The 57,671-nt window shown below is 45.7% G+C and carries 48 protein-coding genes and 3 pseudogenes (1 of these 51 running past the window's edge); 39 read left to right on the plus strand and 12 right to left on the minus strand.

All coding sequences use genetic code 11. The features are described 5' to 3' along the window. The 12 genes from argJ to L693_RS0123375 all read left to right on the plus strand — a co-directional run. The coding region (gene argJ, locus L693_RS0123320) for a bifunctional glutamate N-acetyltransferase/amino-acid acetyltransferase ArgJ (protein WP_025720406.1) at positions 1-859 on the plus strand (859 nt) is incomplete at its 5' end. A gap of 105 nt (positions 860-964) precedes the next feature. Further along, complete coding sequence (gene argB / locus L693_RS0123325) at positions 965-1,804, plus strand: acetylglutamate kinase (RefSeq protein WP_025720408.1); 840 nt, start codon at positions 965-967, stop codon at positions 1,802-1,804. A gap of 54 nt (positions 1,805-1,858) precedes the next feature. Next, complete coding sequence (locus L693_RS0123330; protein WP_025720410.1) at positions 1,859-3,121, plus strand: acetylornithine transaminase; 1,263 nt, start codon at positions 1,859-1,861, stop codon at positions 3,119-3,121. A 48-nt stretch (positions 3,122-3,169) separates the two neighbouring features. Then, positions 3,170-4,126 carry an ornithine carbamoyltransferase gene (argF, locus tag L693_RS0123335; RefSeq protein WP_025720412.1) on the plus strand — a complete coding sequence of 319 codons (957 nt, stop codon included), beginning with the start codon at positions 3,170-3,172 and terminating at the stop codon, positions 4,124-4,126. 54 nt (positions 4,127-4,180) lie between these two features. Next, positions 4,181-5,416, plus strand: coding sequence for an argininosuccinate synthase (locus L693_RS0123340; RefSeq protein WP_025720414.1), 1,236 nt, complete (start codon positions 4,181-4,183; stop codon positions 5,414-5,416). An 86-nt stretch (positions 5,417-5,502) separates the two neighbouring features. Continuing rightward, complete coding sequence (gene argH, locus L693_RS0123345) at positions 5,503-6,915, plus strand: argininosuccinate lyase (RefSeq protein ID WP_025720416.1); 1,413 nt, start codon at positions 5,503-5,505, stop codon at positions 6,913-6,915. 434 nt (positions 6,916-7,349) lie between these two features. Continuing rightward, positions 7,350-7,601, plus strand: a complete 252-nt coding sequence (locus L693_RS0123350; protein WP_025720418.1) for a hypothetical protein — start codon at positions 7,350-7,352, stop codon at positions 7,599-7,601. Further along, a complete protein-coding gene (locus L693_RS0123355; protein ID WP_025720420.1) occupies positions 7,594-10,053 on the plus strand; it encodes a glycosyltransferase family 2 protein in 2,460 nt (819 codons plus the stop codon). The genes L693_RS0123350 and L693_RS0123355 overlap by 8 nt, the downstream gene beginning before the upstream one ends. A 24-nt stretch (positions 10,054-10,077) precedes the next feature. Continuing rightward, entirely contained in the window at positions 10,078-11,085 is a 1,008-nt protein-coding gene (locus tag L693_RS0123360; RefSeq protein WP_025720422.1) for a glycosyltransferase family 2 protein, read from the plus strand. Beyond that, entirely contained in the window at positions 11,048-11,467 is a 420-nt protein-coding gene (locus L693_RS0123365) for a GtrA family protein (RefSeq protein WP_025720424.1), read from the plus strand. The genes L693_RS0123360 and L693_RS0123365 overlap by 38 nt, the downstream gene beginning before the upstream one ends. Beyond that, positions 11,464-13,065 (plus strand): ArnT family glycosyltransferase, encoded by a 1,602-nt coding sequence (locus L693_RS0123370; protein WP_025720426.1) that lies wholly within the window; start codon positions 11,464-11,466, stop codon positions 13,063-13,065. Before L693_RS0123365 ends, L693_RS0123370 begins: the two co-directional genes overlap by 4 nt. Positions 13,066-13,140: 75 nt before the next feature. Then, the gene (locus tag L693_RS0123375) at positions 13,141-14,775 is read left to right on the plus strand and encodes a glycosyltransferase family 39 protein (protein WP_025720428.1); all 1,635 of its coding nucleotides are present in this window, start codon (positions 13,141-13,143) and stop codon (positions 14,773-14,775) included. A 28-nt stretch (positions 14,776-14,803) separates the two neighbouring features. On the opposite strand, the gene L693_RS0123380 is transcribed toward L693_RS0123375, so the two are convergent. Continuing rightward, positions 14,804-14,983 carry a hypothetical protein gene (locus tag L693_RS0123380; RefSeq protein ID WP_025720429.1) on the minus strand — a complete coding sequence of 60 codons (180 nt, stop codon included), beginning with the start codon at positions 14,981-14,983 and terminating at the stop codon, positions 14,804-14,806. Between the two features lie 491 nt (positions 14,984-15,474). Here L693_RS0123380 and L693_RS0123385 point away from each other — a divergent pair, with 491 nt between their 5' ends. Both L693_RS0123385 and L693_RS32495 read left to right on the plus strand, forming a co-directional pair. Further along, positions 15,475-16,974, plus strand: coding sequence for a hypothetical protein (locus L693_RS0123385; protein WP_155983917.1), 1,500 nt, complete (start codon positions 15,475-15,477; stop codon positions 16,972-16,974). Between the two features lie 92 nt (positions 16,975-17,066). Next, positions 17,067-17,357 (plus strand): annotated as a pseudogene (locus L693_RS32495) (hypothetical protein); the annotation flags it as partial. On the opposite strand, the pseudogene L693_RS31700 reads toward L693_RS32495, so the two are convergent. The 4 genes and pseudogenes from L693_RS31700 to L693_RS0123400 form a co-directional block, all read right to left on the minus strand. Next, positions 17,267-17,480 (minus strand): annotated as a pseudogene (locus tag L693_RS31700) (hypothetical protein); the annotation flags it as partial. The pseudogenes L693_RS32495 and L693_RS31700 sit on opposite strands and share 91 nt — an antisense overlap. A gap of 189 nt (positions 17,481-17,669) precedes the next feature. Next, positions 17,670-18,044: a hypothetical protein gene (locus tag L693_RS0123390; protein WP_025720431.1), complete on the minus strand. Its 375-nt coding sequence runs from the start codon at positions 18,042-18,044 to the stop codon at positions 17,670-17,672. 154 nt (positions 18,045-18,198) lie between these two features. Beyond that, complete coding sequence (locus L693_RS0123395) at positions 18,199-18,666, minus strand: FtsK/SpoIIIE domain-containing protein (protein ID WP_331281104.1); 468 nt, start codon at positions 18,664-18,666, stop codon at positions 18,199-18,201. Further along, positions 18,566-19,387 carry an alpha/beta hydrolase gene (locus tag L693_RS0123400; protein WP_025720434.1) on the minus strand — a complete coding sequence of 274 codons (822 nt, stop codon included), beginning with the start codon at positions 19,385-19,387 and terminating at the stop codon, positions 18,566-18,568. The genes L693_RS0123395 and L693_RS0123400 overlap by 101 nt, the downstream gene beginning before the upstream one ends. Before the next feature lie 264 nt (positions 19,388-19,651). Here L693_RS0123400 and L693_RS0123405 point away from each other — a divergent pair, with 264 nt between their 5' ends. Next, positions 19,652-20,725 (plus strand): S-layer homology domain-containing protein, encoded by a 1,074-nt coding sequence (locus tag L693_RS0123405; RefSeq protein WP_025720435.1) that lies wholly within the window; start codon positions 19,652-19,654, stop codon positions 20,723-20,725. 75 nt (positions 20,726-20,800) lie between these two features. Here the strand turns inward: L693_RS0123405 and L693_RS0123410 are convergent, their stop codons facing one another. Further along, on the minus strand, positions 20,801-22,219 hold the full coding sequence (locus tag L693_RS0123410; RefSeq protein WP_025720437.1) for a VanW family protein: 1,419 nt from the start codon (positions 22,217-22,219) through the stop codon (positions 20,801-20,803). A 225-nt stretch (positions 22,220-22,444) separates the two neighbouring features. On the opposite strand from L693_RS0123410, the gene ftsE reads away from it, so the two are divergent. From ftsE to L693_RS0123475, 15 genes and pseudogenes are all read left to right on the plus strand, one after another. Then, positions 22,445-23,131, plus strand: a complete 687-nt coding sequence (gene ftsE / locus L693_RS0123415) for a cell division ATP-binding protein FtsE (RefSeq protein WP_007432660.1) — start codon at positions 22,445-22,447, stop codon at positions 23,129-23,131. Continuing rightward, positions 23,121-24,038, plus strand: coding sequence for a permease-like cell division protein FtsX (gene ftsX, locus L693_RS0123420; RefSeq protein ID WP_025720439.1), 918 nt, complete (start codon positions 23,121-23,123; stop codon positions 24,036-24,038). The genes ftsE and ftsX overlap by 11 nt, the downstream gene beginning before the upstream one ends. A gap of 100 nt (positions 24,039-24,138) precedes the next feature. Next, the gene (locus L693_RS0123425; protein WP_025720440.1) at positions 24,139-25,422 is read left to right on the plus strand and encodes a murein hydrolase activator EnvC family protein; all 1,284 of its coding nucleotides are present in this window, start codon (positions 24,139-24,141) and stop codon (positions 25,420-25,422) included. Between the two features lie 207 nt (positions 25,423-25,629). Next, entirely contained in the window at positions 25,630-27,096 is a 1,467-nt protein-coding gene (locus tag L693_RS0123430; RefSeq protein WP_025720442.1) for a S41 family peptidase, read from the plus strand. 164 nt (positions 27,097-27,260) lie between these two features. Continuing rightward, a complete protein-coding gene (locus L693_RS0123435) occupies positions 27,261-28,577 on the plus strand; it encodes a PDZ domain-containing protein (protein ID WP_025720444.1) in 1,317 nt (438 codons plus the stop codon). Positions 28,578-28,756: 179 nt separating this feature from the next. Next, complete coding sequence (locus L693_RS0123440; protein WP_025720445.1) at positions 28,757-29,314, plus strand: class I SAM-dependent methyltransferase; 558 nt, start codon at positions 28,757-28,759, stop codon at positions 29,312-29,314. Between the two features lie 174 nt (positions 29,315-29,488). Next, on the plus strand, positions 29,489-30,025 hold the full coding sequence (locus tag L693_RS0123445) for an RNA polymerase sigma factor (RefSeq protein ID WP_025720447.1): 537 nt from the start codon (positions 29,489-29,491) through the stop codon (positions 30,023-30,025). Next, the gene (locus L693_RS0123450) at positions 30,012-31,217 is read left to right on the plus strand and encodes a DUF4179 domain-containing protein (RefSeq protein WP_025720448.1); all 1,206 of its coding nucleotides are present in this window, start codon (positions 30,012-30,014) and stop codon (positions 31,215-31,217) included. Before L693_RS0123445 ends, L693_RS0123450 begins: the two co-directional genes overlap by 14 nt. A 203-nt stretch (positions 31,218-31,420) precedes the next feature. Next, positions 31,421-31,804 (plus strand): hypothetical protein, encoded by a 384-nt coding sequence (locus tag L693_RS0123455; RefSeq protein WP_025720450.1) that lies wholly within the window; start codon positions 31,421-31,423, stop codon positions 31,802-31,804. A 414-nt stretch (positions 31,805-32,218) separates the two neighbouring features. Continuing rightward, positions 32,219-32,332, plus strand: coding sequence for a glycoside hydrolase family 48 protein (locus L693_RS32500; RefSeq protein WP_442950190.1), 114 nt, complete (start codon positions 32,219-32,221; stop codon positions 32,330-32,332). A 19-nt stretch (positions 32,333-32,351) separates the two neighbouring features. Then, complete coding sequence (locus L693_RS30790; protein WP_197030040.1) at positions 32,352-32,525, plus strand: hypothetical protein; 174 nt, start codon at positions 32,352-32,354, stop codon at positions 32,523-32,525. Positions 32,526-32,671: 146 nt separating this feature from the next. Then, positions 32,672-35,095, plus strand: coding sequence for a glycoside hydrolase family 44 protein (locus L693_RS0123465; protein ID WP_025720452.1), 2,424 nt, complete (start codon positions 32,672-32,674; stop codon positions 35,093-35,095). A 338-nt stretch (positions 35,096-35,433) separates the two neighbouring features. Further along, a pseudogene (locus L693_RS32505) lies at positions 35,434-35,584 on the plus strand (transposase); the annotation flags it as partial. 47 nt (positions 35,585-35,631) lie between these two features. Next, the gene (locus L693_RS0123470) at positions 35,632-36,930 is read left to right on the plus strand and encodes a helix-turn-helix domain-containing protein (protein ID WP_025720454.1); all 1,299 of its coding nucleotides are present in this window, start codon (positions 35,632-35,634) and stop codon (positions 36,928-36,930) included. A 297-nt stretch (positions 36,931-37,227) separates the two neighbouring features. Beyond that, positions 37,228-37,590, plus strand: a complete 363-nt coding sequence (locus L693_RS0123475) for a hypothetical protein (RefSeq protein ID WP_025720456.1) — start codon at positions 37,228-37,230, stop codon at positions 37,588-37,590. A 56-nt stretch (positions 37,591-37,646) separates the two neighbouring features. On the opposite strand, the gene L693_RS0123480 is transcribed toward L693_RS0123475, so the two are convergent. Next, positions 37,647-38,792 carry a DUF4179 domain-containing protein gene (locus tag L693_RS0123480; RefSeq protein WP_025720458.1) on the minus strand — a complete coding sequence of 382 codons (1,146 nt, stop codon included), beginning with the start codon at positions 38,790-38,792 and terminating at the stop codon, positions 37,647-37,649. Next, the gene (locus tag L693_RS0123485; protein WP_025720460.1) at positions 38,764-39,339 is read right to left on the minus strand and encodes an RNA polymerase sigma factor; all 576 of its coding nucleotides are present in this window, start codon (positions 39,337-39,339) and stop codon (positions 38,764-38,766) included. The genes L693_RS0123480 and L693_RS0123485 overlap by 29 nt, the downstream gene beginning before the upstream one ends. A 296-nt stretch (positions 39,340-39,635) precedes the next feature. Between L693_RS0123485 and L693_RS0123490 the strand changes: the two genes are divergently transcribed. Then, a complete protein-coding gene (locus L693_RS0123490) occupies positions 39,636-40,958 on the plus strand; it encodes a helix-turn-helix domain-containing protein (protein ID WP_025720462.1) in 1,323 nt (440 codons plus the stop codon). A 102-nt stretch (positions 40,959-41,060) separates the two neighbouring features. Continuing rightward, positions 41,061-42,458 (plus strand): helix-turn-helix domain-containing protein, encoded by a 1,398-nt coding sequence (locus tag L693_RS0123495; RefSeq protein ID WP_025720464.1) that lies wholly within the window; start codon positions 41,061-41,063, stop codon positions 42,456-42,458. Between the two features lie 86 nt (positions 42,459-42,544). Here L693_RS0123495 and L693_RS0123500 read toward each other — a convergent pair whose 3' ends face one another. After that, on the minus strand, positions 42,545-42,928 hold the full coding sequence (locus L693_RS0123500) for a helix-turn-helix domain-containing protein (protein WP_025720466.1): 384 nt from the start codon (positions 42,926-42,928) through the stop codon (positions 42,545-42,547). A gap of 256 nt (positions 42,929-43,184) precedes the next feature. Between L693_RS0123500 and L693_RS0123505 the strand changes: the two genes are divergently transcribed. Further along, the gene (locus L693_RS0123505) at positions 43,185-44,567 is read left to right on the plus strand and encodes a DNA-binding protein (RefSeq protein WP_025720468.1); all 1,383 of its coding nucleotides are present in this window, start codon (positions 43,185-43,187) and stop codon (positions 44,565-44,567) included. A 233-nt stretch (positions 44,568-44,800) separates the two neighbouring features. After that, positions 44,801-45,025, plus strand: coding sequence for an aspartyl-phosphate phosphatase Spo0E family protein (locus tag L693_RS0123515; protein ID WP_025720470.1), 225 nt, complete (start codon positions 44,801-44,803; stop codon positions 45,023-45,025). Positions 45,026-45,260: 235 nt separating this feature from the next. Here L693_RS0123515 and L693_RS0123520 read toward each other — a convergent pair whose 3' ends face one another. Then, entirely contained in the window at positions 45,261-46,073 is an 813-nt protein-coding gene (locus L693_RS0123520; protein ID WP_025720472.1) for a flagellar motor protein MotB, read from the minus strand. Beyond that, on the minus strand, positions 46,057-46,887 hold the full coding sequence (locus L693_RS0123525; RefSeq protein ID WP_025720473.1) for a flagellar motor protein: 831 nt from the start codon (positions 46,885-46,887) through the stop codon (positions 46,057-46,059). Before L693_RS0123525 ends, L693_RS0123520 begins: the two co-directional genes overlap by 17 nt. 208 nt (positions 46,888-47,095) lie before the next feature. Between L693_RS0123525 and uvrB the strand changes: the two genes are divergently transcribed. From uvrB to L693_RS0123545, 3 genes are all read left to right on the plus strand, one after another. After that, positions 47,096-49,087 (plus strand): excinuclease ABC subunit UvrB, encoded by a 1,992-nt coding sequence (uvrB, locus tag L693_RS0123530; RefSeq protein WP_025720474.1) that lies wholly within the window; start codon positions 47,096-47,098, stop codon positions 49,085-49,087. A 173-nt stretch (positions 49,088-49,260) separates the two neighbouring features. Then, positions 49,261-52,122 carry an excinuclease ABC subunit UvrA gene (gene uvrA, locus L693_RS0123535; RefSeq protein ID WP_025720476.1) on the plus strand — a complete coding sequence of 954 codons (2,862 nt, stop codon included), beginning with the start codon at positions 49,261-49,263 and terminating at the stop codon, positions 52,120-52,122. Between the two features lie 431 nt (positions 52,123-52,553). After that, positions 52,554-53,759, plus strand: coding sequence for a hypothetical protein (locus L693_RS0123545; protein WP_231503742.1), 1,206 nt, complete (start codon positions 52,554-52,556; stop codon positions 53,757-53,759). Positions 53,760-53,869: 110 nt separating this feature from the next. Here L693_RS0123545 and L693_RS0123550 read toward each other — a convergent pair whose 3' ends face one another. Further along, positions 53,870-55,495, minus strand: coding sequence for a nitrite/sulfite reductase (locus tag L693_RS0123550; protein WP_025720482.1), 1,626 nt, complete (start codon positions 55,493-55,495; stop codon positions 53,870-53,872). A 310-nt stretch (positions 55,496-55,805) separates the two neighbouring features. Here L693_RS0123550 and L693_RS0123555 point away from each other — a divergent pair, with 310 nt between their 5' ends. Further along, the gene (locus tag L693_RS0123555) at positions 55,806-57,053 is read left to right on the plus strand and encodes a S1C family serine protease (protein WP_025720484.1); all 1,248 of its coding nucleotides are present in this window, start codon (positions 55,806-55,808) and stop codon (positions 57,051-57,053) included. Positions 57,054-57,101: 48 nt separating this feature from the next. Next, on the plus strand, positions 57,102-57,671 hold the beginning of the coding sequence (locus L693_RS0123560) for a stalk domain-containing protein (RefSeq protein WP_025720486.1). 1,344 nt of this gene lie beyond the right edge of the window; the window shows 570 of its 1,914 coding nt (coding positions 1-570); its start codon is at positions 57,102-57,104; its stop codon lies beyond the right edge, outside the window.

Genomic DNA, 57,671 nt, shown 5'->3' on the forward strand with positions numbered 1-57,671 from the left:
CGAGCACTTGAAAATGGATCGTGTGTTCGCCGGTATATCCTCATTACCTGATCATGTGAACGGGGCAGGCGATGGAGCGGAGCAATTTACCCAAGCCATTCTGACGACAGATTTGGTGAAAAAGGAAGCGTGCGTGGCGGTTGAAGTGGATGGTGTGACGGTGCACATCGCCGGGGCGGCAAAGGGTTCTGGCATGATTCATCCGAATATGGCAACGATGCTGGCTTTTATGACCTGTGACGCAGCCATCGGGCAGGCTGCGCTTCATCAGCTATTAAAGCAGGCGACGGATACCAGCTTTAATATGATTACCGTAGATGGCGATACAAGCACGAACGATATGCTGATCGCTATGGCAAGCGGGCTGGCGGGCAACCGCGAGTTGCATGTAGGCCATCCCGATTGGGAAGCTTTTGCCGAGGCGTTCACCTATATCTGCCGAGAGCTGGCGAAGGCGATTGCGCGCGATGGAGAAGGTGCTACGAAGCTGGTAGAGGTGTCTGTGAGCGGGGCGGTAAGCGATGCGTCTGCCCAGGCTATAGCCAAGACGGTGATCGGGTCCAGTCTGGTGAAGTCTGCCGTTTTTGGCGCAGACGCAAACTGGGGACGGATTATTGCAGCCGTCGGGCGTGCCGGAGAGCCGGTGAATCCAGATACGGTAGATATCCGCTTGGGTGACATTATCGTGCTAGGCCAATCAAGTCCGGTTGCTTTTGATGAAGCAGAGGCGCTTTCCTATTTGCGGGGAGATACGGTGCAAATTATCGTTGACTTGCATCACGGGAACGGGACTGCTACAGCATGGGGCTGTGACTTAACTTATGATTATGTGCGGATTAACGCTGCATATCGGACATAGATGAAGGGATAAACGCGGATTGAATGAACGTGTTAAATGAACGTGTTAAATCTGCCATTATTTCAAAATTGCACAGCCTGTGCACATGAGAAAAGGAGAGATGATATGGAATCAGCAATGGAACACGCGGATCAAGCCAATCACGCCGGAGTGGCACGTCGTAATTTTGTGATGAAATGCGGAGGAAGTACGCTGGCTGCGTTGCCTGATTCCTTTTTTGACGACTTGGCTCGTTTGCAGTCGGAAGGTCTTCAACCAGTCATTGTCCATGGCGGGGGCCCTGCGATCTCCGACAATTTGGCGAAGCTGGGAATTGAAACGGAGTTCATTCATGGGTTGCGTAAAACGACTGAGCCCGTGCTGGATGTCGTGGAAATGGTGCTGGCGGGCAGCATTAACAAGCAGATTGTACGTAGAATAGGGATGCATGGTGGGCGAGCGCTCGGATTATCAGGCAGTGATGGTTATTTGATCGAAGCAAAGCCTGTGTCGAATGCCGCAGAGGTTGGTTGGGTCGGAGAGGTAACGTCTGTTCAAGCTTCGATTATTACAGGTGTGCTGGATATGAGCTATATGCCTGTTATTGCACCCATCGGGATTGATCGTTCCGGTCAGCGCTACAACATTAATGCGGATACAGCGGCGGGTGCCGTGGCCTCTCATCTCGGCGTCAGCCGGATGATTGTGGTCACCGATGTACCGGGCATATTGAAAAAGAATGGCGGAGAAAAGAAGGTATTGAACTCTATCACCGTACAGGAGATTGAGGATATGATCAGCACGGGTGAAATATACGGTGGTATGATCCCGAAAGTAAGAGCAGCTATTGCCTGCATCCACGGAAAAGTGAAGGAAGTCGTTATTGTGGACGGCAGCGAACCGCAGGTGTTAAGCCGTGTGCTGAGCGGGGAATTGATTGGAACACGTATCGTGCGTATGCAGTAATTGCGACATATAACGAAAGCTGTTAACCAAACAAATAAAAGGAGCGTGAACAACATGAGTAAGGAGTCTAATGCACTGGTGAGCGAGAAATCGCCGAGTACAAATGCAGTCGGAGTGCACGCGGAAAAGGTGTCTGTAGGAGCGCAGCCGCAAAGCTCTCTTTTCCCAAACTATGCAAGATACCCGCTTGCACTTGTTAAAGGTCAAGGAAGCTGGCTGTGGGATGATCAGGGCAAGCGTTATCTGGATTTTATGTCAGGTATTGCTGTTACCAATCTCGGGCATGCGCCTCAGGCTGTAGCTGAGCGATTGAAGAAACAGATTGATGAACTGTGGCATGTATCCAATCTGTTTCATATTCCGGGGCAAGAACGGGCAGCGGCTTTGCTGACTGCCAATAGCAGCGCAGATGCTGTATTTTTCTGCAATAGCGGGGCAGAAGCGAATGAAGCTGCGATTAAGCTGGCGCGTCGTTATCATCAAAAGGTGAAGCAGACCGGCCGCTACGAGATCATTACGTTCACGCAATCCTTTCACGGACGGACGCTCGCAACCCTGACCGCTACTGGTCAGGATAAGGTTAAAGAGGGATTTTTGCCGCTTCCTGCCGGATTTAAAAGCGTTCCACTTCACGATCAGGCTGCGCTTGAAGCAGCCATCAGTGAAAATACGGCAGCTATTATGCTGGAAATGGTGCAGGCAGAGGGCGGCATGTATCCGGTAGACCCTGCCTTTGTAGACGTGATTACCAAGCTGTGCCGTGAGCATGGCTTGCTGCTGATCATTGATGAGGTGCAAACGGGCATGGGACGGACAGGTAAGCTGTTTTCCTTTGAGCATTACGGCATAGAGCCGGATATCTTTACATTGGCGAAGGGACTGGGGAGCGGCTTTTCCGTAGGTGCGATGCTGGGCAAAGGATATTTGCGCGAAGCGTTCACAGCGGGCAGCCACGGCTCCACCTTTGGCGGTACACCGCTCGCGATGGCAGCGGTTCAGGCGACCATTGAAACGATTATTGATGACAAACTGCCAGAACGTGCAGCTGAGATGGGCGAATATTTGTTCCAGAGCCTGCAAAAGCAGCTTGGAGAGTTTCCTTTTGTAAAGGATATCCGTGGAAAAGGGCTGATGGTCGGCATTGAGTGTGCGGAGCCGGTAGCAGAGCTTGTTTTGGCAGGACAGAAGAAGGGGATTCTGTTCATTACAGCAGGACCGAACGTGATTCGCCTGTTGCCTAACCTGTATGTAACGAAGGATGAAATAGATCAGGCTGTAAGGTTGATTGCTGAATTGATTCGGGAGCATGTGGCCTAGTGCTAAAAATCATATCATTTAGATTAGAGTGTAAAAGGAGACGATGGCATGAACCAGGGTGACGCACTGCAGCAGATAAATTTGAAGGGACGGGACTTCCTGGAGCTGGACGACTACTCGACAGAGGAAATCCAGTATTTAATTGATCTCGCCATCGAAATTAAGCGTAAGCACAAAAACGGGGAAGCCTATCAGCCGCTAAAGGGGAAGACACTTGGACTGATTTTCGAAAAATCCTCCACACGTACACGGGTATCCTTTGAAGTCGGTATGTATCAATTGGGTGGGCATGCCCTTTTCCTCAGTAAAAATGACATTCAACTGGGACGCGGCGAGCCTATTAGCGACATGGCACAAGTGATGTCACGCTATCTGGACGGCATTATGATTCGTACCTTTGGGCACGATAATGTGGTAGAATTGGCACATTATGCATCCGTCCCTGTGATCAATGGCTTGAGTGATTTGGCGCATCCATGTCAGGTATTGGCTGATTATCAAACCTTGTATGAACAAAAGGGTAAGCTAAAAGGACTCAAATTGGCTTATATCGGGGATGGCAACAATATGGCGCATTCCCTCTTGATTGGTGGAGCGAAGCTCGGAGTGCATGTGTCGATTGCAAGTCCTGCTGGATACGAGCCTGACCCGAGTGTGGTTGCAGCTTGCCGTGAGATTGCCAAACAGACAGGTAGTGAAATCGTTATAACGCAAAGTCCGCAAGAAGCGGTAAAGGGTGCGGATGCGATCTATACGGATGTATGGGCGAGCATGGGCTTTGAGGAAGAGCAGAAGGAGCGTGAGCTTGCTTTTGCCGACTTCCAGGTAAATGAGGAACTGGTCCAGCTGGCCAAGCCGGATTATTTGTTCCTGCACTGCCTGCCTGCACATCGTGGGGAAGAAGTGAGTGCAGGTGTCATCGACGGTCCGAATTCGGTCATTTTTGATGAAGCGGAAAATCGCCTGCATGCGCAAAAAGCGCTGTTGGTTGCTTTGCTGGGGTAAGGAAAAATAGGTAAGAAAGATAAAGGCTAGAAGCATTTGGGGAGGACTTTAAACATGGCAAAAGATAAAATCGTACTCGCATATTCCGGCGGTCTGGATACGTCGGTTATTCTAAAATGGCTCAAGGAAACGTATGATGCGGAAATCATCGCATTTACCGCAGATATCGGTCAGAAGGAAGAACTGGACGGTTTGGAGGAAAAGGCACTCGCTACGGGAGCTTCCAAAGTGTACATTGATGATCTGCGTGATGAATTCGCCAAGGATTTTATTTATCCGATGTTTCAGGCGGGGGCTTTGTATGAAGGACAATATTTGCTCGGAACGAGTATTGCACGTCCGTTGATCGCTAAGCGGATGGTCGATATTGCAATTGCCGAGGGAGCAATAGCAATCGCTCACGGCGCAACAGGTAAAGGCAACGATCAGGTGCGCTTCGAGCTGAACGCGGCGGCATTAACGCCAGATATCAAGGTAATTGCACCTTGGCGGCTGGAAGAGTTCCGCAATCAGTTCCCGGGCCGGGCAGAAATGATTGCCTATGCGGAAAAACATGGTATTCCGGTAACTGCTTCTGCAGCCAAGCCGTACTCCATGGATCGCAACCTGTTGCATATCAGCTATGAAAGCGGTGTGCTGGAGGACCCTTGGTTTGATCCGAGTGCTCCTGAAAATAAAGAAATGTTCTTGCTCAGCAATGCACCAGAGGACGCTCCTGATGAAGCGGAATATTTGGAGCTGGAATTTGAAGCAGGAAACTGCGTTGCTTTGAACGGAGAGCGGTTGACTCCACTGCAAGTGATGGAAAAACTGAATGAGCTGGGTGGCAAGCACGGCATCGGACGTGTGGATATGGTAGAGAACCGTTTTGTGGGCATGAAGAGCCGCGGAGTCTACGAGACGCCGGGCGGTACGATCCTGTTCACAGCTCACCGCAAAATGGAGTCCATTACGATGGATCGTGAAGTTATGAATTTGCGTGATAGTCTGATTACCCGTTATGCTACCTTGGTGTACAATGGTTTCTGGTTCGCACCGGAACGTGTGGCTCTGCAGGCTCTGGTTCATGAGAGCCAGAAAAACGTCAGTGGTACGGTGCGCGTGAAGCTGTATAAAGGCAATATTATCGGTGCAGGCGTCAAGAGTCCGGTTAGCTTGTACAACCCGGACATTGCGACGATGGAGGCCGATCCGACACAAGCCTACGACCAAGGCGATGCAACAGGCTTCATCCGGTTGAATGCTTTGCGCTTGAAGGTTAATGCGGGCGTAACACAAAATCATAAATAATGATGTAATCAAAAAATGTACGGAATGCGGGCCGTTCTTGTCCAAACGACGAGGGCGGCTTGTTATTGCAGAGAGGGGATCATGCAATGAGTAAGTTATGGGGCGGACGTTTTACGAAGCAAACGAATAAGCTGGTAGAGGAATACACGGCTTCCATCGGGTTTGATCAGGCGTTGGCAGAAGAGGATATCCAAGGCAGCTTGGCCCATGTGGCCATGCTGGGCAAATGCGGCATTATTCCGCAAGCGGACGCCGATACGATCAAGGAAGGACTGCACACGGTACTGGAACGTATCCGCCGTGGAGAGATTGAATTTTCCGTTTCGGACGAGGATATTCACATGAATATCGAAAAAAATCTGATCGAAGCCATTGGTCCGGTCGGCGGTAAGCTGCACACCGGACGCAGCCGCAACGATCAGGTGGCCACGGATATGCACTTGTATTTGCGCGGCCGTGTGGTATCGCTGGTGGGGATGCTGCATAATGTGCAAGCCGCATTAATCGGACAGGCCAAGGACAATCTGGACACGATTGTGCCTGGATACACACACTTGCAGCGTGCACAGCCGATTTTGTTTGCGCATCATTTGCTCGCGTATGTATCTATGCTGGAGCGCGATATTGACCGTCTTAAGGACAGCTACAAGCGCATCAATGTGCTGCCGCTGGGTGCTGGCGCTTTGGCAGGAACCACCTTCCCGATAGACCGTCATTTTGTGGCTGAGCAGCTCGGGTTCGATGGAGTATATGAAAATAGCCTGGATGCTGTCAGTGACCGGGACTTTATTGTAGAGTTCCTGGCCGGCGCCTCGCTGATTATGACGCATTTGTCTCGTTTGAGCGAAGAACTGGTGCTGTGGAGCAGCACGGAGTTTGGCTTCGTGGAGCTGGATGATGCTTTTTGTACAGGCAGCAGCATTATGCCGCAGAAGAAGAACCCGGACGTACCGGAGCTGGTACGTGGCAAAACCGGACGTGTTTACGGCAATCTCATGGGCTTGCTGACCGTTCTGAAATCCTTGCCACTCGCATACAACAAGGATATGCAGGAGGACAAGGAAGGTATGTTTGATACCGTTGCTACGCTGGAAGGAGCGCTACAGCTGTTCGCACCGATGATCGCTACGATGAAGGTGAACAAGGATCGCATGCGTCAAGCCGTCAATCAGGATTTCTCGAACGCAACGGATATTGCGGATTTCCTGGTCGGCAAGGGACTTCCTTTCCGTCAGGCGCACGAGGTCATCGGCAAAACCGTGCTGTATTGTATCCAACACGGCAAATATTTGCTGGATTTGACCCTGGAGGAATTCCAGCAGTTTTCCGATTTGTTCGACGACCGTATATATGAGGTACTTCAACCGGAGGCTGTAGTGAATGCACGGAATGTATATGGCGGAACAGCTACAGGACAGGTACAGGCAGCCATAGGACGGAGTGAACAGCTCTTGGTGGCCACATCAAGCTGGTTTGAAAAGCACCAACGGAGCAACTAAATCAGCAAAAAATGCATTATGCTTCTGCTTGGTTACAAGATCATATATGGAATCTCAAGTTTTGTTCAATAGAGGGCACCGTTCGCGGTGCCTTTTTTGCTGTATAAGACACATACTTGGTAGTTCTAAATACCTAGTTATACATCAGTATGAAAGATTCTATAATTTACATTATTGTATACCTACTTCTGCCATGATTATGGTAGAATAGCACTAAGTTTTTAATGGTAGACCTAATTAGCCAGAACGGACCCATTTCTACATAGTGAGCTCAGGTGGAAGAAAGTGCTTTTCTGGACCGGAAAATTTGCATTAATGTATAAATGATTGGTTTATATAAGAAATAGGAGAGGTTCTGATTTGCGTAAGGACGGATTAACCATCGAAGTAGTGACATGCTCAAGGGACAGAGACAGGATGGTACAGGAGGGTCTATGAGAAGTAAAAGAACGAAGCGGCAGTTAAAGAGCGTATGGATCGGTTATCGCGCTTCCGACGCCGAACAACTGGTGTCTTCATTGAATGAGGAGCGGATGCAAGCGGAGAAGTTGCTGCGTGAGGAGCGGGAGCTTTTTCACGCGGCACTCGAACGGAAAAAGCAACGGGATGCGGAGCTGAAGCAGCTGCTTGCGGACGCGCTCGCCGAAGAGCGGCGCTGGATTGAAAGGGCGGAAATCCATGGGTGACAAGCTGAGGTGGCAGGTTGGCGGAGTTTCGATTCGCCAAACCAACAGAAGAATAAAAGAAGAGCGTCAGCAGATCGCTCAGCTGAAGCAGGAGCTGGAAGCCCAGCGCTCGGAGCAGGCTCCGGTGCTGTACAAGCTTGATTTTCATATCGAAGAGCTGGAACGGCGGCTTCAGGATACAGAGCTTCGCATCCAGGCTATAAAGGACGCTAATGATTCCGCAGCAGCAGTGGAGCAATTGCTGGATGAAGGCATGCAGGCTGGACAGGTCCAGGAGGCGCAGGTCCAGTATGCTTCCGGGCAGCAGGAGCAAGCAGCGGGCGCCGCTATGGGGCTGGCTTCCAGTGGGGCTGGTGCGGAAGGCGGGGAGATTGCGGCAGAGGCACAGAGCGGACGAAACGGCAAAGCCCGTCTGGGCGATCAACTGGTGGAGAACGGGTTGATCACCCGGGATCAACTGGCAGACGCCATCCGAAACCAAAAGCGTTATGGTGGCAGGCTGGGTGATATTCTCGTGGAGATGGGCTTCATTACAGCCGAGCAGCTCCAGCAGCAGGTTGATGGGGACGAGTCCAAGGAACGATTAGGCGATATGCTGGTTCGTTCCGGCTATATTTTACCTGAGCAGCTAGAGCGCGCACTGGAGTTCCAGGCGAAGAGCGGCGGGCTGCTCGGCGATATTTTGCTGTCATTGCAAATGCTGGAACCCGCGGATTTGTACCGCGCGATTGCAACACAGAACCGGATCGGACGTATCGGTGAGGAGCTGGCACTGGATGCAGCCTATAAATTACCAGAGCAGGTAGCCATGGCTTATGGTGTGGTCGTCATTCATCAATATATGAACCGCTATATTGTGGCGGTCAGTGACCCGCTGCCAGAAGAGCGACGCCTGAAGCTGGAAGAAATCCTCGGTATGCCGGTAGAGCAGGTTTTGGCGACCAAGGAAGAAATGGAACAGCTCTGGGGTAAAATTTACGGTGAGGAAATGATGCAGGAGAGCACGACTGGGCTGCTCGAAAAAGAGCCGCACAATTCGGCGCGCACGACCTTTACGAAGGGGCAGCTGTTGGTGTTTTCGGCGATGGGCGTAATCACACTGCTCGGCCTCTTCTGGAACAGCTGGAAAACGGTGCTGATTATCAATATGATGATTCAGTTGTTTTATTTTGCTATGACCCTTTTCAAATTCGGCATTATCTATCTCGGTTCCCGGCGTGGAGCGCAGCTTCGCTTCACGAAGGAAGAGGTTGACGCCATGGATGAAAAAAAGCTGCCGATCTATTCGATCCTTGTACCGATGTACAAGGAGGCAGGCGTGCTTCCGATGCTGCTGCGGAATCTGGAGCAGCTGGATTATCCTAAATCCAAGCTGGATGTGCGGTTGCTCATTGAAGAGGACGACATTGAGACGATTGGGCTGCTTCGCGAAATGAAGCTGCCAGCCTATTATACGACACTGGTCGTCCCTGACGGCCTCCCGAAAACCAAGCCAAAGGCATGTAATTACGGGCTTATTCGAGCTCGTGGCGAATTTGTCGTCATTTACGATGCCGAGGATCGTCCTGACGCTGACCAGCTTAAAAAGGTCATTGCGGCGTTCAATTCACTACCTGAGAATTATGCGTGCATTCAGGCAAAGCTCAATTATTTTAACAGCACACAAAATTTGCTCACTCGCTGGTTTACTCAAGAATACAGCATGTGGTTTGAATTGCTGCTGCCGGGTATTATGCAGCTGGATACTCCCATTCCGCTCGGCGGCACGTCCAATCATTTTCGGGTATCTGTCTTAAAAGATATCAATGCATGGGACCCCTACAATGTAACCGAGGATGCCGATCTGGGCATACGTCTGTATAAAGGCGGCTATAAAACCGCCATTGTCGACTCTCGCACATGGGAGGAGGCCAACAGCCGTGTCGGCAACTGGATTCGTCAGCGGTCACGCTGGATCAAGGGGTATATGCAGACATGGCTGGTTCATATGCGCAATCCGGTTAAATTGGTGCGTGAAGTGGGCTGGAAAGGCTTTTTCGGCTTTCAGGTAATGATTCTGGCAACTCCCATGCTGCCTTTGCTGAACCCGATTTTCTGGGGTTTGCTTATTTTATGGTTTGGCTGGGAATTGTCCTTTATTCCCAAGCTGTTTCCGGGTTATGTGTATTACCTGGCCAGCGCGGAATTTTATATCGGTAACTTTCTGTTCGTATTCAGTAATGTGGCCGGCATGTATTGGGTCATTGGGGAGCTGGAAGAGCGTGGTGAACGAACATTTTCATACGCGATGGTCAAATATGGGCTACTTTCTCCGTTATATTGGGTACTTATGAGTATAGCTGCGGTCAAAGCAGCCTGGCAGCTCATTACCAAGCCGTTCTATTGGGAGAAGACGACGCATGGTCTGACCGATATGCACGATTTGGATGATCCCCCGGCACAGTCCTCCTGAATATGAAGAAAGAAGGAGCAAGAAATGGACACAAAAACACCTTTTCTATCTGTCGTCATTCCCATGTATAATGAAAGCTCGCATTTGGAGCGTTCACTCACGGTAATTGACGGAGTATTGTCTGTTGTTACCTCACGCTATGAACTGATTATCGTGGATGATGGTTCCAAAGACGACACGTGGCTCAAACTGTCCGAATTGTCCCGGCGTATGCCTTCTTTGCTCGCGCTGCGGCTGAGCCGGAACTTTGGCAAGGAGCTGGCATTGTGCGCAGGCTTGGAAAATGCCTCTGGTAATGCGATCATCGTTATGGATGGCGATTTACAGCATCCTCCTGAGATGATCGGGGAAATGGTGCGTTTATGGCAGAATGAAGGTTATGATCTGGTCGAATGTGTGAAAGAATTTAGGGGAGAAGAACCAATGGGCAAAAAGCTCGGGGCTTCATTGTTCTACGCGACCTTGAACCGTTTGACGGGCTTTAATCTGAAGGATGCTTCTGATTATAAGCTTCTGGATCGACGGGTAGTGGATGCCTGGATGGCGATGCCGGAGCGGATGCCGTTTTTTCGCGGGATGACAGCTTGGCTTGGTTTTCGCAAAACCCAGATTTCGTTCCGGGTGGCTCCCCGTGAGGAAGGTCCAAGCCGCTGGAGTCCACTCGGGCTGTTTCGGCTGGCAGCAGAAGCGATTGTTTCGTTTTCAACCGTGCCGCTGCGGGTAGTAAGTTTGATGGGAATCATTTTTATGCTGATTTCAGTCGTCTTGGGGATCCAAACCTTGATGCGTAAACTAATGGGTGACGCTGTCACCGGGTTTACCACGGTCATATTGCTGCTCTTGATCATTGGAAGTGTCCTCATGCTGTCCATTGGAGTGGTAGGAGAATATATTGCCGCCATATATCACGAAGTCAAAGCCCGCCCCCGTTATTTAATCGCAGACAAACGGGCAAATGCTGACCGATTGTGGGTGGATAGGGAGTTTAATCAACATGATCAGACGTTCATATCTAAAGTATCCAATCATTAAATACGGTATTGTAGGACTGCTGGGTACAAGTATCCACGTCGGTGTGCTTGTGCTGCTGGTGGAGCTGTTCAAGGTGCCTGCCGTAATAGCTACTACGATAGGATTTGTGGTGACGCTAGTCGTTTCGTACGTGCTGAATCGGAACTGGACGTTCGAATCCACCGGCGAGGGGAGCCGTACACAGTTTCTTAAATATTTGTTGGTCTGCTCTTGTGGTCTGCTCTTGAATGCAGCTCTTATGTACGTAACCATTCACTGGGTCGGTTGGTCGTATCTGATTGGTGAAGTGCTGACTACCATCATCGTGCCCATTCATAATTACATCTGGAACCGCTACTGGATTTTCTCCGTTCCGCAAAAGCGTCAGAAAGAGGCTTCATGATTTTAAAAAAACACGGAAAAACGTTGTTATTATTTGCTTGTATTACTGCTCTTGAACTGGCCGTAGGCATTTATTTTGCCTCGTATCTGGGTTATATGCACACAGATGCCCTCAGTCGAGTGGCTAATGCATTTTATGTGCTATACAGCCGTGACCCGCATTTGGGAGCTATCGGTTTTGTATGGAATCCGCTACCCAGTTTGATGGAACTGGTGGTGCTGCTGTTTTATCCGTTATTTCCTGTACTTGCTTCCCACGGATTGGCGGCTGTCATTGTGAGCAGCCTGTTCGCAGGCGCAAGCGCAGCATTATTGTACGGAACGGGGAAGCAACTGGGGCTTCATGGTGGAATCAGTCTGCTGATTGCGCTGTTATTTTCACTGAATCCGTTTATGTTTCTATTTGGATTTAACGGCTTAAGCGATTCACCATATATCTTTTTTATTCTGTTGACAGTGAGTCGATTTTGTATGTGGCTAAAGGATCGCAAGGCGGCGAACTTGATCGTTTCAGGTTTTGCGCTTGCCTTGGCCTTTTGGGTACGCTATGAAGCGGTTCCGCTCGGCGTTGCCATGGCTTTGGGTGTGCTGCTGACCGTTCTTTTTCTACATCGCTGGCGTACAAGCAGAGATATGAATAGAACGGATTTATCCTTAAAAGAGCGCCTGTACAAGGTGGAAGCGACTTGGCTGCTGTTGCTGCTGCCGCTTGTCTTTTCCGGCCTGCTTTGGCTCTTTTTTAACTGGATTATCATGGGTGATCCGCTCTACTTCTTGCGCTCGCAATATTCCAATGCCACACAATCAACCGCTTTGCTGGAAGATCAGCGCTTTGTGACGATGTTTGCACATCCTCTGCTACTGCTGAAATTTATCGGGCAACGAACCTTGTGGTATGCTGCTCCGCTGATTGCCATTTTGCTCATTCGACTATTGGACAAGCGGCTGTTTAATTGGAGCACGCTAACGCTGCTCGCGATCTTCTTATCGGTACCCGGTCTGCAGCTTTTGCTGATGCTCAAGCAGTCTTCCTTCGGGTGGTTCCGGTACTTTATGTATGTATTCCCGATTACGGTGGCCTGGCTGCCGTATGAGCTAAGCTTGCTAAAAGGAAAAATGCGGGGACTCGGAATCTCATTGGTAACAGCCGGGCTGCTGGTTACAGCAGGCTTGTTATCCTACGCACTGACGAATCCTTCGATTGCTGCTGATGAACACAGCTATCTGACGAATAGTGGTAATGAAAGCTATGAACGACAAATTATTGAGCGGAAAATCGCACCTTGGCTGGATGAACATTATGGCTCATCTCTCATTCTGACAGATTCTTATGCTGCTTACCCGATCATTCTGAGCAGCCAAATTCCGAAGAAATTTATGATTACGAGCGATTATGATTTTGGGAAATCCTTAGCGGATTTGCCTGCTTCCAAGGTGGATTATGTGCTCGTAACGCGTGTAGTGGAAGGAGTTCCACTGGATCAGGTAAATCGAAATTATCCAGATTTATTTGAAAATGGTGCACCGTGGGCCTCGCTGGTACGTGATTTTGACGGACAGTGGCGATTATACAAAATAGAACATAAAAAACCACAATAATTGATATGTGGTGTATGTAGCGGATGGATTCATGCAGCTGCAATACCGCAACAAGTTTGAGGGGGAACGAGAGGAATGTCCTTTCGCACATGGTCTGCAAGCAGATGGATGGCTATAGGTCTGTTTGTATTTATACTTGCGTTAGAGCTGTCCGCAGGTATCTATTTCAGCTATGTTTTGGGATATATGCATACGGACGCGCTCAGTCGCGTTGCCAACGCATTTTATGTACTGTATAGCCGTGACCCGCATCTGGGTGCAATCGGGTTTATTTGGAATCCGCTGCCCAGTCTTCTGGAAATGGTGATTCTAGTGCTGTATCCGGTTTTTCCGGCATTAGCTTCCTATGGATTGGCCGCTGTTATCCTTAGTGCTACCTTTGCCGCTTTGACTGCAATGCTGCTGTATTGGGCTGGTGTCAGAACCGGGATTAGCTCAGGGATGAGCTTGCTGCTGGCTCTGTTGTATGCGCTAAATCCATTTATTTTACTGTTCGGTGCCAATGGGCTGAGTGATTCGCTATACATATATTTTATTATGATGACGGTGATTGAATTTGCGCTGTGGCTCAAGGATCGTATGACGGCCAGTCTGATTGTTTCTGGATTAGCGCTAGCTATGGCGTTTTGGACTCGCTATGAGGCGGTGCCTCTGGGCGTGGCAATGGCGTGTGGCGTGGTCGTAGCAGTGCTGTTTTTACATCGGCATATGGACAGACGTGAACTGCCTTTGCGGGAAAAGCTGCACAAGGTCGAGGCGACCTGGCTCCTTCTCCTGCTCCCCGTGATCTTTTCAGGACTGCTGTGGATTTTCTTTAATTATCTCATTATGGGAAATGCTTTTTATTTCCTCAATTCGGAGTATTCGAACACGGCACAATCAGCAGAATTGCTAAATGATGATAAATTTGTGGAGATATTCTCCAATCCGCTGGTAGCCTTGAAGTTTATTGCTTCCAAAACGATTTGGTATTCTGCGCCGCTATTTGCTATCCTGTTCATTCGCTTAATAAGCGGACGCTTGTTCCGGTGGGGAACCCTGATTATTTTACTGCTGTTCCTGTCCGTGCCGGGTTTGCAATTTTTACTCATGATGAAGCAATCCTCGTATGGGTGGTTCCGTTATTTTATGTATGTGTTCCCGATTACGGTCGCCTGGCTACCGTATGAGCTGAGCCAGCTTCAGGGACGTTGGCGGAGAGCGGCCTTTAGTCTGGTATCCGTCAGTCTGCTGCTTACCGCAGGATTACTCTCTTATGCGTTGACTCGTCCGGATATTGCGCCGGATGAGAACAGCTTCCTCACCCGAACGGGGAATGTGAACTATGTAAGACAGGTATCAGATCGAAAAATTGCCGTCTGGCTGGATGAGCATCTGCCGAAGTCGACGATTATGACCGATTCGGCCTCAGCCTACACTATGATCGTGTATAGTCAGTATCCCAAACGCTTCCTGATCACAAGTGATTACTCATTCAATAAAGCATTAAGCTATCCGCAGGATAGCCACGTAGATTACATCCTTGTACCTAAAATCATGTCGGGCATGCCACTGAGTAAAATCAACATGGTGTATCCAAATTTATATGAAAAAGGTGCACCGTGGGTCCAGCTTGAGCGTGAGTTTAACGGTGAGTGGCGATTATACAAGGTGCTACCCAAGTCACAAGCTAAAGTATCTCCATCGTCGGAGACAACGGCAGCCCCTTGACGTGATTCGTGACCAAGGGAGAAGCAGCTTATTTGCATATGAAATCATGAAAAATCCCTGCAGCCTTCTCTTCACTGTATTGTGCGGTGAGGAAGGCTGTGGGGATTTTTTTGGCCTGGTTAGTGCTCTTGGATCGGTAGCCATGATCCAAGATGGCTGCCCCTGGTGCTGTCGCTACTTTCGTGTCTGCCAGCCAACCATGGTCCACCCACTCCCACTGCTCTCCATTCCACTATCGTTCAAACAGATCAGGAGATTGAGTGACAAAAATCTTCTGGTTCAACATCGTAACACCTGGGAAAACGGTCATAGCGGTAACTCCTTTACATTTTAGTCAACATTGTTTTTTGTAGAACGCAGTAATATATTCTTGCTGAATATAAATTGAAATCTTGGGGAAGGAATAAACACTGTTGTCTGTTTAAAAGGGAATATGGATAAGAATCTTTAATGTCATGGAGTTGCCAAAGATAACCAAAACAGATGGTTGCTTGGGTGGATCTGAGGGGATTGAGGGCCTCGGAAGAAGGTTTATTCGCGGAGTAATGTGTTACAACTGGCTGAGGTGGCATAACGGTTGGCGGTGTTAAAGCTGGCTTCCTCTCTGCAGGAGCGGCTACTGGCGCTATCGATCAACACCTATGTAAGATCATTGGTTTGTGAATAGCATACTATCGAAAACAGAAAGGATTAGTAAAAATGGATAAAGTTAAACCTAACATTCCAAGGAAATCAATTAGTGAAATCGATATTAAATGCCAACAAAATAGTCGACCTACACGTAATAATTGTCGTGAGTGTTTTATAGGTATTGGACCATTACAAGTTGATGTAGGTAGAGCTTTCCCTCAATGGTCACCTGTAGCGGACTGCAATTCTGTGACGTTAGAAGGAATTGTCGTTGCTGATGATGGGCCACATGTTAGCCATGAAGATCTACCTATCAATCATTATACGCATGATTTCACTTTTAAAGTTCGTCCAGATCATACACCAGACAATCGATACATTAATCTCTTAAGCCAAAACCAGACCCTTATAGAAATTGAATGGGAAACAGGTCTTGGAGCTAGCAATGATGACAACCCATTATCCTCGTTAAACGAAAGAGGAGAAAGTGGAGGTTTTTACTCAGCTGGTCATCGTCGACGTGATGTGATTGGGCATTGGCCTACCGTAGGTGATCGAGTATATATTGAAGGATTATGGGTTTGGGATTGTGAGAATAAAGAGCATTCTGTCACAGAAATTCACCCCCCCCGTTTGGTAGTTGTTCAAAGGCATCTGCCTGTACAGATAAGACGTCGAAGTAGTGACCCTGTTGAACCCGGTATACCTACATTCGTCACAAAGATCGACATTTTTGCTAGTGGCGATGGAGGAGCCCTAACAAACAATCGTATAAATACACCTCAATTTGTAAAATCGGTTCCGATGAGTGAGCGAGATTATTCTTTTTCAGTTTCGCATATAATTCCTCGGCCAAGCTCTAATGCACAGCTACGTTGGATTGTAGAGAAAAATAATGGGGATACGTTCTCTGGGAATATAGAAATTGCTGATTCAACTGCACCTGAAGGACTTCCGTCTGTACATGTTGTATTGCCTTGGAGAAGTCAAAGTGTACCAGATACAGCGATATGTAATCAAACCCTTTATCTCTATTGGGATCAAGGCTTTGGTGTACCGGATAATTACCATCTCCGTACTTTTCGAGTGACTTTGAATCGAATACATGTTAACGATTCAAATGATTTTGGGAATGATGGTGAGTATAGAGTCTTTGTAGAAGTAGGTGGAAATTGGCTATTTATTAATGATCTTCCTGGAGACGATGATATTTTAAATGATGGTTTAGGGGATACAGGAGGTGATGAAAATTGGGGAATCAATCGTAGTTTTATTATTTATGTTCCTCCTGGAAGTGACTTTCGTGTACATGCTGGCGGCTGGGAAGCAGATGGGATAAACGATTATTTCGGCAAGCTCCTTGACCCTTATCATCCATGTGATGTTAATTTACTGCGAATACTTTTAGAATCTGCAATTCATATCTATATTTCTGGAGGAGAGGATGACTCAATCGGAGAAATAAATAACTATTACAATGAAAGTAATGGATTTGGAGTAGGAGAACATTACTGTGAATCTAGTAATGGTTCTTTTCGCCTTATTTATCGGATAGAAGAGCTGCCTTGATATAGCTTATAATCGCTGCGGGTTCATTTCCCCGCAGCTTGCTGCAAAGAAATTTTGGAGATTATCCAAAAAATTGAAAAGCTTACGGTACTCGAAAGATCAAAGTCAAGCTCCATGAACGCGGATTCGTCCTGTCCAGATGCCGAATTGGGCGGATCATGAAAGAGCAAGGGCAGGTTTCAACGTACACTGGAGCGCAATATAAGCCCCATAAAACCGTTTGTAACGAAGCAGCTACGGCCAATACCTTGAGTCGTGAGTTTGACAAACGGAAGTCAAATGTTTCGTTGTCAGCGACCCTTCTCATTTCCAGGGTAGTCAATTCTACATCTGAGCGGCTATTTGTGAAGATCAGTACTTTTTTGAGGTGGGTGCTCTCGTAAATGTGATTATAGTAAGCTTTTCTGGCATTTTTACAGTTGCTCTGCCTGTTCCTCAACACGGGCATCCGGGGATGAAAAATAATCCACCCGTAGCCGAAGCTTGCGGCCAGCTGAAGAGGACACGCCCTATTTTTTCAACGAATGGTCTGTACTGATTTACTTGCTACTCTTCCATAATCCTTTCCTCGGTCGAAATTTACCAACAATCTAGTTCGGCCCATTCTGCGCGACCCCGACTATTTCTTCCTATATACTTCAGATTCATTTTTCTTCAAACCATTTTATCGAAATACTGTATAAACGTTTCTTGCTTTAAAACGAAAAATTAATTTCAATACAGATTTCGTTATTTTCAGTACTGAGCTGTGCTAACTGTAGATTTACTAGCTCATTCATTCGCTGCTTTGTCAGGCCCAAATCTTCTAAAGCTTGAGTTGCAACAAAGGGGTGAATTTCCTTACCTACTGTCATTTTATAATGATGCAGGGCATACTTTGCTCTTTTCCGCCCTGAAATACTGCTGTTTACGCTTGCTCTGCAGAATAAACTTAATTCTGCAAGAGCTGAAGCTGTCTCTGTTCTAGAAAGTTTTGTCCATATGATGTGCTCTTGACTATCTTGGATACCTGCTTGGTGCACCAGTTCATCTATTTTAGGAAACTCTAAAAGATTAATGGTATGTTTCATGTGAATCCTCTCCCTTTGATCTCCAGAAAAATATCAAGAATTAGCTTCTGCGAAAACAATATAGTGATAAATTCAAACGCCAATTGTAGATACGGTTTATATTTTTTATTATGTTCCGTTCATGACCAACTCACAATTCTCTACAAAAAAACATTTATCTAACCTCTCTATAAGGATTTTTTTGAGAAATGTAATTCACCACATTTTCTATCTCTTCATCGGACACATAAGCTGAAACAAGGCGCTGTCTCGGCCCATCTTTAGGCTTAAAGATCATATCCCCTTTTCCCAGTAAATCTTCTGCTCCAGACTCATCCAAAATAACCATGGAGTCATTGCTAGCTGCCACAGCAAAGGCTAAACGTACAGGTAAATTAGCCTTTATGTTCGGAGATAAAAATTGTTTTGTAGGTCTTTGAGTAGCTATTACCATATGAATCCCTGCAGCTCGTGCTAATTGCGATAAACGCTGTATTTGCGACTCCACGTCTCCAGGTGCAGTCATCATTAGATCCACCAACTCATCTATAATAAGCACAATATACGGCATTATAGTTCTTGTAGCCCACGTACTCGTAGTGCAATACATCCTGGATTTTGGCGTCCCAGTATCCCCATTCATGAGCCCCTGGACCCTCTTCGTAGGTTAGTGGGATTCCGGTACGATTGCAGGCTTCACGAAAGGTCTGATTCCCCTCATACAGAAAATCCTCTGTCCCGCAGCATTGGTAAAGTTGGGGGAGGGGGGGGCCCAAGTTGGTATGGCGTTGCAGCAGCTCTAGCAAGTCGTGATCCGTTCTGCGTATTTCATCTGGACCAAAAATATGTCTCCACTCCGCTGGACTCATCGGTTGTACCACAGGATCAATGCGTGCTGCGTGTAAATCCATGACCCCTGAGAGGCTGGCAGCGGCTGCAAAGCGCTCTGGATGCCGTAGTGCCAGTTTGAAGGCTCCATACCCGCCCATAGAAAGCCCTGCTACAAAATTGTCTTCACGTTTGGCGGACAGGGGGAAAAATGAACGTGCCAAAGTCGGCAATTCTTCACTGATAAAAGTCCAATAAGCCGCCCCTTGCTCCATATCCGTATAAAAACTCCGATGTACCTGAGGCATCACAACAGCTATACCCAGTGAAGTTACATAACGCTCAATGGAGGTTCGACGCAACCAGGTCGAATCGTCGTCCGACAGACCATGCAGTAAATACAGTGTCGGGTGTGGTCCGGTTCCTTGCTTGCCCTCCAGCCCTATCTGGGAACGGGTTGCCTGAGGGAGAATAACATGCATGGATGTGCTCAGGCCAAGTACTTCCGAATAAAACTGACATTGAATAAGTGCCATAAGTGAACCTCTTTTCCTAGGAGTGGTGACCTCATCATTGCGTTTAGCCTACGATCTATTGTGTATTCAGTATAGCGTAGCCTGTCCCAATATACATATCCAACCAATTAGCTGGGTATTAAGTCCTGAGTCTTATTTATCCTACATAAGGTAGGGGTGTGGTTATATGGGACGATTTTTTTAATTTGGAGGTTATTTGGGTTTGTTTTCTGGTAAAGTGTTTAAAAAAGAATGATGAAGCCAATCAAAGGAGGAATTAATAATATGGGGAAAAAGTTTAAAAACACAGTTGCGGGTGTATTGAGTACTGGTCTTATTCTAAGCGCATTCAGTGTTGCGGCAGCAGCTCCTCAAACTACAAGTGGCCATTGGGCGGGAGATCAGGTACAACGCTGGGCAGCTACAGGACAATTGGATGGTGTAACGAAACCGGATGCAGCGATCACTCGCGCAGAATTTATTGTCCTTTTGAACCGCAGCCTGGGTACGTTCACACAGGATATTCCAGCTGTGACGGACGTAACATATGGGGGCAGTGTGAAGGTAAACGGTAATGGAAGCAGAACATTCACAGATGTGCCAGCATCGCACTGGGCATACAATGAGCTGACAAGTGCCGTGAATGCAGGTTACATAAGCGGCTATGCAGGTAACAAGCTCAAACCGAATGGAAAAGTAACACGCCAGGAAGCTGCGGCTATCGTGGCCAAAGCTATTGGACTGACTGCGGGTAACGCAGCAGATGTCACCAAGTTCATCGACTCCGGCAAAATAGGATCTTGGGCGAAGAAAAGTGTAGCAGCTGCTGCAGAGCAAAAAATCATTAACGGCTATCCTGATGGCAAATTCCAGCCATTGAAGCCGCTGACTCGTGCAGAAGCGATTGCCATTCTGGATGCGGCATCCGGTTACAACCTGAGCCCCGTTGATAATCTGACAACGACTCCTGGTGGAACTGTAACAGATTCAACATACAGCAACGTTACGGATTCCACATATGGTAACACGTCTGCTACTTCTGGCAGCGAAGCTGAAGAAAGCAGCACCAGCACAGACAGCACAACCACTGACACGGTTACAAGCACAGATACACTGAAAGTCAATGATGTGTATGACGGGGAAAGTACAATTACAGGGACAGCCAAAGCTGGTTCCACAGTAACTGCCTATTCCAACGATCTGTCCATCGGTAGTGCGGTAGCCAAGGATGATGGTACATTTAGCATCAACGTGCTTACTCAAAAAGCAACGGTTAGACTGGTCATCAAAGCTAAAGATGCAGACGGCAACGAAAGTGCGCCTGTAGAAATTTCTGTTTTGGGTAAACGCAGCGAATAATGAATAATCCATAATTAAAATCCCCCTTTCACTCTTCTGGACCCTTTCAGGCAGAGTTAAAGGGGGATATTTCGTTTATTCGCCTATGCCGTCCTCAATGATACGCTTTTGCGGTTCGCGTGCTTGCGGCTCAGACGATGTACTTCCGTCAGGAACAGCAACAACGCGCTGCTGTGCACGGTAGGTATCGCGGCTAATCCGCGTACGTTCCACAGTTTTGCCATCCACCTTTTTGATTCGGTATGTTTCTACTACATATCCCTCCCTGCCCTGCCGAAGTACTTGATAGAAGCCGGGGGAAAATGAGTCATTCCGGATTCTCTTTTCCGGTATAGGTAAAACACGAACCGTGCGGGATTCCAGCTCATAAGACACACTGGACGGGAAGGTACCAAAAAATTTTACGGTAAGCATTCGGTTTTGGACAGTAGCACGAAGGAGCAAATGCTTGCCTGTATTATTTTTAAAGCGAAAATTAATAGACCCGTTAGCAAAGGTAGCATCCTGTCCCTTGGGCAGGTAGCTGACCGGCAAGGAGTGGCTGCGGCGCTCAATAATGTCCAAGCCGACACGCAACGCCGCATTATAGACGGTGCTGGATACTTGGCAAATTCCGCCACCAATACCGGACTCCAACTGTCCGTTCACGATCACCGGGGCTTCACGAAAGCCGTGAGTGCGCTCAGCCTTGGCTATGATTTGCCCGTAGTCAAAAATATCGCCTGGCTTGAGGATCAATCCGTCAATAGTGCTGGCGGCCGAGTTGACGTTATACACACGTCCTTCCGAGCTGCTGCCTAGACTGGTGGAAAACTGGACGATTTTACGCTCAATACCTTCGTTCCGCAGGCTATCTACCGTAATAGCCGGTTCCAGTTGGCGGAACGGCAGTTCCACTCGCACTGGCTCCCCGGATGCGCCTAGATCCTTGGGTAGGGCCTTATCCAGTGCTACGTTTAATTTGGACCAATCCAGGCGGCGGGCTGAACGCTCCGGGATATAGCGAACCTGATCGTCCGCGCTGATTTGGCGCACGGCATTTACCGGCATACCGTAGCGCTTTTGCTCCCAATCGTTCCCCAATTGGGCTTTTAAGGCCGTCTCCTGCCGGGAAGGCGTGACAAGCCATTCCTTTTCAAAGGTAAAGCGTGTCTGCACACGAGTCCACAGATGATCGGAGCCGAGCGCCTTCACAGCATTGCGGAATGCCGTTGCTTTATAAGTAATCCCCGCTTCTCCAAGGGTAAGTTTTATATCCTGCGCACTGCTGTCATTGTCCGTCAGGATCAGAGAGCGTTGCTTCAAGTCATCCAGTTTCTCGTCCAGCAGGCGAAGAGCAGCTGTTGTATCCATAGTTCCCATGTTGACTCCTCCGACCCTTACCCCCTCAGGCAACGTTTGTCTGTCAGCGTACAGATGAAGCCCTCCCCACAGCATGCCCAGCGCCAAAATTCCACACCATAACCAAATGACAGATAAATGAATTTTTTTCATAATGCAGCTGTCTCCTGTCTCGTAAGCTTGGTAACGTATTCGTGTGCCATCATATTCATGTATATGTGCCAAATGCAGAAAACTTTCGGTACTATTTAGGTAACAAATTTGTTACAATGATAAACGGTATGATGAAATACAGAAGTGTATAAAGGAAATGCATGGAATATGTCGAATGGTTATTAGGTTATTAGGTAACATGATTAAGCAGCGGGAAGTGATCGAGTGATTGAAATGCAGGATGTGTGGAAGACCTATACTAACGGGACCCACGCACTTCAGGGAGTGTCGGTCAGAATTGACCGTAATGAATTCGTATACGTAGTCGGCCCGTCCGGGGCGGGTAAATCGACTTTTATGAAGCTTATTTATAGAGAAGAAGTACCGACCAAGGGGCAAATTTCAGTTAATGGATTTAATATCGGGAAGCTCAAACAGCGTAAAATCCCTTATGTTCGTCGTAACATCGGAGTCATTTTTCAGGATTTCCGTCTTTTGCCGCGTTTGACGGCGTATGAGAACGTAGCGTTTGCCATGGAAGTTATCGAGGCTCCTAAAAAGCTGATCCGCAAACGGGTGCCAGAGGTACTCGAATTGGTGGGCTTGAAAGAGAAAATGAATCGTGAGCCTGCCCAGCTTTCCGGTGGGGAGCAACAGCGTGTAGCGATTGCACGGGCTATCGTGAACAATCCCTCGGTAATCATTGCCGATGAGCCGACAGGTAATCTGGACCCTGAAACATCGTGGGAGATTATGCAGCTGCTGGACGAAATTAATTTCCGGGGAACAACCATTGTAATGGCGACACACAATAAGGACATCGTGAACTCCATGCGCAAACGCGTTATTGCCATCGAAAATGGCAACATCGTAAGAGATCAGGTAAGAGGGGAGTACGGATATGACTTTTAATACCTTCTTGCGCCATATGCGGGAAGGTTTTAAAAACATATTCCGCAATGGATGGATGTCTGTGGCATCCATCACCTCAATTATTGTGTCACTGCTTATACTGGGCGTGTTTATCATGCTGGTGCTCAACGTCAACTCCTTGGCTGATCAAGCCGATAGTAAGGTGGAGGTTAACGTATTTCTGGAGCTGAATGTGGATCAAAGCATGCGTGAAACGCTGCAAAAGGAAATCGCGGCCATGCCGGAAATCAGCAAAACCAGCTTTGTGACTAAAGCTCAAGGATTGGAAGAGCTGCGCAAGGATCTGGGAGACAGCGGCAAAGATCTGCTAGAAGGTTTTGACAAGGATAGCAATCCGCTGCCGGACAAAATTGTGGTAGAGGTTATTGAACCAACGACGGTTCCATTTGTGGCCGAAAAGATAGAGAAGCTGAATACGTTGCATCCAGAGAAGCCGATCTTAAAGGTTCGTTATGGAAAAGGAACCGTAGAGACGCTCTTTACGATCACCAAGCTGATCCGTAATGTTGGCTTTATATTCGTAGCTGGATTGGCAATTATGTCCATGTTCCTGATCTCGAATACGATTCGTGTGACCATATTGGCACGACGCAGAGAAATTGGCATTATGAAGCTGGTCGGTGCGACCAACTTTTTTATACGATGGCCGTTTTTTATCGAAGGAGCACTTATTGGACTCATTGGTTCCCTTATTACCGTAGGTATTTTATTTACAGGCTATCAGCGTCTGCTCACAGCCGTTCAGGGAGACATCGCACTGAATATGCTGAAGCTGATGCCGCTTGGAGGCATTTGGATTCAGCTGAGTGCTTTGCTGGTTATTTTGGGGATGCTGGTCGGCATTGTTGGCAGTACCCTGTCCATGCGCAAGTTCTTAAAGGTATAAAGAATCATTTGGTGGACGTCGTAATCAATATCAATTAGAACGGGGAAGCCCGCTGTTATGTTGCGATAAAGATTTTGCGGTAAAGGATGGGGATTGCAAGTTGAAGAAAACAGGATCTGTGTTGGCCGCTACCCTGGTAGCCGCATTGCTGATTCAGCCTTCTGACGGATACGCCAAAAGCGTGAGTGAAATCAATTCGCAGCTGAGACAATTGGAAAAGCAGGCCAAATCTGCCAAGCAACAGCAGGAAAAGGCTGCTCAAGATAAACAGTATGCCCAGCATTATAAAAATAAAACCGTGCAAAACCTGAAAATGGTACTTGAACAGATTAACAGTGTCAGTGATCAGCTGACTCGTGTAGCGGTTCAGATTGATCAAACGGAAGATAATCTGCGTGCGACTAAAAAAGATTTAGCCGAAGCAATTGACCGTATCAATTCACGGGAAAAAATGCTGGAAACCCGCGTGCGTTTGATGTATACAGATGGAACCGTCTCCTATATGGACGTGCTTATGTCTTCGACCAGCTTTAGCGACTTTCTCAGCCGGGTAGATTCCTTGAAAACGATCGTGGAGCAGGATCAAATCCTGTTGGACGAGCATAAAAAGGACAAGGCTCTGGTAGTAAGCAAGAAGAAGCAGCTTGACACCGAATATAAAAATGCCAAGAAGCTGTATGCCCTCAAGCAGAACGCCAAAGCAGAACTGAATTCGAAGGAGAAAGAGAAGCAAAGACTGATCGCCAATTATGATCATGATATTGCTGAGTCAGATGAAATCAGTGGAGAGCAAAATGATATGCTGGTAGCCCTCGCTAACAAGCGTGTGGGTCTGTTGCAGGAGAAAAACAAGCTCAGAGCGGAGCAGGCTGCTAAAGCAGCACGCGCTAGGGCGGCTGCACGTGCTGCTGAAGCCAAGCGGTATGCTTCTTCATCCTCAGGCGGCGGCTCGAATTCCAGCCATGCGGCAGCCAGTACGTATACGGGCGGATCGGGCACGTTGGCTTTGCCTGTATCTCATTATCGACTCTCGTCTACTTTTGGCATGCGGGTACATCCGATTACCGGCAAGCTTAAAGGTCACACAGGCATTGATATGGCGGCTCCGCAAGGAACCGATATTCATGCAGCAGAAGACGGTGTTGTCATTGTTGCGGAATGGTGGAGTGGCTATGGAAACACAGTTGTGATTGACCACGGAGACGGGCTATGGACCCTGTACGGACATATTCGCAATGGCGGTACGGTAGTTCATACAGGGCAGACGGTGAAACGCGGTCAAAAAATTGCGGAAATTGGTTCGACCGGCAACTCAACAGGTCCTCACTGTCATTTCGAGGTGCGCGAAAATAATAAACCTGTAAACCCGATGAACTATCTATAGTTGAAGAGGCAAGCCCTATTTGTAGCCCATACGGTTGTAGATAGGGCTTTGCTTTCATAGCTTGATGCCTGATGAAGAACATGTGCATTGAGACACGGAGTAGGATACAATTAACATATTCCGTACAAGCTAGACGTATACTGCGTGAATGGATATGCGTTGTGAAGGAATAGGATACAAGATAAAGAGAAGGCGGTGGACGATTAGATGTTGAAAAAAAGTACAGCAGTACTCCTGATGGTGATTGGGCTGCTTGGCGGTAGTCTGCTCACTTTTGCTTATACCGGAACGACCACAGTGGGGAATAGCGCTCTGGGCGAAGGGCTGCTGGCAAGTGTGACAGGAAGTAGTTCCGCCTCCAGAAGTGATATCCGCAAAATCGAGACAGCGATGGACCTGATTCAGGGACAATATTATCAGGATGTGGATCGTACCAAGCTGGTGGATGGTGCCATCAATGGTATGATGGAGTCGCTAGGCGACCCGTATTCCTCTTATATGGGCAAGGAAACTGCGCAGCAGTTCGAGCAGTCTATTGAAGGCTCTTTTACCGGGATCGGAGCCGAGGTAGCGGCTGAAAACGGGAAAGTAGTCGTAGTAACGCCAATTAAGGGCTCTCCGGCTGAAAAGGCGGGGCTTCGCTCTAAGGATATTATTCTGTCTGTTAACGGTGAATCACTGGATGGATTAGATCTGAACAAGGCCGTTTCCAAAATTCGTGGACCCAAAGGCAGTCAGGCTAAGGTCAAAATTCAGCGCAGCGGCTCTCCTGATCCGCTCGAATATACGATTACCCGTGACAACATTGATATGGAAACCGTCACAGCTCATATGGAAAGCGGCGGTGTAGGTGTTATTACGATCACCCAATTCTCCTTGAATACAGCAGAACGTTTCAAGGCAGAGTTGGCGAAGCTGGAAAAACAAGGGCTTAAAGGGCTCGTCATCGACGTGCGTAATAATCCCGGTGGTGTGCTTTCTGTCGTTATTGATATTGCACAGCAATTTGTTCCTTCTGGCAAAACGATAGTCCAAGTGGAAGACAAGAACCAGAAGCGTGAAGAAGAGAAATCCAAAGGTTCAAGCAAAAATTATCCGGTGACTTTGCTGATGAATAAAGGCAGCGCCAGCGCGTCCGAAATCCTGGCAGGTGCTCTCCAGCAATCCGCTGGTGCAGTGTTGATCGGGGAAAATTCCTTTGGTAAAGGAACTGTACAAACCAGCTATGACAAGCAAATGGGTGACGGCAGCCTGCTTAAAATCACGATTGCCAAATGGCTGACGCCAAATGGAACGTGGATTCATAAAAAAGGGATTAAGCCGGATATCGCAGTGGAGCAGCCTGAATACTTCACAGCGGCACCACTGAACAAAGAAAAGTCCTTGAAATACAATATGAATAGCAGCGATGTAAAAAATGCGCAAATCATATTGCAAGGCTTGGGTTACAATCCGGGGCGCGAAGACGGCTATTTTGACAAAGCGACAGAAAGCTCTGTGATTGCTTTCCAAAAACAGGCGAAGCTGACGGCTAGCGGTATCATTGACGCGAAGACAGCTGCGGCAATGGAAGCGAAGCTGATCGAAAAAATTCGTGATCCGAAAAACGATAATCAACTCAAGCAGGGGATTGAAGAGATTCGGAAGGAAATGAAGACGAGCGCAGCGAAATAATAGTAAGGCTACAACAAGGGGGCTGGAAACAGCCTCCTTTTATATTGGGATTTATTTGCAGTCTGCCGGTTTGTCTTCCCTACGTTGGCAATTTCATATAGAATAAATGGATATGAAATGTACGTGATCCGCTATACAGCGGGCCAGGGGCATAAGGAGTGTGAATGAACTTGGAATGGGCATTACAATGGGGATGGAGCGTTCTGAATGCTTGCTTGTACCTGCTTTTGCAGCCGTTTTACTATATCTCAATACTCATTGTCGCGCTTGGCTATCGTCGGCAAATGCTACTGGAGCGCAAGCTCTTTCATACCAAAGTGCACAGCTGGGCAGGAGAAACCTGGCGCGTCGTATGGAGTGGTTTGATTGCTGGAATAGTGCTTTCCGCTCTGGGAATGTTCGTCAGCGTGCATCTGAACACAGCTTCCATCGTGTGTCTGTGGGTGACCACATTGCTGCTCATGCTGGTACGTGTCCGTTACCTGTGCCTGGCCTATTCTGTAGGTCTGCTGGGTGTGGCTCAATTTGCCTTGAACGTCGCGGATGGCTGGCAGCCTCAGGGGGCGCTCGGAACATCGGTAGCAGCCATCCGCGGATTGGATATACCGGCATTGCTGGTGCTGGTCGCTGCGCTGCACGTGGCTGAGGCGCTGCTAGTTCGCTGGCAAGGAGGAAAGGCAGCCACTCCGCTATTTGTGGAGGGCAAACGTGGAAGACTGGTTGGAGGCTACCGTATGGAAGACCTCTGGCCGATTCCATTGCTGTTGCTGGTTCCCGTTCAGGGAGGCTTCACGCTTCCATGGACACCTTTATTCGGCGATGATGCCGGAGCGGGATATATGCTGGCAGCCTTGCCAGTCCTGATGGGCTTCAGCAGCGTGACGCTGGGCCACCTACCACGTCAAAAGGCGGTGCTCACGTCGAACCGCCTGCTCCTGTACAGCGTGGCTTTGCTTCTGCTGAGCCTGCTGGCGGCCTGGTGGAGCCCGCTGATGCTGCCTGCAGCGTTATTCTCCTTCCTCGCCCACGAAGCGCTGATCTGGTATGGCAATATTGAGGAAAGCCGTCTCAGTCCGATGTTTGTTCATCCGGAGCAGGGAATGCGCGTTCTTGCTGTGCTGCCGGACAGCCCGGCGACGGCCATGGGCATTTTGCCAGGCGAAGCCATTTACCGTGTGAACGGCGTGATTGTGAATAGCCGCGCCGAGCTGCACCAGGCCTTGCGGATCAATTCTGCATTTTGCAAGCTGGAGGTACGCAACCTTCAGGGTGAAATCAAGTTTGTGCAGCGTGGCATGTACGATGGCGATCATCACCAGCTAGGGGTCGTGCTTGCACCAGATGAGGACGCGAGTTGGGCTGTGTCCATACAGCCAGCCTCAATCTACCGGATTATTGCCATGCACATAGGTGCGCGGCGACGTAAAGCTGGACAGGCATCGAAGGCAGATGGGGCAAGTTTGGACACCGTGAAAAAATAGATGTATCATAAGAGGGCAGTCTTTATTTGATTAGAATCGAATAAGACTCTGCGCTCTTTTTTATATTCAGGTAGTCGCCTGCTTGAAATCACTATTCTGATCAATATACAATGAATATGTAATACGATATGTTGATGAGTCGTATGCCTATCAAGTGTGTGAAGCAGGGAGAGGAAAAGATGAATGCAATTCACTTTATTCGAGAGTATATTAGGCATCCACGCAGCGTAGGCGCTGTCATACCCAGTTCAAGACAGTTGGCCAAGCAAATAACCACACCGATTTCCTTTGACGAAGCATCGTGTATTATTGAATATGGCGCAGGTACCGGTGTGTTTACGCAAGAGTTGATCTCAAACAAGCGTCCGGAAACACTACTTCTAGTGATCGAAACCAATGAATCGTTTTACAAAACACTAAAAAGCAAATATGGACACTTGGAACGGGTGCACGTTATTCACGGATCGGCTGAGCATGTAGCGCAGTATATGCGCCAGTATGAAGTCCCTAAGGTGGATTATGTCGTGTCAGGACTTCCTTTTACCAGCCTGCCAGCCGCCTTATCCAGCCTTATTTTGGGACAAACAGCCAAGGTTCTGGGTCAGGAGGGCAAATTCATTACGTTCCAGTACAGCAAGGTCAAATACAATTTCTTTCGCACCTTTTTTGCTGACATCCAGATTAAAAAGGTACACTACAACGTCCCGCCCGCTTATGTATTCACTTGCAGCCTGTGATCTGTCAACTATGTAGAGGATAGAATAAAAACGAATATAGGATTTTTGGGAAGACCCGGTTAGCGTCATTAAGATGTTGAACAGGTCTTTTTTGTTGTGTAATTTGGAAGTAAATTGTAACGGATCGCCCTGCCAGTTGATCTAATTGATAGGCAACTTGAAAGGAGGTCTCCTTTGGATATCGAGAATGAAGTCAAGAAGGCACAACATGGAGATAGACGGGCTTTTGTGAACATCATTAGAGAAGTTGAAAATGATTTATACGGAATGGCGTACTCTATCCTGAGAAATGAACAAGATAGTGCAGATGCGCTACAAGAAGCCATACTCAAGGCATATAAGTCTTTGGGTACACTGCGGGACGAGAGTCTCTTTAAAACCTGGATGTATCGGATCATCATTAATGAATCCAAAAAAATTGCTAAAAAGCGTTCCCGCTCCGTTGCTGTATCTGAGTTTTCATACCAAGTAGGTATTTCTGGCGAGTATGAAAATATTGAACTGCATGAAGCAGTGGATCAATTGGAAGAGCCGATGCGGCTTGTTATCATTTTAAGATATTTTTATGATCTGAATATTAAGGAGATTTCGAAAACGCTGGGCATTTCAGAGAGTCTGGTCAAAACACGGTTGTATCGCGCACGGAAATCTCTGCTTCGCATGCTATCAAACTCAGGAGAAAGGGGAACACCGATCCATGGGAGATATTGAACTTGATAATGAGTGGGTAACAGCTAAAGCAAAAGTTCGCAATGAGCATGTCATTACACCATATGTGCGGCAACGGCTGGAGGCTGTATATAGCCAGATTGAGACAGGTTTTATCTATCAAAATATGGGCCAAGCAGACTCAACCTCACGCCATCGTAGATTTATAGGAACTTTGCTCACAACAACTATGGTGTTGAGCAGTGGAATCGTAGCCTCGGCATTCGTTTCTCCTAGCATGGCGAAAATGTTGTGGCAAGTACCCATGGTCAACAATGTTTTGCAGTTAGCAGCTAATCAAGGGTTCTCAACAGCAGGTGGTAATGCATTTATGCGAGCAGGTGACCCAGGGCTTCAGGAGGTCGAGAAAGCAGGTCTGGTGACAAAGACAACGGCCAGCAGCACTCATAACGGAACCCGACTCCGTATATCCCAGGTTGCTTATGACGGTGTTCGTCTGGCTCTAACACTGGAAAGTAACGGGGAGGCCTTGGGCACAGCGCTGCAAGACCGAATTGAGGATATCACATTATGGTACAATGGCAAACCTTTTCAATTTGATAGTCCTTCGCTGATTACTAATTCTGGAGGCACACCTGGTTCTGTCATCATTCATTATAGTGATTTAGAGAAAATGTATTCTTCAGGAAAGGAGCTTCCTGACCAATTTAAACTAAAGGCAGACATACAAATCCAAGGAATAAAAGAACCTTTTAAGTTTGAATTACTTGTGCAAAAAATTCCCTCAAAGAACAGGGTGCTCACTCCCCGGGTTGAAAAATCAAATGATTTTACCCGTTTGATTGTGGAAAAAATAGAGATGACACCCATGTCGACCATGATTGTGACCAAGACGCATTACATAAGCCCGGGGCCGACAACGCTTGGGCGTGAGACATACGGGTATGGGCTCGCTATGAATAAAGTGGACTACGCTATCTTGGATGATGAGGGACATGAACAGCAATGGATTACTGGAGGATCAGGACATCCTGGTACTAAAATAAGGCCTGGAGTTTACAAGATATTCGTAGCTCCCTTTAAAAAGACACCGAAATTTATTACCATTAAACCCTATTTCAATGTAACTGGACCAGAAGGCAAACCTGTATATGATGAAAGTGGGAATTGGAAAAGAACATACCTGCCTGAACTGGAAATGAAAATCCCTATCGGAGAAAATAAGCCCAAATAAGGTCAGATATTGAGAAAATAAGTGAACTCTTCGGATGAAAAAGATCTGGAGAGTTTTCTTGTGAAAATGAGGGGATATGTTAAACAGCAAAATTCATTTAAGGAATCATATTTTAAAATGGGGCTTAACCTATATATTACATATGCTGGAACCTGTTAGTTTTTGTGTGATTCATAATAGTTTTTGTTAAAGGGGATTTAGGTATGGTAAAACCGCTGATGTTCATGCGTTGGTGTGAGTATTACGGGTTAAGTGACCGTGAGACAGATTTTATATCTTTTTTTATGATGAATTTCTCGGCTGCCCGATCAGGCAATCATCCGAAACTTAGAGAACAATTTGTTGAGATTCAGAGGAAAACCTTCCCTGAGTACCCGTTTGACATTACCCCGGAGGAACTGGATTACTCCAAATTTGAAGGACTGATGAAGCAGGTGCTGAACATTCATTTTGACACAGCCGAGCTGCTATATTCCTTTTACCTCCAAAAGCTATGTGCCCCTTTGGCAGAATACATTTTATCCACTGGAGAATCAGAACCTGCACGTATCTATTATGAGCTAATTCAAAAGGATAAGGTACGGTAGGGGAGATGGGTGTGAATCAACAAGAGTTTCTGAATAGATTGAAGAAGAATGATGAAAATATTGAAAAACTGTTGCGTCTGAAGATTCCCGTTTCATAAACGGGGTCGTGATCGCCGCCGGTGGCGACTGGACGGTATTAATTTCCCATGAGGAATGGTTTAGCAGGCTCCGTGTTTACTCACCATTCTTTTCTTATTTTGAGATGATAAAAGCTACATAAAGCAATATGACTTTTAAGTATTCGTAAAAGCATTGGAAGGCAATGAAGGTTCCATTTCTACCCAGTATATTCCTTTCTATGAATAGATAACCTATCGAAGTTTGTCCAGTTTCAATGAAAGGCGGTGACATAGCTAGAACAACTTTGCGGCAAAATTCATGTTCTACTATATGGTTATATGGTAATCTATGTATATGGACCTTCCGTCCAACAAATGGTTCGATATGCAGGTTTGGTCGGTAGAACGTATAGCAGAGCTGTACTATTACACATTTGTCAACAAGAAGCCGGTAACGGTACTACCTTGATGCAAACGGCAAACCCATCATGTGCAATGTGAATACGACTGTTGCAATACTTGAAGATCCAGGCCAATTCTGGATTTCGGACGGAGAGGAGAGTGTAGTCAACCGGATACTTGGAGCTTCGACTGGCGAAATTCAAGCGTGTATCAACAAAAACGAGTGGACGAACTACAATGTGGCAGATGAATACTCCTAAGATCCTACAAAAAATTAATTTGCAGATTAGAGTAAGGTGACGCTGTACCAGAACGATCAACCCGTTTGGGGTCAGGAGCTTTAAAGCCTGACGGAGCGGCACTCGTATGGGTGCCGCTCTTTTCAAATTTAAAGGAGGAAGGCGGCATGAAGGCGAAAAATAGTAGTGGTATTTTGTCCAAACGTTCCAAATGGCTGCCTGTCGTCATGGCATGCACGATTATAGTAGGGGGGACTCTACCGGCTACAACTGTAGTTCACGGTCAAACGGCAAAGACCGTTACCATTAAAGTCGATACATCCAAGGATCGTAAGCCTATTAGCCCTTATATATACGGTACGAATGAGGATTTGGCAGGCGATGAAAATCTGGCTGCCAGACGACTTGGTGGCAATCGAATGACCGGATACAACTGGGAAAACAATATGTCCAATGCAGGAAGCGATTGGCTGCAATCCAGCGGTGACTATTTATGCAACAAAGGCGGTCTGACAAAAGCCGAATGTGAAAAGCCGGGGGCGGTGACGACTTCGTTTCATGATCAATCGCTGAAGCTTGGCACTTATTCTTTAGTTACGCTGCCGATGGCCGGTTATGTGGCCAAGGATGGAAACGGAAGTGTGCAGGAAAGCGAAAAGGCTCCTTCCGCTCGTTGGAATCAGGTCGTAAACGCCAAAAATGCGCCGTTTCAACTGCAGCCTGATCTGAATGACAATCAGGTTTATGCAGATGAATTCGTCAACTTTTTAGTGAAAAAGTACGGCGCTGCTTCAACAAAGACGGGTGTGAAAGGATATGCGCTCGACAATGAACCAGCTCTCTGGTCGAATACGCATCCGCGTATTCATGGTGAAAAAGTCGGAGCGAAAGAGTTGGTAGATCGGTCGGTAAGTTTATCCAAGGCAGTCAAAGCGGTTGACGCGAGCGCGGAAATTTTTGGGCCAGTTCTTTACGGTTTTGGCGCCTATAAAGATCTTCAAACTGCACCTGATTGGAAGTCTGTAAAAGGCAACTACAGTTGGTTCGTGGACTATTACCTGGATCAAATGCGCCTCAGTTCGCAAGCCGAAGGCAAGAGATTGCTGGATGTTTTCGATGTGCACTGGTATCCTGAAGCGATGGGCGGAGGAATACGAATTACGAATGAGGTAGGCAATGACGAAACGAAGAAAGCCAGAATGCAGGCGCCTCGTACTTTGTGGGATCCGACCTACAAGGAAGATAGCTGGATCGCTCAATGGAACAGCGAATTCTTGCCTTTACTGCCTCGATTGAAACAGTCGGTGGACAAGTATTACCCGGGAACCAAGCTGGCTTTGACCGAGTATAGCTACGGGGGCGAAAATGATATTTCCGGCGGTATAGCTATGACCGATGTGCTGGGCATCTTGGGCAAAAACGATGTTTATATGGCAAACTACTGGAAGTTAAAGGATGATGCCAACAACTACGTTAGTGCCGCTTACAAGCTTTACCGCAATTATGACGGAAAAAGCTCTACCTTCGGCGATATCAGCGTTAATGCACAAACATCAGATATTGTTAATAGCTCGGTGCATGCTTCCGTAACGGATGCATCCTACAAAGAACTGCACCTCGTTGTCATGAATAAAAGCATGGACAGCGCATTCGACGCCCAATTTAATCTTTCCGGCGAGACGACTTACGGTTCCGGTAAAGTATGGGGCTTTGACAAAAATAGCTCGGAAATTAAGGAAGCAGCGCCAATTACGCAAATTTCAGGCAACCGCTTTACCTATACAGTACCGCCTTTGACGGCTTATCACATCGTGTTGACTGCCGGCAATGATACACCTGTGGAAAATCCTAAAAGCTTCACGCTAAACGCAGCGGGCGAAACGGCGAAAGTAAAACTGAGCTGGACAACATCGGCGAATGCGGTAAGCTATGAAGTGAAGCGTTCGACGGCTGAAAACGGCGCGTTCGCCACAGTAGCGAGCGATGTATACGGAAGCAGCTACACCGACACAGCCGTAACGGCAGACACGACGTACTACTACCAAGTCGTAGCGAAGAGCGATGCAGGACAAACGGTGTCGAACACGGCTAGCGCAGCGCCGAAAGCGGATGCTCAGCAGCCGCCAAAGGGACTGGTGCTCCAGTATCGCGCAGGGGATACCAGTGTGAACGACAATCAATTTAAGCCGTATTTCCAAATTTTAAACAAAGGTACAACCTCCGTACCGATCAACGAGTTGAAAATTCGCTACTACTACACGATCGACGGCGACCGCGCGCAGACATTCAACTGCGACTATGCGACGCTGAGCAGCTCGAAGGTGAACGGCAAGCTGGTTAAAATGGATAAAGCTGTAACAGGGGCTGATTATTATTTGGAAGTCAGCTTCAACTCGAATGCAGGCGTGTTAGCACCTGGAGGAAGCACGGGCCAAATTCAAACCCGTATGAATAAAACAGACTGGTCGGACTATAACGAAAGTGACGATTACTCGTATAAAGGCACGCAAACTTCATTTGCTGATCATACGAAAGCTACGTTGTATCATAATGGCGTACTTGTTTGGGGAGCCGAACCGACAGCTAATTAAGACAAGCGTCCGTTATACGGCAACATGTGAATCAATCGATGATTTGCGCCGATGGGGAGAGCCAGCACTGCGGGGTTCACTAGCTGATCAAACGGCTATGAATGGCACACTCAAGTTTGGATTACGGGAGATACTGCCATTTTTAAATTAAATAAGTACCATCGCTGAAATGAGCAGGGGGATTTAGTATCCCACCTGTTCATTTTTTTTGTACACCCCCTCCAGTTCGACTGGGGGGTTCAGGAAAGCTTATAGCTATGAGTAGTCATCCTTTGAACTCAGGTGATAAGATGAGAGTCGGTCTGCCAACCGCTCAAACTTACCAGAGAGGACAAAGGATGGACAAGAGCAGTTTGGCACATACGAAGTGGAACCATTAATTATCATAGCTATTTGCTCGGAAGTATAGAAGACAAGTAATCTACGGGAAATTGAAACTAGAGATAGGAAAAAAACAGGGAACGATGCGAGCGAAAAGGAGTAAATGTTAGAAGATACGGAAAATATAATTCTTCAAGTTAAAGAGGGGGATTGGAATGAAACATACACCAACGATCCGCTCGAAGATAGAGACAGAATTGAAGCAAAGGGGCTATACATTTAGCAGCTTCAGTAAAATATCTGGAATTAACCGTGGTACATTCAGTACCATGCTGAATAGTAACCCACCTAAGCCGATCTCGGTTCGGCAGATGGACTTGATTACCCAAGCACTGGGATATCCTGATGACTGGCTGTATGAGTTATACATAGATGAATGCTTTTACGAAGGAAAAGGGCACTGGAAACGGATTAAGCCCTTTTTATTGCGTTGTGTGGAGTTGGAGAGGCAAGACTGTATTCAAAAAGTATTGTGGAGACTGTCAGAGGACTTGTCCTATGTACCGACGATATTTGAGCTTGGAGAAGAGTTATATTCCGAAGGCAGAGAAAAGGAAGCTATCCCTTTTTATGAATGTGTAATCGAAAATGAAAAATATCGTCATTCGGAGCGGTTGGCCATAAGCCAATACAAAAGGTTTAAAGCTTATACAATGTCTGACTTGGAAAAGAGTCTTGAGTTAGTATTGGAATTTACTCCTTATCGTAATTTGCTTCCTGAGCATTATCAGTTGGAGGCGATTTATAAGGTGACAAATATATATTTTCACTTACACAAATGGGATGAGGTAGAGAAGTACGGTTACGAATTAAAGAAATTGGCTAATGTAATCTATATGGATCAGCAAATAAGGAAGGAAAAAAGAAGAGCATATAATTGGTCACGTGCAGAAAGGCACTTGGTATTTTACTACGGTTACGGATTCCTTTCTGTCTCAACAGCTTTGCAAAAGAAAGAATTTATTAAGGAGGCAAGGGCAGAGCTTGAGGGCTATGCAGATTTAAGCTGGTTTAAAGGGCTTGATTTAGAAGGTGAAGCAGATGTAGAGCAATTCCGTTTGTGGGCTAAAGCCAACTCTTATACTTTAGATTTACTATTAGGTAATAGGGATATCCTTCCTGAGTATTTAACTTTCCTCGAAAATCACCCTGAAGAGATAAGCTCTGGGCTTATAACCATACTAGAAGCTGCCAATAAGCATAATTTTGATGTAGACTCTATTATTGATAAATATTCTGAACAAATAAAGAGATTACAGGAATCTGATGATGTTAAACAATTGACCTATTATTATTGTTACATGTACCAGCTTGCCATTTACCATTACAGACGTGGGAGAATATTAAAAGGACAAAAGGATACTCTCAATTATCTTTCATTATCCAAGCGAAGAAATTGGTTTAAGCCACCAGTTTCTATGGAGATTCTTCAAGATAATATGCAATTAGACTAGGCCAATCTTAAGGGATTGGTCTTTTTATTGATTATTTTGTAAAAAAAGAAATGATATGTTTAAAAATATCCTTCTCAAAAGACATCAGAAATATAATGGAATTAATTAGAAGAAAGGAGGTGGGGAAATGAAAAGGTTAATATCTTGTTGATGTCTATAATTGCTTGGAAGTTCAATGTTTGATTAGTAAAGTAGCAATAGCTTGAGAATAACAGGAAACGTAGTCACAGACATAAAGCAAGGCATTTAGTAGCTTGGAAACTTTTAAAGAAAACTATTAAAGAGGAGAAATGACAAATGAAAAAAGCCATCTTAGCACTATCAATTTCAGCGTTAGCGTTATCTTTGGGGGGAGTAGCTTCAGCTTCACCAGTAAGTTCAACGGCATCAGCTGTAACCCCAGCGACAGTTACAGTAACTTTTGAACCTGCCAACGGAGAAAAAGCACCCATTACAAAGCAGGATAGTCCCACACTTCGTTTAGGCATAGGTAGCACATATGAAATGGAAGGTTCTAACTGGATGATTTTGTACGGAAGTGATGTTGTCGAACTTCATGATTATAAAGCTAAGATGATTGGCTACGGTACAGCTCAGGTTGAAGCTTTTAAATCTAATGGAGCCAAACTTGGAGTTTATACTTTTAAGGTTAGAAGATAGTATTTGTATGCAGTGGAGGAGGTGAAGTACGCTTCACTTCCTTCACTTATTTATTTTTATGGATTAATTGGGTAAGTAATTTCTAAATCAGGGAAATACTCTTTTTTTGGATTTCCATCTTTCCCTAGTTCGAATTTGCTCTTATCATCCTTTTTTAAGATATCTTTATAAACCTTTATAGTAATTTCTTTGGGGAGAGAGATGAAAGGTTCAAATCGTGAATCATTTATCAGAACGTTGCCATCAGTAGCACTCCAACCATTGTTGCTAATTAAATTTAGTTGCTTTCCTTTATCATCGTAAATTTCATAACTCAACCACAAAGCAAGTGACGAAGAAATTTTTGAATTAGCAGGTAGCTTTATGCGAGTTGTGATGCTAGTTGTAATCGGTGTGAGCTCAACTTTTTCTAGGGTATAGTCAATGTTTTTATACTCTCGCTTAAGGGATGGTGTAAAAACTAAGTTATTCTTAGTATTCTTTTCCACAGGAATTTCTATTTTAAATGGCTGCTTAATGCCGGAGACAGACATGGAAATTGTTAAATCAAACTTATCTGGAAAAGATTTTCCTCCTTGATTACGTAAATCTGAAAATTGTATAATGGTTGAATTCGAATTTTTTCCAGGTATCGTATATGAGTCAATGGAGTTGCTGGTGTTTTTAGGTGCATAAGAAGAATTAATTTCTTCGCCATTAATGGAAAATATTAAATCATCAAGTAACAAGGGTAATTCGGTGTTTAAAAATCTTTTGTCAGTGGTTTGTCGTTCTAAGGCAATTGATACACGTGTTCCATCAAACATGACTTCCGGTACGCTGAGAGTCAGGCCATCGTGAGTGTCACTAAGATTTGGTTTTGATAACAGCCCTTTTTCGTCCGCTGTTTGTAACCCAAGGTCACCAGCTAGCTGGAATATAGAATTCATACCTGGAACTTGTTTTAAGGATGAAGCCATTGTCGGGGAAATGAATCCAGTACTAACGACAAGTGTAAACGCCATTACAAGTGCAGCGGAAGTTCCGAAAAAGGTATTGCGAACTCTTTTTGAACGAAAGCTAGAGCGATTATAGCGCCTTGTTTTTAGTTTACTATAGCGTTCCATAGTTCTATCAATTAAATCCACTTGTAATGGAGTATTCCGAATAAGCTTTTGTAAGTGCTCGATTTCTTTATCTTCCGGGTTTAAATGAGTGCTCAATTTGTTTTCCTCCCTTTTCATTGTAGTTAATTAGCCTTTTACGGAGTCGCTCATATCTTTTTCGGATCGTGGATGATTTCAGTCCCATTATTGTAGCAATCTCTTCGTAGTTGTAGTCCTCAAGTGAACGTAATAATAAAATTTGACGATCTTTTAATGTTAGCTGGTCCAGTAACTCGTGAATTAAATTTGTATATTCGTGTATTGGTTGTTGCTTTAGGTTCAATTTGTACTGAATGAAGGATTTGAATTTTCTAGCGTTTCTTTTTAATAAGTCATTACAGTGATTTTGAGCAATTTTGTAAAGCCAAGCTGAAAAAGAAACTGTAGGTACGAACTGATGGATGTACTCAAGCCCTTTGATGAATATTTCTTGAGCTGCATCTTCCGCTTCTTCCTGATTTTTAAGTAAATAGTAGCAATATAAAAAGATCTGTTGTTGATAACGCCGTATGATATGTGTGTATGCTTGTTTGTCGCCCGCTTGGACCTGTTCTATGACAAGATTGATATCTATGTCTCGATTATTTGCATGTAGTTTTTCCATTAACGTCCCTCCTTTCTGCCTATATAACTGAAAAAGGTATGCGTTTGTGACATTCAAATAAAAAAACTTGAAGCTTGCTTTTATGCTCTCTTTATGTACGACATTCAACTTTTCAATTATCACGGGATTCATTAAAAAAAGACTTCTTTTAAAGGCATCATAAATTAAAGTAGAGATATTGACCATATATTTCACTATTTTCGCTATTTTGTATTGAAATGAATTTCCTATAGAATGGAGTTTTATATATAAAGTACTACTGATGATATGTCTAAAACTTATTGAGGAGGATTGGCATGGAGCACACACCTACGATCCGCTCGAAAATAGAGACAGAATTGAAGCAAAGAGGCTATAGCTTTAGCAGTTTCAGTAAGATATCCGGTATTAATCGCGGTACCTTCAGTGCAATGCTGAACAGCAACCCACCCAAGCCAATCTCCGTTCGGCAGATGGACCTGATAACCAAGGCATTGGGATATCCCGAGGGCTGGCTCTATGAGATGTACATAGATGAATGTTTTTACGAGGGAAAAGGGCACTGGAAACGGATCAAGCCTTTTTTATTGCGTTGTGTAGAGTTAGGGAGGAAAGACTATATTCAAAGGGTATTGTCGAGATTAACAGAGGACTTGTCCTATGTGTCGACGATATTTGAACTTGCAGAAGAGCTACATAAAAGAGGCAAGGAAAAGGAGTCTGTCCCCTTTTACGAGTGTGTAGTAGAGAATGAAAGGTATTACCACTCGGAACGATTGTCCATTAGTCAATACAGATTGTTTCGAATACAATTAAGTTCTAACGCAGAGGAGAATTTAAAGCTAACTATTCAATTCTCTCCATTTCTATATCGTTTGCCTGAGGCTTATCAGTTGGACGCTCTTTTACAAATGGCTAATATTTATTCTTCTTTACATAAATGGAGTCAAACCATTTTTTATAGTGAGAAATTGCTAGAACTTGCAACGCGTATATATGAATATAGAATAGCTCAAGATAATAAAAATCATGATGATTTTGAGTCATATTCTAGCGAACGGCCATTAGTAGTATATTATGGGCAAGCATTATTAATGCAAGCTTTCTCATTACAGAAGCAAGAGTTGTATCATGAGGCTAAAAAAAATGTTTCTAGATATGCGGATTTAAGTTGGTTCAAAGGTTTGGATGAGGTTGGCCAAAGAGAAGTTGAAAAATTAAAAATGTATGCAACAGCTAATGGATATGTACTGGACTTATTAATGGGGGATAAAAGCAATTTAGGGAAATATATTTTGTTACTGGAGGAGAATGAGAAAGAGATATTGCCGGGGGTTCTTACATTATTAGAAGTGGCTAATAAACATTTTTTTAACATAGACTATATATTAAAGCATTTTAGTGATTACATTCAAAAGTTTACTGAGAATGAGGATGCTTTGTATATGGATGATTATTGCAATTTTAATTTACAACTTTCTATGTATCAATTTAATTTCAAAAATCATACTGAGGGAATAAACACAATTCTTAAAAATTTAAAACTAGCAACGTTAGTAAATAATTCAATTGTATTTGCACAATCTATTATATTGTTTGAGAAGTATAGGGGGGTTTGCTACAAAGGAGCAACATACTGAATTTACAATCCATAAAGAGAAATTTGCAAAGGATTTTAATTTCGCATTCTAGTTAATAGTCAACAATCGATTTATTTAATAGTATTGAAATGAGGTGTTAATATGAAACATACACCTACGATCCGCTCGAAGATAGAAACAGAATTGAAGCAAAGAGGCTATAGCTTTAGCAGTTTCAGTAAGATATCCGGTATTAATCGCGGTACCTTCAGTGCAATGCTGAACAGCAACCCACCCAAGCCAATCTCCGTTCGGCAGATGGACCTGATAACCAAGGCATTGGGATATCCCGAGGGCTGGCTCTATGAGATGTACATAGATGAATGTTTTTACGAGGGAAAAGGGCACTGGAAACGGATCAAGCCTTTTTTATTGCGTTGTGTAGAGTTAGGGAGGAAAGACTATATTCAAAGGGTATTGTCGAGATTAACAGAGGACTTGTCCTATGTGTCGACGATATTTGAACTTGCAGAAGAGTTGCACGAAGTAGGTAAGAAAAAGGAATCTATCCCCTTTTACGAGTGTGTAATAGAGAACGAAAGATATTACCACTCGGAGCGGTTGGCCATAAGTCAATACAGATTGTTTTGTTCCTCGTTAGGAGATGACTTGGAGAAAAATCGTGAATCAGCTATAGTATTTGCTGAATTTCGCAAGAATTTGCCTGAAAACCATCAACTGGATGCGCTGTTAAAGCTGGCAAATACTTATTTGAAACTTCAGAAATTTGAAATGGTTATATTCTATGCTGAAGAATTGAAAATATTAGCTACAAACATTTATAAGCAGTATCCTTGCAAAAAAGTTAATAATTATAAGATTAAGGATCTGGATACGGAAAGGCATCTAATCGTTTACTTAGGTCAAGCATATCTATTGCAGGGAAGTGCTCTAGAAAGGCAAGGCTTATATGAACAGGCTTTAGAAACCATTCCTTATTACTCTAATTTGACGCACTTGGTAGCTCTTGATAAGTTAGGAACAATGGAAGCACAAAAATTTCAATTATGGGCGAAAGCCAACCTTTTACACATACAAATTCTAATGGGAGAACAAGTTAGTATTCCCTCCTATGTTGAGCTAATTAGAAATAATCCGCCAGAAATTTTACATGGTCTGTTAACTATTGTGAAATCGGCTAACACATTCAATTATTCAATAGATGATATTTTAATCATGTTTTCTGATCAGATTGATGGATTTAGAGAATTAAGTGGAAATATTTCTTACTATCCTTTGGATTTTAATATGTTGAACTATTCTCGTTTTTTTCTTGAGCTTAGTCGATACTATTTTAATAAAAGGAGCTATACCGAGGCAATAGACAGTATGCTGATTAGTTTAAAAGCATCCTCACAGTTAAATGATAAGACTTACTATATCAAGTCCATCACGCTATTGTTTGAGAAATATAAGGATCATTCGACCGAAGAACAACGGACAGAATATGAAAAAGTGATAAAAGCAGTGGAAAATAACATCAATCAAATGACTTCTTAGAGCATAAAAAGGGCTATGTTTCTCTACCTAGAGTAGAAGATCACATAGCTCTTTTAATTTTTACGTACATATTAAACGAGTGAAAATTAAAATTCCTCATGTGCATCAGGTGTATCAGAGTTATTCTCTAGCAGCTCACTCTCTGAAGAGGTAAAAAGTTCCTTTAGTATGCGATAAGCTTTGTTTTGTTCTGCTTCACTCTGCTGGGAAAGAATATGAATACATCCCCATATCCAGGGCTGACTTTTGAACTCTTCATGTGGATTGAAGTCAAAAAATGCAAACACGTTTGTGTCCAACGCTTCGGCTATTTTCTCCAATGTTTTTATTTGTACATTGACCTCGCCCCGCTCTAACTTTCCGATATAGGAACCTGTTGAATCAGATGCTTCTGCAAGCTGTTCTTGTGTTATACCAAGCAATTTTCGAAATTGGCGGATTTTCGCTCCTATGAGTTTCGTTGTTTCCATCGACATCCACACTCCTATAGTATGAGTGTAGACAAAGGTAGATCAGGCGTGGAGGTAATTGAATTGCCTAAATAATTGAACATTAAGTCCCTGTGAGAACTTTTTTATAACATTAAATTCCATAATCTATTGAAACAGTGTAGAAAAAGGGGTTGACCATCATCCAATATATTCATATAATTTCTAGTATATTGTAATTGATTGTCGAGGAGGGTGATTTTTTAAAATCATCTGAATACGCCGGGAGGTGTCTTTATTGGAGAATGCAACCACGATTCGTTCGGAAATTGAGAAAGAATTAAAGCTTGGTGGCTACACGTTTAATAGTTTTGGACAAGCTACGGGACTTAATCGGGGCGTATTTAGTGCTATGCTTAATGGTAATCCGCCCAAACCAATCTCTGTGAGACAAATGGACTTGATTACTAAAGCGCTTAATTATCCAGAAGACTGGTTGTACGACCTGTATGTGGATGAATGTTTTTATGATGGAAGACCACATTGGAAAAGAGTTAAGCCATTCTTGATACGTTGTGTTGAAGTTGGCAACCTACGGTGCGTTGAAAAGGTGCTCTCCCGATTAATGGAGGATCTTACTCATATCCCTACAATTTTTGCTTTGGCAGAGGAACTTTATGATGAAGGGAAATTGCAAGAGGCAATTCCTTTCTATGAATGTGTTATTGAAAATGAGAAATACCAACATTCCGAGAGGTTGGCTATCAGTCACTATAGAATTTTTTCAATTTCTGTTAGTCGAAATATGGAAATAAATTTGGAAGCTGCACTAAGATTCGTACCTTTTAGGAATCGGGTACCCTTAGATTATCATTTAGATGGTCTGCTTAAACTGTCAAATCTTTATTTCAACTTGCATCAATGGAAAGAAGCAGAGCGTTATGCAGATGAATTAAGAGCTCTTGCAACTATTGTTTGTAAGAGCAGAGAAACTAATAAAAAGAATGTTACATTGAAAACAGAGAGACATTTAGTCGTCTATTATGGTCAAGGTTACTTGACGAAGGGAAATGCATTGGAAAAACAAGAGAAATATGAGGAAGCCATGAAGTATATTTCTGGCTATGCCGATTTAAGTTGGTTTAAAGATTTAGGGGAAATTGGTCAGCAAGAAGTGCAAAGGTTTACTCTTTGGGCTAATGCTAATCAACTTAACTTGAAGATTCTTATGGGTGATGTAAGCAGTTTGCCGATGTATATTCAATTCCTGAAGAATAACCCACCCGAGATTTTGCTAGGTTTATTAACGATAGTGGAGTCGGCTAACAAGCATGGTTTTTTAATTGAGCATATTCTCCAACAGTTTTCTCATGAATTGACCTCATTTAATAATGAATTATCTATGGAAACCAGCTACTATAAACAGTCGTTTAGTTACGACACATATGCTGATTTGTGTTACCAACTGGCTATATATATGTTTAATAACCTTTCCCATGAAAAAGGTATTTATTATGTTTTAAAAAGCTTGAGAAAATGTTTTGAAATCAGCAACAAAGATAAATTTATGGTTTGCACAGCATTATTCGAAAGATTTAGAAACAAAGCGACAAAAGACCAAAAATTAGAGTATGAAAGTATCATGGAGGAGGTTTTAGTGAATGCGAGTAAAAAACCTTAAAAACATGCTAATTATAGGGCTTTTTGGCTTTTTAACATTCTCCCATAATATTATTGTTTTTGGACATGGTACTGGAGCTTAATAGTTATCGAAAAAGCCAATTCTTTGGATTGGCTTTTTTGATTCATTCCGTTAAAGGAATGAACTGGGTTTTATTATAATTTTAACCTCCGGGGAAGGTATCAGCCTGTAAAATAAATGTAAATACCACACCGAACAGGAGGTTTATTGATGTGAAATGGCAAGAATTGGAGGACTGCATCGAAGAAAAGCGGAAGGAATTAAACGATTTGGCGAATGAGGTGGGATTGAAGGATCGACGGGTATTACTCAAGTCCATGGAGTTGGATCGACTCCTTAATAAGTACAGCGATTGGAAATGCAGCTATCGTAGACATACCATAACTAATAGTTCACAGATGCAAGAGGAGCAACATGAGCTTGTCCTATCTTATTGATTTTCAAGCAACATGACAAGATATACCTAACTTCACCTTGGCTTCTAATACATAGTGGGGATATAGACTAAACAAAATAATCTCGATTGAATCTCGTACGCCGCATTTTTACACGTTGTTCGTACGGTTTATTGTTCTGCGTCACATCAGAGCGGAAGCCATATAACATGATGATATGTATCCCCAAAAAACCTCCCGATTCACGTTGCTGCGTGACTCCGGAGGTTTTTGGCATTTACTGTTGAAGCTGGCGCAGTACAGTGATTTCGACACGGCGGTTTTTTTGCCGTCCAGCCTCGGTCTTATTGTCACCAACCGGTCGGGTATCCGCATAACCCGCATACTGGAATCCAGAGGGTGACAGATGTTCTCTGTCCAGAAAGAATCGGAGTACAGATAACGCGCGTGCGCCGGAAAGCTCCCAGTTGTCCTTATAGATCGATGAGCTTGAGGTGCCAGTGAAAGGAATGTTGTCCGTATGTCCCTCAATACTGATAGGTGTTTTTAAGTCCCTGAACAGACTGGCCAACTTGGATAGCGTATTGGCAGAGCCCTGCTTGAGTGCAGCCCTGCCTTGATCGAATAAAAAGCGGTCATTCAGCGTAATGACAATACCCCGCGGTTGATCTGACACGAAAATCTGGTTTTCCAGCTTGTTGTCCGAAATATATTCTTGAATGACACCCATTAGATTTTGCAGTTCATTTTCCTGCTTACGAAAGGCCTGTTCACGTTCGGTTAGCTTAGTCGATCCCGCTTCTTTTTTATCGGATGCCGGTTGCTTGGTCGCAGGCGGATTCTTACTGGTGTAGCGATCCGCCGAACCCGTGATGCCCGAGCCTTGCTCCAGAATAGAATCACCCTTGTGGAATGTATCCTGGAGGGATTGAACAACGATATCGTATTTTTTGGCATCCAGGCTGCTCATGGCGTACATTACAACGAAAAAAATGAGCAGCAGGGTGATTAGATCAGCATAGGTAATCATCCAGCGGTCACGATGGTCTCCGCCCTCCTTACGCCCACGGCGCTTAGCGCGCGTTCTCATGGAAGGAGTCCTCCTTTGGAGCGGTGATCTCTACGCGTGAGCGCCGTGGTGGTTTGCGATCCTGATTTTGTTCTGAGCGGATAAAGAAATCCAGCTTTTTGCGTACTAGCTTCGGATTCTCACCGTTCTGGATAGCCAGAATACCTTGCAGCAGCAAGTCCATTATAGCGACCTCTGATTCACTGCATGCCCTTATTTTAGAAGCGATGGGCAAGAAGATCAGATTGGCGCTGGCTACGCCGTATAGTGTTGCGATAAACGCGACAGCAATGGACGGTCCGAGCGCAGTAGGCTCGGTCAGACTGCCCAGTACATGGATCAGACCCATTACCGTACCGATAATTCCCATCGTAGGGGCATAGCCGCCTGCGGAATCGAATATTTTGGCATATCCTTCATGCTTTTGTTCAATGGTATCTAACTCAAGCTCTAGAATCTGTTTGATCTGCTCCTGCTCGGTGCCGTCGATGACCAGTTGAAGACCTTCACGCAAAAAAGCATTCGGATGCTCCGAGGAAATACGCTCTAGCGCAAGTACACCGGATCGGCGGGAGGTGGAAGCCATAGAAACCAAATCTTCTATATATTGCTCGGTAGGGTTTTCCTCACGGCTAAACGCCATCCGAAGCGCAGTGGGGATGGTCTTCAGCTTGGAGGCGGGGTAGCTAATAACGACTGCGGCGAAGGTTCCACCAAATACAATCAGAGCCGATGTACCTTGGAGCAGTCCTGAAAATTGGCCACCCTCCCATAAGAAGCCACCGATTAATGATATGATTCCTGCGATGATGCCCAATACGATGGTGATATCCAAAATATAATTCACTCCTATTCAAGACTTATCGTTTGCATCCACAGTAAGAAAGAGGTATAATACGGGAACAAACATTCTTATCTAACCATATTTCCCAAGTACCATTGCTCGGGAAATATCGACATAGAGTTACAGGTAAAGACGTTCCAGCTCGACTGGTGTAGTAACATGATGTTTCCATTTTAGACGATAAGGGTGATGCAGGGCAATGAGTGATATCGTTGTTAGCAACAAGACTTTTGAAATTGAGTCGGAATTCCAACCTCAAGGCGATCAGCCTCAGGCCATTTTTGAACTGGTAGAAGGGATCGCAGAAGGAAAGAAGCATCAAACGTTGTTGGGTGCTACGGGAACGGGTAAGACATTTACCATCGCGCAAACCATCGCCAAGCTGAATCGGCCTACGCTGATTATTGCGCATAATAAGACGTTGGCTGCCCAACTGGCAAGCGAATTTAAAGAGTTTTTTCCAAACAACTCCGTTGATTATTTTGTCAGCTACTATGATTACTATCAACCGGAAGCGTACATTCCGTCTTCTGATACGTATATTGAGAAGGATTCCAGCATTAATGAGGAGATTGATAAACTTCGCCACTCGGCCACAAGCTCTCTGTTTGAGCGTCGTGATGTTATTATCGTAGCGAGTGTTTCCTGCATTTATGGTTTGGGTTCGCCGAAAGAATATTCAAGCCTGCTGCTCTCGCTTAGAGTCGGTATGGAGAAACCCCGCAATCAGATTTTGTCCCGTTTGGTAGATATTCAATATCAGCGGAACGATATCAACTTCGTGCGGGGTACTTTCCGTGTACGTGGAGATGTGGTTGAAATATTCCCGGCTTCTCAAGGGGAACATGCCATACGGGTAGAGCTGTTTGGGGATGAGATAGAACGGATTACCGAGATTGATGTGCTTACGGGTGAATTGATCGGTGAGCGTGAGCATGTAGCTATTTTCCCGGCATCTCACTTCGTTACCCATGAGGATACGATGAGGGTGGCGCTGGTCAACATTGAGCGTGAGCTTGAAGAGCGACTGGCGGTGCTGAAGGAACAAGGGAAGCTGCTTGAGGCCCAGCGTTTGGAACAACGTACTCGTTATGATATCGAGATGATGAAAGAGGTCGGTTTTTGTTCCGGGATCGAGAACTACTCGGGTCCACTGACATTCCGCGAGCGGGGAGCGACACCGTATACGTTGATGGATTATTTTCCGGATGATATGCTGATCGTCATTGACGAATCCCATGTTACGCTGCCGCAAATTCGGGCTATGTATAATGGTGACCAGGCGCGCAAGAATGTGCTGGTGGAGCATGGTTTCCGTCTGCCGTCCGCGCTGGATAACCGTCCGTTGAAATTTGAAGAGTTCGAAGACAAGGTGAACCAGATCATCTACGTATCGGCTACTCCAGGTCCCTATGAGCTGGAGAAATGCGATACAATGGTGCAGCAAATTATTCGTCCAACCGGGCTTCTTGATCCCATTATTGAGGTGCGTCCGAGCAAGGGTCAGATTGACGATCTCATTAATGAGATACGACTTCGCATAGACCGTGAAGAACGGGTACTGGTCACCACACTCACGAAGAAGATGTCGGAAGATTTGACAGACTATTTAAAAGAAGTAGGCATCAAGGTCCGATATATGCATTCTGAGATCAAGACACTGGAGCGGATGGCTATTTTGCGGGATCTGCGTCTGGGCACTTTTGATGTGCTGATCGGGATCAACCTGCTGCGGGAAGGCCTGGATTTACCGGAAGTATCTCTGGTTGCCATTTTGGATGCGGACAAAGAAGGCTTCCTGCGTTCTGAACGGTCTCTGATTCAGACGATTGGACGGGCAGCACGGAATAGCGATGGTCGTGTTATTATGTACGGTGATAAGATTACCGAATCCATGGATAAAGCGATCAAAGAAACGGAACGCCGCCGTGCGATTCAAATTCAGTATAATGAAGAGCATGGGATTACCCCTCAAACGATCCGTAAAAAGATTCGGGATGTCATTGAAGCAACCAAGGCTACAGAGGCAAAGAATGATTACCTTCCTAGTGAGACGGGTAAACTTTCCAAGAAGGAGCGTCAATCGCTTATTCAGCGCCTGGAAGCAGAAATGAAGGATGCGGCCAAGAATCTACAGTTCGAGCGGGCCGCCGAGTTGCGTGACGCTTTGCTGGAGCTGCGGGCTGATTAAGCATGTAGTATAAGAATAAGCTGGAAGCGCAGGCACATTGAAAATGAAATGTTTGCACGTTTTAACAATAGTGAGGGCGGCCCATGTGGTCGTTCTCTTTGCGATATATCACCTGCGTCAATAATCCAATGGAATATAGCATGACTTGAACTACAGCTAAGGAGATGAAACATTTGGCGAATGAAAGCATCATCATCAAAGGCGCACGGGCGCATAATCTCAAAAATATCGACGTGACGATTCCTCGTGACAAATTTGTCGTTCTGACGGGGCTTAGTGGTTCAGGTAAGTCGTCACTGGCTTTCGATACGATTTATGCGGAAGGACAACGGCGATATGTGGAATCTCTATCTGCGTATGCGCGTCAGTTCCTCGGACAGATGGAGAAGCCGGATGTCGACTCGATTGACGGTCTGTCTCCTGCGATCTCTATTGACCAGAAAACCACCAACCGGAATCCGCGTTCGACCGTTGGTACGGTTACAGAAATTTATGATTATTTGCGGTTATTGTTTGCCCGAGTCGGCCACCCTCATTGCCCTGAACATGGCATTGAGATCACATCCCAGACCGTTGAGCAGATGGTGGATCGCATCATGCAGTATCCTGAAAAGACACGGCTGCAAATTTTAGCTCCATTGGTATCGGGACGTAAAGGCGAGCATAAAACACTATTTGCGGATATAGCCAAGCAGGGCTTTGTACGGGTACGTGTCAATGGAGAATTGCGCGAGCTGTCGGAAAAGATTGAGCTGGAGAAGAATAAGAAGCATTCGATTGAAGTGGTCGTAGACCGGATCGTAGTCAAGGAAGATGTGCGTACGCGTCTATCCGACTCGATTGAGACGGCTCTAAAACTGTCAGGCGGCCAGTTGCTCGTGGACAATATGGGGCAAGAAGAGCTGCGGTTTAGCTCTAATTTTGCGTGCCCGATTTGCGGTTTCAGTATAGATGAGCTGACCCCGCGGATGTTCTCCTTTAATAATCCGTTTGGTGCTTGCCCGGATTGTGACGGACTGGGTGCTAAAATGGTGGTGGACCCAGATTTGCTTATTCCCGACTCTCAAAAAAGTGTGGAGGATGGAGCATTTCAGGCATGGAGTGGTGGAACTTCCACTTATTATCCGCAATTTTTACAGTCGGTATGCGAGCATTACGGTATTCCACAGGATGTTCCTGTTAGCCAATTGACCACGGAGCAAATGAACATCATTTTACACGGGACGGCTGACGAGAAGATTCGGTTCCGTTACGAAAATGATTTTGGTCAACGCAAGGAAGCCTATGTGACCTTTGAGGGAATCATTCCGAATCTGGAGCGTCGTTATCGTGACACAGCTTCTGATGGTATCCGTGAATTTATTGAAGGCTTTATGAGCGCCAAACCATGTAACACCTGTAAGGGACACCGTCTGAAGAAAGAGAGCCTCGCGGTAACCATTCAGCAGCACAATATCGCCTATGTGACTGATTTGTCCATCGCTGAAGCGGCTCACTTTTTCCAAACGCTGGAGCTGAGTGAGAAGGAGAAGTCGATTGCCAATCTCATTTTAAAAGAAATTAATAGCCGCTTGGGCTTTCTGGTCAATGTCGGTCTGGAATATTTGACATTAAGCCGTGCAGCAGGGACGTTGTCCGGTGGTGAGGCACAGCGTATTCGGCTGGCGACACAGATCGGGTCCAGTCTAATGGGTGTACTCTATATTTTGGACGAGCCTAGTATCGGATTGCACCAGCGAGATAATGACCGCCTGATTAGTGCTTTGGAGCATATGCGGAATCTCGGAAATACGTTGATTGTGGTGGAGCATGACGAAGATACCATGATGGCAGCAGATTATATTATTGATATTGGGCCGGGAGCAGGAATCCATGGCGGGATGATCATGTCACAGGGGACCCCGCAGGAAGTTATGGAGGACCCAAACTCTTTGACAGGACAATATTTGAGTGGCCGCAAGTTCATTCCGGTCAATACCGAACGACGCAAGCCTACGGATAAGTGGCTGGAGGTTCGCGGGGCCAAGGAGAATAATCTCAAAAATTTGAATGTTAAAATCCCGTTAGGTGTGTTCACGGCTGTTACTGGCGTATCCGGTTCCGGGAAGTCAACGCTGGTCAACGAAATCCTATACAAAACGCTGGCGCGTGATTTGAACCGGGCGAGAGTTCGTCCGGGGCAGCATAAGGAGATTCGCGGGCTTGAAAATATTGATAAAGTCGTAGAGATTGATCAGTCTCCAATCGGCCGTACGCCTCGTTCAAATCCTGCGACCTACACCGGAGTATTTGATGATATTCGTGATCTATTTTCCAAAACAAATGAGGCAAAGGTCCGAGGCTACCAAAAAGGTCGTTTTAGCTTTAACATCAAGGGTGGTCGCTGTGAAGCTTGTAAAGGCGACGGCATCATCAAGATTGAGATGCATTTTCTGCCAGATGTATATGTCCCATGTGAAGTCTGCAAGGGCAAACGCTATAATCGGGAGACCCTTGAGGTTAAGTACAAAGGCAAAAGTATTGCTGATGTACTGGAGATGACGGTAGAGGATGCGACAGAGTTTTTTGAAAATATCCCCAAGATCCATCGCAAGATTCAGACACTGATGGACGTAGGTTTGGGGTATGTCAAGCTGGGTCAGCCTGCGACTACCTTATCCGGGGGTGAAGCTCAGCGTGTGAAGCTCGCTTCTGAACTGTATCGTCGCAGCACAGGCAAAACAATTTATATTCTGGACGAGCCGACCACCGGCCTGCACGTTCACGATATTGACCGATTACTAATGGTACTGCATCGTTTGGTTGATTCAGGAGAGACGGTTTTGGTTATTGAGCATAATCTGGATGTAATTAAAACAGCCGATTATTTGATTGATCTGGGACCAGAAGGTGGAAGCGGCGGTGGAACGATCCTGGCTACAGGAACACCGGAACAGCTCGTGAAAGTTGAAGAATCGTACACAGGCCGATATTTAAAACCAATCCTTGAACGGGATACACAGCGCAGCCAAGCGCTTCAGGCGGTTGATCTATAGATAGCGTTTATTGACTTAAAGATAGCCTCTTTGTACGTTTTGGAAGCCCTGCACAGGTATGAAGGCGGAATACGAATTTACGTATCTATGCCTTTTTCTTGGCAGGGCTTTATTATTTTTGAAAAAAAGAAAACTTTTATCAAATCTTGCGTTAAAGCATGTGACACATAGTTTTCCAAGAACTGAAATAATAAATCTATAGCTGTATTCATCGTCAGAAAGTTCTGAGTAGTCTCTCTATTGTAGAGTTGCGGATGTTGAGGCTCGGACTTGAAGAGATAAATATATAACTCATAAGTAATTGGCATCATACGAAGCTCCGTGCCCACGTGACAACCATTCCAAGTTGAAGCGTCTGTAGTTTGATCACATCAAGGGTTTATATAACATCTCTGAGGTAAAGTCATGAAGGGAGCTGTAACGTTTTGAAGATGGTACCAAACAGGGTTTTACGTACACGAGTATATTCATGGGCAGCGGGAATTGTTTTGGCGGCATGTGCGATGGGCTATAGTGCTCCACCATCCTATGCATCAGAGGTGTCTCAGGCACTTGTGACCAAGCAAGCCGAGATTGAAACCAGTGCGGCGATTGGAAGCATTAAGGATGTAGAAAACGCCCACGATTATATCCAGCCCGCGATGAATGGCGGTTTTTTAATCCTGAATATCGAGGACGATACAGAGGCAAGCGTAGTGCATGTTACATATGGCAAGCTGGACAGCTCTCTGGAGAGCGTATGGTGGCACCAGCAGGATTTGAGCATGCAACCGGGATCGAGCAGCAGGGGGGTGCAGCGGGAAACGTCAGATGGTGGCATGCTGTTTCTGACTGACTATACAAAACCGAACGGCGTACAAGATTTGCAGGCGATACGTTTGGATAACGACGGCAATGCCGTGTGGTCCAAAACGTTACAAACGGATGGCTTGATATCCCATGGACCAAATACTCGGATAGGCTTTGAACCGCTTGCGGATGGAGGGTTTTTGGTCTCCTCTCTTAACGGTGCGGAGCAGACTTTCACTGTATTCAAGTATACAGAAGATGGCGATATTCAATGGAATCGAACGACGAACGGGGTGAACTCGGGTTGGCTGGTCGGCAGCCACGGTGGGTATTATGCGCTTATGAACAGCTCAGATGGCCCGGTAGGGGTGCAAGTAGATGTATATGGTCGCGATATTCGCAATATCCAGTTGGATTTGGGCCCGGGCAAGGACATTGCTGAAGTACGTGAGCTGTCTAATGGTCATATTGCTGTAACTGGATTTAATGGAAACAGCAAGCGCACACAGGTTTTAAGTAATGATCTGCAATTGTTTGGCAATACAGAGGACTATCCGTCTGACCGGGTGTACCTGCCTGAAGAACAACTGTACGTTCAGTTTAGCGATCAATATGACCCACTGGGAAAAACCACGAAGATGCATGGAATCACCATCACAGGCTTGGAAGGAAACGGAACGAAGGAATGGGAAACTACGACTCATTATAAGGAAGACAATTCCTTTGGTATCCGATATGATACGGGTTTGATATATAAAATACCATCAGGCTACGCGGTGGTAACATCTACAACTGGTGTCCAGAAACCAACAGTGCTCGATTTTGCGAAAATATTGATACCGGAGTAATCCGGTGTCTTTTTTGTGAAACGCTGAGGATGATCTGTATAGCTGTGTGATCATAAAAAAACAGCCTGCTTGTATATGAAATACAAACAGGCTGGTATTGGATGCGGTATCTAGGATGCAACAATGCTGGACTGTAAAATAGCAGACAGCTTTTCCTGGAAAGTCGGAACACCTACACGCTGTACATACGCGAAAAAGCTTTCGCCAGGGGTCCGGTTTTCTTTGTAAAACAGAATGAGTTCTGCCAGGACAGGTCCGACCTGATCTCCGCGTACGCGACCCTTGAGCGCTTTGTTGAACTGGGCATCGGGTCCGAGTGCTCCACCGATAGCGATATCGAAAGCGTCGACCATGCCTTCGGGTGTTTTAATGAGCGAGCCTTGCAAGCCGATGTCTGCAACATGCTTTTGACCGCAGGAATTTGGGCAGCCGATAAAATGAATTCGCACTTTTTCATCTAAATCGACGTGCTGATCCAAATACTTGGCTACATCGACCGCCCGCTTTTTGGTTTCCACAATCGCCAGATTGCAGAATTCATTCCCTGTGCACGATACCGTACGGCTCATGAAATGCTTGGGCTGTGGTGTCAGGCGCTGCAACACAGGAGCTTCCAGTAATTCTTCCACTTGGTCGTCCGGCACGCCACTCAGCAATATATTTTGCGACATGGTGGTACGAATCTGTCCATCACCATAGCGATCAGCCAGTTCAGCCAGTTCATGCAGCTCGTTGGCGCTCAGACGACCGACAGGCACGTTCAGACCGACGTAATTCAGGCCCTCCTGGGCTTGAGGATGTACACCGTCAAAATAGGCGGCCTGCCAGCCAATTGTTTTGTCCTCGCCTCGTCCTGGCATTTCGCCAATATACTCAGTGAGTTTAGCCAAAAACTTTTCCGTGCCCCAATCGGCGACGAGGAATTTCAGGCGGGCATGGTGCCGTTTTTCCCGATAGCCGTAGTCACGGAAAATGGTTGTGACTGCAATAGCAACCTTCAGTACTTCCTCGGGACGAACAAACAGATCCAGTGACTGTGCCAAGTGTGGCTTGGCGGATAAACCTCCACCGACCATCACGTGGAAGCCGACCACTTCTTTTCCGTCAATGGTCTTGGTGGCTGGCGTGAAGGACAAGTCGTTAATTTCAGCCTGTGCGTTGTTGTACGTATTGCCGGAGATGGACATTTTGAACTTGCGCGGCAGATTGGAGAAGTCTCGATTCAATAAGAAAAAACGGTTTACCTCGTCGACAATCTCTCTGGTATCCACCAATTCGTTGGGGTCAATGCCAGCCAGCGGGTTCCCGACAATCGTACGCGGGCAGTCTCCGCAGGCTTCAAAGGAATATAAATCGACTTCTTCCAGTCGCTTGAAAATATCGGGCAAGTTTTCAACCGTCAGCCAGTGAAATTGAATCGCCTGACGAGTGGTGACATCCACAAGACCGCGTCCGTACAGCGTGGATATGTCGGCCAATGCATGTGCCTGTGCTGAGGTCATGATACCTGTGTTAATGCGGACACGCATCATGAAATGACCGTCCTTGGGCTTTTGCTGATAGACACCAGCCCATTTGAAACGGTCCATGTCGTCTGCGGAAATCGAGTCATAGCCTTCGTTTGCATAGCTTTCGATAATGGTGCGTATAACGTCGAGCCCGTCTTTTTCCAGCTTGACCAGCTCAAATTTGTTTAGCTTATCTGGATGAGCAGTCCAGATTGGTTCGTAGGCCATCCTGTTAACCTCCTTTATTTTATTTCCGATAATAAAACTAAGATATAATGTGATGGTATCATAATTGGTTGTGCCCGTAAACGAAGGAATGGTCCAAACGGTATAACGATTATTTATCGTTTTTGCTTATTTTTTTGATATAAGGATTTGGTAAATTTATAATATAAATAGTATGAGAGGACAGATAAGTGGCAAGCGGTACTATTTTAGAAAAAGATAGGGCTTAAAGCGATTGTATGCATGTCCCCTCTATGGTAGATTTGGACTATCTGATAGAAGAGGGTCATGTAAGAGAGGAAATGGTGAGTGTATGCGTAAGATGGGGAAAAGAGCGGCTGTGCTGGCTTTGGGCAGCGCTTTGTGTGTTTCTGGAACAGCAGGTGCAGCCGGCAGTGGAGCTGCTTTGAAGGCCAAAGTCATTAATGGCGGGGTCTATGTCAACGTAAGCGATATGAATAAAGCATTGGGAACCAGCGGCGCATATAACAGCGCGAATGGTACATATACGTTATCAGCCGATCGTGTGCCGCAGGTCATTAAAAATGTATCTCCTTCTGTGGTCGGTATCATCGGCCGTTCTGCCACAGGAGAAACAGTAGCAGGTGGAGATCGGTACAATCTGGCTCACGGCACGGGCGTCATTATTCGGACAGATGGGTGGATCGTCACGAATGCACATGTTATCGAAGGATTAGGTGATGCTGTAGTTGTAACTTCGGACGGAAAATCGTATGGAATTACCGACAGCTACAGCGATCCGGTCAGTGATTTGGCATTAGTCAAAATCAAGGCAAGCGGACTCAAGCCCGCTACTTTGGCAGCCTCCACGAACAGTCTGCAGGTGGGTGAGCAGGTGGTCGCTATCGGTACGCCTATTTCGTTCTCACTTCGTAATTCGGCAACCTCGGGTGTTGTTAGTGGACTGAACCGTGGTGTCAACGCTGCTTATCGTCTGATCCAAAGTGATACAGCGATAAATCCCGGTAACAGCGGCGGTCCGCTGGTCAATCTCAAGGGCGAGGTCATCGGGATCAATACGATGAAATTCTCGGCGGTTGGCATTGAAAATATGGGCTTTTCAATTCCATCGGATACGGTAAAGTACGTCATCGGCCAATTTTTCAAATACGGCGAGGTTCGGCGTGCCAGTCTTGGCTTGGGCCTGGAAGAGAGCTGGTCAGCTATCGTCGGATTGCCTACCGAGGACCCTCTGAAAGTCACGAAAATTACTTCGGCGAACGCCGTTCAGGCCAAAATCAAGGAAGGCGATGAGCTATACAGTATTAACGGCAAGCGTGTAGCTTCCGCAATCGACGTCAATGAGTTGCTTAAAAGCTATCAGCCGGGTCAAACGGTGAGTGTACTTATGCAGTCGGACGGTGATATTGTGAAGCGCAAGCTGGTATTGACACAGGATAATGGTGAAATCTATGATTCCATTCAGTCGGGAGAGGATCTTGAAGGTTCAAATGAATCGGATTCTGTCGAAGATGGCAGCATAGCGCCTTCCAAGGAAGCATCAGAGTCGGCTCAAGAGGCTGCTGTTGCTGGAAAATGAATAAAAACGGATCTTGAATCTATCAAATATAGCTAAAGGGAGATTACTGTGAAGCATATGCAAAGAAAAATGATGCGTAAGCTGGGGGTCGGCGCTGTCGCATTGTCCCTTCTGCTTTCCGCTTTGCCGGCAGCTGCGGCAGATAGTGATAAAGCCATATTGGAGCTGCGCCTGCAAAGCGGCAGCAATACAGCCATCGTGAACGGTCAGAATGCGAATATTACGAAGCCATACTCAAAGAGTGGGGCGCTAATGGTTCCAGCCGGTGTGTTTAAAAAGGCATTTAACAGCAAAATTCGGCTGGCTGAAGATAATGTAGTCAAAATCAGCAGCGGGTCTCGCTTTGTATCGCTGACCATTGGCAGCCGCACCGCCTGGGTGAGAGGTCACAAGGTGACTCTTCCAGCTCCGCCAGAAATGTCTTCAGGCATCCTTATGGTGCCCTTGCGTCAAATAGCGGAAGGGCTTGGCGGCAAGCTGGAAAAGAGTGGTGCAGTTATCATAGTTCGGATGGAAGCACAAGAAGAAGCAGGTACGGTAGCCGAAGAGACGCCGAACATTGATAATGATGAGGGCAAGACGCAGATCGGGAACAGTTACTACGAATGGTCTATGAAC

The organism is Paenibacillus sp. 1-18 (assembly GCF_000520755.1).
Lineage (GTDB): Bacteria > Bacillota > Bacilli > Paenibacillales > Paenibacillaceae > Paenibacillus > Paenibacillus brasilensis.

What these genes read in the sequence shown, in the direction of transcription:
- L693_RS0123450 (WP_025720448.1), top strand. Translation starts at nt 30,012, where the DNA reads ATGGGAGATATTGAACTTGATAATGAGTGGGTAACAGCTAAAGCAAAA.
- L693_RS0123520 (WP_025720472.1), bottom strand. Translation starts at nt 46,073, where the DNA reads ATGAGAACGCGCGCTAAGCGCCGTGGGCGTAAGGAGGGCGGAGACCAT.
- L693_RS0123550 (WP_025720482.1), bottom strand. Translation starts at nt 55,495, where the DNA reads ATGGCCTACGAACCAATCTGGACTGCTCATCCAGATAAGCTAAACAAA.
- L693_RS0123405 (WP_025720435.1), top strand. Translation starts at nt 19,652, where the DNA reads ATGGGGAAAAAGTTTAAAAACACAGTTGCGGGTGTATTGAGTACTGGT.
- L693_RS0123500 (WP_025720466.1), bottom strand. Translation starts at nt 42,928, where the DNA reads ATGGAAACAACGAAACTCATAGGAGCGAAAATCCGCCAATTTCGAAAA.
- L693_RS0123355 (WP_025720420.1), top strand. Translation starts at nt 7,594, where the DNA reads ATGGGTGACAAGCTGAGGTGGCAGGTTGGCGGAGTTTCGATTCGCCAA.
- L693_RS0123475 (WP_025720456.1), top strand. Translation starts at nt 37,228, where the DNA reads ATGAAAAAAGCCATCTTAGCACTATCAATTTCAGCGTTAGCGTTATCT.
- L693_RS0123370 (WP_025720426.1), top strand. Translation starts at nt 11,464, where the DNA reads ATGATTTTAAAAAAACACGGAAAAACGTTGTTATTATTTGCTTGTATT.
- L693_RS0123360 (WP_025720422.1), top strand. Translation starts at nt 10,078, where the DNA reads ATGGACACAAAAACACCTTTTCTATCTGTCGTCATTCCCATGTATAAT.
- argF (WP_025720412.1), top strand. Translation starts at nt 3,170, where the DNA reads ATGAACCAGGGTGACGCACTGCAGCAGATAAATTTGAAGGGACGGGAC.
- L693_RS0123385 (WP_155983917.1), top strand. Translation starts at nt 15,475, where the DNA reads ATGGATAAAGTTAAACCTAACATTCCAAGGAAATCAATTAGTGAAATC.
- L693_RS0123465 (WP_025720452.1), top strand. Translation starts at nt 32,672, where the DNA reads ATGAAGGCGAAAAATAGTAGTGGTATTTTGTCCAAACGTTCCAAATGG.
- L693_RS0123440 (WP_025720445.1), top strand. Translation starts at nt 28,757, where the DNA reads ATGAATGCAATTCACTTTATTCGAGAGTATATTAGGCATCCACGCAGC.
- L693_RS0123400 (WP_025720434.1), bottom strand. Translation starts at nt 19,387, where the DNA reads ATGGCACTTATTCAATGTCAGTTTTATTCGGAAGTACTTGGCCTGAGC.
- L693_RS0123555 (WP_025720484.1), top strand. Translation starts at nt 55,806, where the DNA reads ATGCGTAAGATGGGGAAAAGAGCGGCTGTGCTGGCTTTGGGCAGCGCT.
- L693_RS0123350 (WP_025720418.1), top strand. Translation starts at nt 7,350, where the DNA reads ATGAGAAGTAAAAGAACGAAGCGGCAGTTAAAGAGCGTATGGATCGGT.
- L693_RS0123330 (WP_025720410.1), top strand. Translation starts at nt 1,859, where the DNA reads ATGAGTAAGGAGTCTAATGCACTGGTGAGCGAGAAATCGCCGAGTACA.
- L693_RS32500 (WP_442950190.1), top strand. Translation starts at nt 32,219, where the DNA reads ATGGACCTTCCGTCCAACAAATGGTTCGATATGCAGGTTTGGTCGGTA.
- argH (WP_025720416.1), top strand. Translation starts at nt 5,503, where the DNA reads ATGAGTAAGTTATGGGGCGGACGTTTTACGAAGCAAACGAATAAGCTG.
- L693_RS0123470 (WP_025720454.1), top strand. Translation starts at nt 35,632, where the DNA reads ATGAAACATACACCAACGATCCGCTCGAAGATAGAGACAGAATTGAAG.
- L693_RS0123455 (WP_025720450.1), top strand. Translation starts at nt 31,421, where the DNA reads ATGGTAAAACCGCTGATGTTCATGCGTTGGTGTGAGTATTACGGGTTA.
- L693_RS0123490 (WP_025720462.1), top strand. Translation starts at nt 39,636, where the DNA reads ATGGAGCACACACCTACGATCCGCTCGAAAATAGAGACAGAATTGAAG.
- ftsX (WP_025720439.1), top strand. Translation starts at nt 23,121, where the DNA reads ATGACTTTTAATACCTTCTTGCGCCATATGCGGGAAGGTTTTAAAAAC.
- L693_RS0123365 (WP_025720424.1), top strand. Translation starts at nt 11,048, where the DNA reads ATGATCAGACGTTCATATCTAAAGTATCCAATCATTAAATACGGTATT.
- L693_RS0123495 (WP_025720464.1), top strand. Translation starts at nt 41,061, where the DNA reads ATGAAACATACACCTACGATCCGCTCGAAGATAGAAACAGAATTGAAG.
- argB (WP_025720408.1), top strand. Translation starts at nt 965, where the DNA reads ATGGAATCAGCAATGGAACACGCGGATCAAGCCAATCACGCCGGAGTG.
- L693_RS0123430 (WP_025720442.1), top strand. Translation starts at nt 25,630, where the DNA reads ATGTTGAAAAAAAGTACAGCAGTACTCCTGATGGTGATTGGGCTGCTT.
- L693_RS0123340 (WP_025720414.1), top strand. Translation starts at nt 4,181, where the DNA reads ATGGCAAAAGATAAAATCGTACTCGCATATTCCGGCGGTCTGGATACG.
- L693_RS0123395 (WP_331281104.1), bottom strand. Translation starts at nt 18,666, where the DNA reads ATGAATGGGGATACTGGGACGCCAAAATCCAGGATGTATTGCACTACG.
- L693_RS0123410 (WP_025720437.1), bottom strand. Translation starts at nt 22,219, where the DNA reads ATGAAAAAAATTCATTTATCTGTCATTTGGTTATGGTGTGGAATTTTG.
- L693_RS0123375 (WP_025720428.1), top strand. Translation starts at nt 13,141, where the DNA reads ATGTCCTTTCGCACATGGTCTGCAAGCAGATGGATGGCTATAGGTCTG.
- L693_RS0123545 (WP_231503742.1), top strand. Translation starts at nt 52,554, where the DNA reads ATGGTACCAAACAGGGTTTTACGTACACGAGTATATTCATGGGCAGCG.
- L693_RS30790 (WP_197030040.1), top strand. Translation starts at nt 32,352, where the DNA reads ATGTGCAATGTGAATACGACTGTTGCAATACTTGAAGATCCAGGCCAA.
- uvrB (WP_025720474.1), top strand. Translation starts at nt 47,096, where the DNA reads ATGAGTGATATCGTTGTTAGCAACAAGACTTTTGAAATTGAGTCGGAA.
- L693_RS0123390 (WP_025720431.1), bottom strand. Translation starts at nt 18,044, where the DNA reads ATGAAACATACCATTAATCTTTTAGAGTTTCCTAAAATAGATGAACTG.
- L693_RS0123485 (WP_025720460.1), bottom strand. Translation starts at nt 39,339, where the DNA reads ATGGAAAAACTACATGCAAATAATCGAGACATAGATATCAATCTTGTC.
- L693_RS0123435 (WP_025720444.1), top strand. Translation starts at nt 27,261, where the DNA reads ATGAACTTGGAATGGGCATTACAATGGGGATGGAGCGTTCTGAATGCT.